42 protein-coding genes, 2 tRNA genes and 1 pseudogene (1 of these 45 cut by a window edge) are annotated in these 45,948 nt (G+C 68.1%); 22 read left to right on the top strand and 23 right to left on the bottom strand.

All coding sequences use genetic code 11. The features are described 5' to 3' along the window. From IG65_RS39075 to IG65_RS0113525, 3 genes are all read left to right on the top strand, one after another. A partial coding sequence (locus tag IG65_RS39075; protein ID WP_369801535.1) for a replication initiator occupies positions 1-301 on the top strand: 301 nt, incomplete at its 5' end. 14 nt (positions 302-315) lie between these two features. Then, the gene (locus tag IG65_RS0113530; RefSeq protein ID WP_030515256.1) at positions 316-531 is read left to right on the top strand and encodes an AlpA family transcriptional regulator; all 216 of its coding nucleotides are present in this window, start codon (positions 316-318) and stop codon (positions 529-531) included. Continuing rightward, entirely contained in the window at positions 531-1,796 is a 1,266-nt protein-coding gene (locus IG65_RS0113525) for a site-specific integrase (RefSeq protein WP_081879459.1), read from the top strand. The genes IG65_RS0113530 and IG65_RS0113525 overlap by 1 nt, the downstream gene beginning before the upstream one ends. Here the strand turns inward: IG65_RS0113525 and IG65_RS0113520 are convergent. The 7 genes from IG65_RS0113520 to IG65_RS0113490 all read right to left on the bottom strand — a co-directional run bounded on the left by IG65_RS0113520 (position 1,797) and on the right by IG65_RS0113490 (position 8,073). Next, positions 1,797-1,870: transfer RNA gene (locus IG65_RS0113520), tRNA-Leu, on the bottom strand. A gap of 56 nt (positions 1,871-1,926) precedes the next feature. Continuing rightward, positions 1,927-3,402, bottom strand: a complete 1,476-nt coding sequence (locus tag IG65_RS0113515; protein WP_030515254.1) for a peptide MFS transporter — start codon at positions 3,400-3,402, stop codon at positions 1,927-1,929. A 100-nt stretch (positions 3,403-3,502) separates the two neighbouring features. Continuing rightward, positions 3,503-4,450 (bottom strand): Ppx/GppA phosphatase family protein, encoded by a 948-nt coding sequence (locus IG65_RS0113510; protein WP_030515253.1) that lies wholly within the window; start codon positions 4,448-4,450, stop codon positions 3,503-3,505. Next, positions 4,443-5,015, bottom strand: coding sequence for a DUF501 domain-containing protein (locus IG65_RS0113505; RefSeq protein ID WP_051755911.1), 573 nt, complete (start codon positions 5,013-5,015; stop codon positions 4,443-4,445). The genes IG65_RS0113510 and IG65_RS0113505 overlap by 8 nt, the downstream gene beginning before the upstream one ends. A gap of 17 nt (positions 5,016-5,032) precedes the next feature. Beyond that, positions 5,033-5,686 (bottom strand): septum formation initiator family protein, encoded by a 654-nt coding sequence (locus IG65_RS0113500; RefSeq protein ID WP_030515251.1) that lies wholly within the window; start codon positions 5,684-5,686, stop codon positions 5,033-5,035. A gap of 126 nt (positions 5,687-5,812) precedes the next feature. Then, positions 5,813-7,102, bottom strand: coding sequence for a phosphopyruvate hydratase (eno, locus tag IG65_RS0113495; RefSeq protein ID WP_030515250.1), 1,290 nt, complete (start codon positions 7,100-7,102; stop codon positions 5,813-5,815). A 164-nt stretch (positions 7,103-7,266) separates the two neighbouring features. Then, positions 7,267-8,073 (bottom strand): lytic murein transglycosylase, encoded by an 807-nt coding sequence (locus IG65_RS0113490; protein WP_081879458.1) that lies wholly within the window; start codon positions 8,071-8,073, stop codon positions 7,267-7,269. A gap of 156 nt (positions 8,074-8,229) precedes the next feature. Between IG65_RS0113490 and IG65_RS34670 the strand changes: the two genes are divergently transcribed. The 7 genes from IG65_RS34670 to IG65_RS0113455 all read left to right on the top strand — a co-directional run bounded on the left by IG65_RS34670 (position 8,230) and on the right by IG65_RS0113455 (position 15,332). Next, on the top strand, positions 8,230-9,327 hold the full coding sequence (locus tag IG65_RS34670; RefSeq protein WP_051755908.1) for a TauD/TfdA family dioxygenase: 1,098 nt from the start codon (positions 8,230-8,232) through the stop codon (positions 9,325-9,327). Between the two features lie 25 nt (positions 9,328-9,352). Then, entirely contained in the window at positions 9,353-10,342 is a 990-nt protein-coding gene (locus IG65_RS0113480; protein ID WP_030515247.1) for an ornithine cyclodeaminase, read from the top strand. Positions 10,343-10,538: 196 nt separating this feature from the next. Then, on the top strand, positions 10,539-11,915 hold the full coding sequence (locus IG65_RS0113475; RefSeq protein ID WP_231509186.1) for a Y4yA family PLP-dependent enzyme: 1,377 nt from the start codon (positions 10,539-10,541) through the stop codon (positions 11,913-11,915). Between the two features lie 33 nt (positions 11,916-11,948). Further along, positions 11,949-12,995: a PLP-dependent cysteine synthase family protein gene (locus tag IG65_RS0113470; RefSeq protein ID WP_030515245.1), complete on the top strand. Its 1,047-nt coding sequence runs from the start codon at positions 11,949-11,951 to the stop codon at positions 12,993-12,995. Positions 12,996-13,023: 28 nt separating this feature from the next. Then, a complete protein-coding gene (locus IG65_RS0113465; protein ID WP_030515244.1) occupies positions 13,024-14,418 on the top strand; it encodes an MATE family efflux transporter in 1,395 nt (464 codons plus the stop codon). A 133-nt stretch (positions 14,419-14,551) separates the two neighbouring features. Continuing rightward, complete coding sequence (locus tag IG65_RS0113460; protein ID WP_030515243.1) at positions 14,552-15,028, top strand: pyridoxamine 5'-phosphate oxidase family protein; 477 nt, start codon at positions 14,552-14,554, stop codon at positions 15,026-15,028. A gap of 4 nt (positions 15,029-15,032) precedes the next feature. After that, positions 15,033-15,332 carry an MTH1187 family thiamine-binding protein gene (locus IG65_RS0113455; RefSeq protein ID WP_030515242.1) on the top strand — a complete coding sequence of 100 codons (300 nt, stop codon included), beginning with the start codon at positions 15,033-15,035 and terminating at the stop codon, positions 15,330-15,332. 34 nt (positions 15,333-15,366) lie between these two features. Here the strand turns inward: IG65_RS0113455 and IG65_RS0113450 are convergent, their stop codons facing one another. The 4 genes and pseudogenes from IG65_RS0113450 to IG65_RS36815 form a co-directional block, all read right to left on the bottom strand. Next, the gene (locus IG65_RS0113450; protein ID WP_081879464.1) at positions 15,367-16,035 is read right to left on the bottom strand and encodes a MazG family protein; all 669 of its coding nucleotides are present in this window, start codon (positions 16,033-16,035) and stop codon (positions 15,367-15,369) included. 95 nt (positions 16,036-16,130) lie between these two features. Beyond that, entirely contained in the window at positions 16,131-19,745 is a 3,615-nt protein-coding gene (gene mfd / locus IG65_RS0113445; RefSeq protein ID WP_030515240.1) for a transcription-repair coupling factor, read from the bottom strand. Positions 19,746-19,859: 114 nt separating this feature from the next. Further along, the gene (locus IG65_RS0113440; protein WP_231509189.1) at positions 19,860-20,270 is read right to left on the bottom strand and encodes a TetR/AcrR family transcriptional regulator; all 411 of its coding nucleotides are present in this window, start codon (positions 20,268-20,270) and stop codon (positions 19,860-19,862) included. Positions 20,271-20,364: 94 nt separating this feature from the next. Beyond that, positions 20,365-20,955 (bottom strand): annotated as a pseudogene (locus tag IG65_RS36815) (TetR/AcrR family transcriptional regulator); the annotation flags it as partial. Between the two features lie 351 nt (positions 20,956-21,306). Between IG65_RS36815 and IG65_RS0113435 the strand changes: the two are divergent. The 5 genes from IG65_RS0113435 (at position 21,307) to IG65_RS0113415 (ending at position 25,334) form a co-directional block, all read left to right on the top strand. Then, positions 21,307-21,377: transfer RNA gene (locus IG65_RS0113435), tRNA-Gln, on the top strand. A gap of 201 nt (positions 21,378-21,578) precedes the next feature. Then, a complete protein-coding gene (gene glmU, locus IG65_RS0113430) occupies positions 21,579-23,069 on the top strand; it encodes a bifunctional UDP-N-acetylglucosamine diphosphorylase/glucosamine-1-phosphate N-acetyltransferase GlmU (protein ID WP_030515238.1) in 1,491 nt (496 codons plus the stop codon). After that, complete coding sequence (locus IG65_RS0113425; protein WP_030515237.1) at positions 23,066-24,046, top strand: ribose-phosphate diphosphokinase; 981 nt, start codon at positions 23,066-23,068, stop codon at positions 24,044-24,046. The genes glmU and IG65_RS0113425 overlap by 4 nt, the downstream gene beginning before the upstream one ends. Positions 24,047-24,322: 276 nt before the next feature. Then, the gene (locus IG65_RS0113420; RefSeq protein ID WP_051755906.1) at positions 24,323-24,637 is read left to right on the top strand and encodes a hypothetical protein; all 315 of its coding nucleotides are present in this window, start codon (positions 24,323-24,325) and stop codon (positions 24,635-24,637) included. Between the two features lie 61 nt (positions 24,638-24,698). Then, positions 24,699-25,334 carry a DUF2461 domain-containing protein gene (locus tag IG65_RS0113415; protein ID WP_030515235.1) on the top strand — a complete coding sequence of 212 codons (636 nt, stop codon included), beginning with the start codon at positions 24,699-24,701 and terminating at the stop codon, positions 25,332-25,334. A gap of 27 nt (positions 25,335-25,361) precedes the next feature. Here the strand turns inward: IG65_RS0113415 and egtD are convergent, their stop codons facing one another. The 5 genes from egtD to IG65_RS0113390 form a co-directional block, all read right to left on the bottom strand. Beyond that, complete coding sequence (gene egtD / locus IG65_RS0113410; protein WP_030515234.1) at positions 25,362-26,333, bottom strand: L-histidine N(alpha)-methyltransferase; 972 nt, start codon at positions 26,331-26,333, stop codon at positions 25,362-25,364. Next, positions 26,330-27,175 carry an ergothioneine biosynthesis protein EgtC gene (gene egtC / locus IG65_RS0113405; RefSeq protein WP_051755905.1) on the bottom strand — a complete coding sequence of 282 codons (846 nt, stop codon included), beginning with the start codon at positions 27,173-27,175 and terminating at the stop codon, positions 26,330-26,332. Before egtC ends, egtD begins: the two co-directional genes overlap by 4 nt. Beyond that, entirely contained in the window at positions 27,175-28,512 is a 1,338-nt protein-coding gene (gene egtB, locus IG65_RS0113400; protein ID WP_030515232.1) for an ergothioneine biosynthesis protein EgtB, read from the bottom strand. The genes egtC and egtB overlap by 1 nt, the downstream gene beginning before the upstream one ends. 70 nt (positions 28,513-28,582) lie before the next feature. Further along, positions 28,583-29,869: an ergothioneine biosynthesis glutamate--cysteine ligase EgtA gene (egtA, locus tag IG65_RS0113395; protein ID WP_030515231.1), complete on the bottom strand. Its 1,287-nt coding sequence runs from the start codon at positions 29,867-29,869 to the stop codon at positions 28,583-28,585. A gap of 202 nt (positions 29,870-30,071) precedes the next feature. Further along, the gene (locus tag IG65_RS0113390; RefSeq protein WP_030515230.1) at positions 30,072-31,046 is read right to left on the bottom strand and encodes a zinc-binding dehydrogenase; all 975 of its coding nucleotides are present in this window, start codon (positions 31,044-31,046) and stop codon (positions 30,072-30,074) included. A 142-nt stretch (positions 31,047-31,188) separates the two neighbouring features. Here IG65_RS0113390 and IG65_RS0113385 point away from each other — a divergent pair, with 142 nt between their 5' ends. The 3 genes from IG65_RS0113385 (at position 31,189) to IG65_RS0113375 (ending at position 34,741) form a co-directional block, all read left to right on the top strand. Beyond that, a complete protein-coding gene (locus IG65_RS0113385; RefSeq protein WP_030515229.1) occupies positions 31,189-31,740 on the top strand; it encodes a TetR/AcrR family transcriptional regulator in 552 nt (183 codons plus the stop codon). Between the two features lie 18 nt (positions 31,741-31,758). Continuing rightward, complete coding sequence (locus IG65_RS0113380) at positions 31,759-32,946, top strand: aminotransferase class V-fold PLP-dependent enzyme (protein WP_030515228.1); 1,188 nt, start codon at positions 31,759-31,761, stop codon at positions 32,944-32,946. A gap of 148 nt (positions 32,947-33,094) precedes the next feature. Beyond that, positions 33,095-34,741: a fatty acyl-AMP ligase gene (locus tag IG65_RS0113375; protein WP_030515227.1), complete on the top strand. Its 1,647-nt coding sequence runs from the start codon at positions 33,095-33,097 to the stop codon at positions 34,739-34,741. Between the two features lie 3 nt (positions 34,742-34,744). Here IG65_RS0113375 and IG65_RS0113370 read toward each other — a convergent pair whose 3' ends face one another. From IG65_RS0113370 to IG65_RS0113355, 4 genes are all read right to left on the bottom strand, one after another. Further along, complete coding sequence (locus IG65_RS0113370; RefSeq protein WP_051755904.1) at positions 34,745-35,851, bottom strand: ADP-ribosylglycohydrolase family protein; 1,107 nt, start codon at positions 35,849-35,851, stop codon at positions 34,745-34,747. Positions 35,852-35,876: 25 nt separating this feature from the next. Beyond that, positions 35,877-36,455, bottom strand: coding sequence for an aminoacyl-tRNA hydrolase (gene pth / locus IG65_RS0113365; protein WP_030515225.1), 579 nt, complete (start codon positions 36,453-36,455; stop codon positions 35,877-35,879). Positions 36,456-36,490: 35 nt separating this feature from the next. Next, positions 36,491-37,099 (bottom strand): 50S ribosomal protein L25/general stress protein Ctc, encoded by a 609-nt coding sequence (locus IG65_RS0113360; RefSeq protein ID WP_030515224.1) that lies wholly within the window; start codon positions 37,097-37,099, stop codon positions 36,491-36,493. A gap of 278 nt (positions 37,100-37,377) precedes the next feature. Continuing rightward, positions 37,378-38,040 carry a 1-acyl-sn-glycerol-3-phosphate acyltransferase gene (locus IG65_RS0113355; RefSeq protein ID WP_030515223.1) on the bottom strand — a complete coding sequence of 221 codons (663 nt, stop codon included), beginning with the start codon at positions 38,038-38,040 and terminating at the stop codon, positions 37,378-37,380. Between the two features lie 150 nt (positions 38,041-38,190). Between IG65_RS0113355 and IG65_RS0113350 the strand changes: the two genes are divergently transcribed. Then, positions 38,191-38,745 (top strand): TetR/AcrR family transcriptional regulator, encoded by a 555-nt coding sequence (locus IG65_RS0113350; RefSeq protein WP_030515222.1) that lies wholly within the window; start codon positions 38,191-38,193, stop codon positions 38,743-38,745. A gap of 137 nt (positions 38,746-38,882) precedes the next feature. Then, positions 38,883-40,502: a peptide chain release factor 3 gene (locus tag IG65_RS0113345; RefSeq protein WP_030515221.1), complete on the top strand. Its 1,620-nt coding sequence runs from the start codon at positions 38,883-38,885 to the stop codon at positions 40,500-40,502. Between the two features lie 92 nt (positions 40,503-40,594). Here the strand turns inward: IG65_RS0113345 and IG65_RS0113340 are convergent, their stop codons facing one another. Continuing rightward, a complete protein-coding gene (locus IG65_RS0113340; protein WP_036524295.1) occupies positions 40,595-41,155 on the bottom strand; it encodes a nuclear transport factor 2 family protein in 561 nt (186 codons plus the stop codon). An 89-nt stretch (positions 41,156-41,244) separates the two neighbouring features. Next, positions 41,245-42,117: a DUF4393 domain-containing protein gene (locus IG65_RS39070; protein ID WP_030515219.1), complete on the bottom strand. Its 873-nt coding sequence runs from the start codon at positions 42,115-42,117 to the stop codon at positions 41,245-41,247. A 419-nt stretch (positions 42,118-42,536) separates the two neighbouring features. Between IG65_RS39070 and IG65_RS0113330 the strand changes: the two genes are divergently transcribed. Both IG65_RS0113330 and IG65_RS0113325 read left to right on the top strand, forming a co-directional pair. Continuing rightward, the gene (locus IG65_RS0113330; RefSeq protein WP_081879456.1) at positions 42,537-43,859 is read left to right on the top strand and encodes a DUF445 domain-containing protein; all 1,323 of its coding nucleotides are present in this window, start codon (positions 42,537-42,539) and stop codon (positions 43,857-43,859) included. Then, positions 43,856-44,794, top strand: coding sequence for an Abi-alpha family protein (locus IG65_RS0113325; RefSeq protein WP_231509184.1), 939 nt, complete (start codon positions 43,856-43,858; stop codon positions 44,792-44,794). The genes IG65_RS0113330 and IG65_RS0113325 overlap by 4 nt, the downstream gene beginning before the upstream one ends. A gap of 78 nt (positions 44,795-44,872) precedes the next feature. On the opposite strand, the gene IG65_RS0113320 is transcribed toward IG65_RS0113325, so the two are convergent. Beyond that, positions 44,873-45,948 carry the 3' portion of an ABC-F family ATP-binding cassette domain-containing protein gene (locus IG65_RS0113320; RefSeq protein ID WP_030515216.1) on the bottom strand. The gene runs 727 nt beyond the window's last position, so 1,076 of the gene's 1,803 nt are visible here — the last part of the coding sequence; its start codon lies off the right edge, out of view; it ends in the stop codon at positions 44,873-44,875.

Below are 45,948 nucleotides of genomic sequence, written 5' to 3'. Positions count from 1 at the left end.
GCCCGGCCGCCGAGTCCTGGTGTCCCGCAGGTGGACCGGCAAGACGCTTCCGGATCACAAGGCCGATCGCGCGGAATTTGTTCGGCAAATGCTCGCCGAAGTCGGAATCCAGCGCCCGGACACATCACACCTGCGGATCACGCCGGTAGAGCCGGGCGACAAGGAACGGCCCTTGCGTGAGCACCTGATCATGGGCGCGATCGCCAAGCGAACGAAATGGCGAGCGGAGTACTTGAGAGCCCAGCTCGCCCTCGGACCGAATGGGCCACAGAAAACTTCGGCAATCGACCACGCAGCATAGGAAGGGGATCGGTGATGGACACCCAGGAGCAAGAGACGTACCTACGGGCCAAGCAGTGTGAGGCGTTGACAGGAATTCCCGAAGCCACCTGGCGGTGGTGGGCGCACGTCGGTTACGGCCCGGAGAGCTTCAAGATGGGTCCGCGGCGGCGGGTGTGGAAGAAGTCGACGGTGCTGGCGTGGATCGCTGAGCAGGAGCGTCAGACCGCACGTGGTGGAGAGGCGGCCTGATGGCGGCGAAGCGCAACCAGCGATCGGGTATCGAGGATCGCTGGTATGTGACTGTGGTGGAGGTCGATCCCGTTACGGGAAAGTCTTCGAAGCGGCGCGAGAAATCCCCTGAGCGATACGGCAAAGGCAAGCGGTGGCGTGCTCGCTACGTCGATCCCAACGGTGTGGAGCGGGCTCGGTCCTTTGCGTCGAAGGTTGAAGCTCAGCGCTACCTCGACAGCGACGTGACTACGAAGGTCGTGACCGGCAGTTGGGTTGATCCTGACCGCAGTGGCGTCCTGTTCAAGGTGGTGGCCGAAAAATGGTTCACCACAAAGAAATTGCGCAAGCCCAAGACGGTCGCCGGCTATCGTTCGCTACTGGACACGTTGGTACTGCCGCGATGGGGTGAAGTGCCGCTGCGTGATGTCGAGTTCGAGGACATTCAGACTTGGGTGATCGAGCTGAGCGAGTCCGGTGGGCACCGGTTCAAGGGCAAAGGACTGTCCGCCTCGCGCGTGATCCAGGCGTATCAGGTGGTCGATCAGGTGCTTCGGTTCGCCATCAAGGCCAAGCGACTGGCTGTGAATCCGGCGGAAGAAATCGACCTCCCAAGCAAGTCGCCGGCCGAGCGACGGTATCTGTCTCACCGGCAAGTCCTGGAGTTGGCGGTGGCGATCGAACGGTTTCGACCGCTGGTTTTCGTCTTGGCCTACACCGGGATTCGGTTCGGTGAAGCGGTGGCACTGCGCGTCGCGAGCGTGGATCTGGACCGCCGGCGAATCACCGTTTCTCGTTCGGCAACTCATGTGGCAGGGCTCGGGATTGTCGAGACGACTACCAAGAACCACACCACGCGCACCGTTCCGCTCCCCTCGTTCCTCGTCACCGAGTTGACCGACCTCGTCGGTGAGCGCGATCCCGAAGCACTGGTGTTCGAGAGCCGAGACGGCGGCATTCTGCCTCTGGGCGAATTTCGGTGGGCCTTCGATCGGGCGACCGAGACGGTGGGTTTGGCCGGCCTCGTGCCTCACGGCCTGCGGCATACGGCTGCCTCGCTGGCGATCAGCGCAGGGGCCAATATCAAGGTCGTACAGCGGATGCTCGGACACAAAACGGCCACCCTGACCCTGGACCTCTACGGGCATCTGTTCGATGACGACCTCGACCCCGTTGCGGACGCGATGAACCGCGGAGCGACGGCAGCTGCGGACGAACTGCGGACGAAGGACAACGAAAACGACCAGGGCACAGACGAAAACCGTGGTCTACCTGCGGCTTCGTAGTGCCCCCGGTCGGATTCGAACCGACACTGTGCGGATTTTAAGTCCGCTGCCTCTGCCAATTGGGCTACGGGGGCGGCTGGGATAGCGTACCTAAGTCGTACGTCCGTCTCGGAATTGTCCGGGGATTTGCTCAGTGCACGCCTTCCATCAAGCGGCTGACCTGCGGGGCTAGGAAGTAAACGACGATTCCCACTGCGATCGCGACCAGGCCGGTGATGCCGAAGTAGGCGACTTCGTGGCTGGTGTCGTAGAACTCGGACAGGACGCCGGACATCGAGGTGCCGATGCCGACGGAGAAGAAGTAAAGGGCCATCATCTGGGCTCGGAAGGCCTCGGGGGCGAGCTGAGTGGTAACCGCGAGGCCGATCGGGGACAGCAGCAGTTCGGATATGGCGAAGCCGGCCAGGATCACGAAGACGAGCAGGGCGGGAACGGTTTTGTCCTCGAAGCCGGCCAGGGGGACGAACAGGAGGAACGATGCGCCCATCCCTATCACGCCGTAGGCGAACTTTCGGGGCGTGGTGGGGGCTCTGGTGCCCAGGCGGGTCCACATGAGCGCGAACAAGGGCGACAGCACGATGACCCAGATCGGTTCCTCCGAGCCGATCCAGCTCGCCGGCGCGGTCCAGCCGAACAGCGTCCAGTTCATCCGCTCGTCGGAGTAGACGGCCAGCACCGTGAAGATCTGCTGGAACAGCGACCAGAACACGGCGTTGGCGATGAACAGCGGTATGAAGGCCCGCACTCGGACTCGTTCCACCGCAACCACTTTCGGACTGGTCAACATCAATCCGAAATAGAGTATCGATACCGCCGCGATCACGCCGGTGGTTACCCACGACAGATTCGAAAACCGGACCAGCCCGGTCCACATCGCGACGGCGACCACCACCCCGAGGACCAGCACGAAGGCGATCACGTTCCCGATCTGGCTGCGCGGCAACGGGTTCGGCACTTCCCGCCCGTGGGTACCCAGATTGCGCCGGAAGATCACGTACTGGGTGAGTCCGAGCGCCATGCCGACCGCCGCCGCCCCGAATCCGTAGTGGAATCCGAGGTGGGTCTGCAGCAGCCCGGTGATCAGCGGGCCGACGAACGCGCCCAGATTCACGCCGAGATAGAACAGCGTGAAACCGCCGTCGGCACGCGGGTCACCCTTCTCGTAGAGCGTGCCCAGCAGTGAGGACGCATTGGCCTTCAACGCGCCGGAGCCGAGCGCGACGAGCGCCAACCCCACGCCGACACCGGTCAATCCCGGCAGCACCGCCAGCGCGATATGCCCGGCCATCACGACCACGCCGCCGTAGAAGACGGTCCGCTCCATTCCGAGCACCCGGTCGGCCAGCCAGCCGCCGAGCACGGTCGACAGATACACCAGCCCGCCGTAGGCGCCGACGATGCCCGTCGCGGTGGATTTCTCCAGCCCCAGCCCGCCGTCGGTCAGCGAGTAGTACAGGTAGTACCCGAGAATGGTGAGCATGCCGTAGAACGAAAACCGTTCCCACAGCTCGACTCCGAACAAATTGACCAGCCCGATGGGATGGCCGAATATCGTGCGTGCCTCCGGCGACGCCTGCTCTCCCGGGACGGGTTCCACCCTGCTCATGAGACGCAATTGTCCAGCAACGAGGGACGCCGATCGCGCAAAACGCCGATCACGCGGGGATGTCCGGACCGCCCTCAGGCGGTGCCGCCTCCGGCCCGTCTCAGGCGATCGACAGCGCGATCCCGTCGAGAATGTCGTGCTCGCTCACGATCAGCTCGGAGATCCCCGCCCGGCGCGCCAGCTCGTCGGCCAGCACCTCGGTGATCACCGCACCGCCGCCGATCACGTCGACCCGGCCCGGATGCATGGGACCGAGAGCAGCGCGTTCGTCGTGGTTCATCCCGATCAGACGGTGACAGACCTGGCGGAGCTGATCGAACGTGAGACGGGTCAGATGCACCCGATCGGAATCGTATTCGGGCAGGTCCAGTGCGACCGCGGCGATCGTGGTCATGGTGCCGGCCACACCGACCCAGGTGCGGGCGCGTTCGACCGGAACCACGCCGAAGGCCTGGGCCAGCTGCTGTGAGGCGATGAATCGCGCGGACGCGACCTCCTCGCCGGTCGGCGGGTTACCGTGCAGGCAGCGTTCGGTGATCCGCACACAGCCGATGTCGGCCGAGTAGGCCTCCTGCACGCCGGAACTGTCGCCGAGCACCACCTCGGTGGACCCGCCACCGAGATCGACGACCACGAACGGCCCTTCGGCACTGGACAATTCGCCGACCGCACCCGCGAACGAGAGCCGCGCCTCCTCGTCACCGGTGATCACCTCGGCCTGGGCGCCCGGCACGACGCGGCCCAGTTCCACCCCGGTCATGGTGAAGAAGTCGTCGCGGTTGCGCGCGTCGCGGGTGGCGCTGGTGGCGACCATCCGCACCCGGCTCACGCCGGTCTCGATCATGCGGTCGACGTAGTCGTGCAGGGCGACGCGGGTGCGTTCGATCGCCTCCGGATTCAGTTCGCCCGTGGCGTCGACGCCCTTGCCGAGTCGCACGATCCGCATTTCGCGGTGCACGTCGGTGAGGTGGCCGTCCGCGCCGACATCGGCGATCAGGAGCCGGATGGAATTGGTGCCGCAGTCGACGGCGGCAACCCGGTCACTCATCACTGTCTCCCGCATCGGTATTCGATTGGTACTGCTCGTATTTCGGCCAGTCCTGCGGAATCGCGGTGCCGCGCAGTCCGGTATCGGCGGCCAGCGCGACCGCCTCGTCACCGAGCGGATTCAGCCCCGGGCCCTTGGCCAGCGAATGCGCGATCAGCACGTGCAGGCATTTGACCCGCTCCGGCATTCCGCCACCGCTGAAATCCGTTCCCAGCGACTCGATTTCGTCGCGCTCGGACAGGTAGCTCTCGTGCGCGGCGCGGTAGGCGGCGGCCAGTTCCGGGTCGGCGGCCAGGCGTTCGGTCATCCCGCGCATCAGTCCGGCGGCCTCCTGCCGGCTCGCCTCGGCGGTCAGGCGCGGATCGGTGAGGTAGTAGAGCGTGGGGAACGGGGTGCCGTCGGGCAGCCGCGGCGCGGTCTTCACGACCGCCGGTTGGCCGTCGGGCGTGCGATACGCGATCGCGAGCACCCCGCGTGGCTCACGGCCGAGCTGACGGGCCACTATCTCGAGATCAGCCTCCGCGGGCGCACCCTGCTCATCACCCGCCTCGCCGGACGAAGGCACGGGCGTAGCGGGGTCGGTCACCGGGGTTCTCCTTCAGGATGGGGCGGGGGCGGTGGTGGAGGGGGCGGCGGGGGCGCCGGCGTGGTGGGGGTGGGCTGCGGCTCGGACATACTGCGCCACAGCTGGGTGTACCAAGGATCGGGGCGGCGGGCCTGACTCGTCGGCACCGGCACCGCGGGCTGCTCGATACCGGGCACCTGCACGATATAGGCGGTGTCGCCGGGCATCACCAGGCGCAGCCGGTCGCGGGCCTCGGAGCGGATGTAGGCGGGATCTTCCTGTTGCGCGCGGCGGTCGCGCAGCCGTGTCAGATCGTTTTCCAGATCGCGGCGCTGTTCGGCCAACTGCGCCGATTCGGAACGCTGACTGAAATACGTGCGCATCGGTACGGCGAGGGTCAGCGCGAGCGCGCACAGCACCGCGGCCAGGATGACCGCCCGCCCGGTCGACAGCCCGAAAATCCGGCGATCGTGGCGATCCTCGGACTTCTTCGACTTCGCGCGCGTGGTGCGCGGTTCGGATTTCGTGCCGGCCGGGCGTCGTTGCGCGGCCCGTTTGCCGGCGGACGTGCGCGCGGAGCCGTTCGCGGCCCGCTCGGGCCGGGGCGACCGCGTCGAGCGGCGGTCACCGCGTCCTGCCGGACTGGTACCGCGCGCCCGTCGCTCCGTCATCCCCACACCTCGAAATCGCCTGCCTCCATAGCGGCGCTGCGATTCGACCGCACAGCGCAACGGTTCCGCGCGGTGACCGGCCGCTGTATCGACCGGCCCCGCACGCCACAACCGTTGACGAGGCTACTACCCCTCGAAGACGAACCGGGGGAATGCGACGTCACCGGCGTAGCGAGCCGAATCACCGAGCGCGTCCTCGATGCGCAGCAGCTGGTTGTACTTGGCGACGCGTTCGCTGCGGGCGGGGGCGCCGGTCTTGATCTGACCGCTGCCGACCGCGACCGCCAGATCGGCGATGGTGGTGTCCTCGGTCTCGCCCGAGCGGTGGCTCATCATGGACTTGTAGCCGTTGCGGTGGGCCAGCTCGACCGCGTCCAGCGTCTCGGTGAGGGTGCCGATCTGGTTGACCTTCACCAGCAGGGCGTTGGCGGCGCCCTTGGCGATGCCGTCCTCGAGCCGCTCCGGGTTGGTGACGAACAGGTCGTCACCGACGAGCTGAATCTTGTCGCCGATCAGGTCGGTCAGCGCGACCCAGCCGTCCCAGTCGTCCTCCGACAGCGGGTCCTCGATCGAGACCAGCGGGTACGCGCCCAGCAGGTCGTTGTAGAACTCGGCCATCTGCTCGGCGGTGCGCTCGGTGCCCTCGAACTTGTAGCCCGTTCCGGCGGTGTAGAACTCGGTCGCGGCCACGTCGAGTGCCAGCGCGACATCGCTGCCGAGGTTGTAGCCCGCCTTACCGATCGCCGACGCGATCAGGTCCAGCGCCTCGCGGGTGCCGCCGGCCAGATCCGGCGCGAAACCGCCCTCGTCACCGAGGCCGGTGGCCAGGCCCTTGGACTTCAGTTCGGCCTTGAGGGCGTGGTAGACCTCCGCACCCCAGCGCAACGCCTCGCGGAAGGTGGGCGCGCCGATCGGGGCGATCATGAATTCCTGCACGTCGACACTGGTGTCGGCGTGGGCGCCACCGTTGAGGATGTTCATCATGGGCACCGGCAGCACATGCGCGTTCGGCCCGCCCAGGTAGCGGAACAGTTCCAGGCCCGAGGACTCGGCGGCCGCGCGGGCCACCGCCAGCGATACACCCAGCAGGGCGTTGGCGCCCAGGCGGGACTTGTCCGGGGTGCCGTCCAGATCCAGCAGCACCTGGTCGACGGTGCGCTGCTCGACCGCGTCCAGGCCGATCACGGCCGGTGCGATCTCGTCGAGGACGCCCTCGACGGCCTTGCGGACACCCTTGCCGCCGTAACGGTCGCCGCCGTCGCGCAGCTCCACGGCCTCGTGCTCGCCGGTGGAGGCGCCGGACGGCACCGCCGCGCGGGTCAGCGTGCCGTCGTCGAGAGCGATCTCGACCTCGACGGTGGGGTTACCGCGTGAATCCAGGATCTCGCGAGCTCCGACCTGTTCGATGATGGCCACGAAACGACTCTCCTTCGGCTGCTGGCAATCAATTCGGGGGCCCTGCCCACCGCCGTCCACGAGCAGGTCGCACGGCGGGCCCGTGCGCCTGCGAGCCTAATGGGTACGGTCCGGACCGCACGACACAGGTGGGCACGCGGTCCCGGTCGCCGGGCGCGCGGTCGTCAGGCGCGGCGGCCGACGCTGTATGCCGCCGCCTTCGTCCGCACGGTCGCCATATAGGTAGTGGACTGGTTGTAGGTCAGCACCGCCTTCTGCCAGCCCTCCGCGGTGCGCAGATCGCCGCCACTGGCACACAGGTAGCGCGCGGCGGTCAGCGAGGCGTCGTCGATGCTGTCCGGATCCGCGCGGCCGTCCCCGTTGGCGTCCACACCCCAGTGCTGCCAGGTTTCGGGCAGGAATTGGAACGGCCCCTCGGCGCGCACGTAGACCGGGGCGCCGGCACGTGCGGTGGCCTCGTCGTCGAGAATCCTTGCGACACCGGGTGATCCGTCCAAGGGGATGCCGCGGATCGGCGGGCGGACCTCGCCGTCGGCATCCAGCGCGGAACCGCCGTGGCGGCCGTGCTTGCTCTCCACCCGCGCGATGCCCGCGATCGTGGTCCAGCCGATGCCGCAGTCGGGACGCGACCGGGCCATGACCTCGGCCGCGTATCCATAGGCCTCGAGCGCGACCGTGGGGATGCCGAGCGCGTCCGACTGCGCTTGCGCCCAGTCACGCAACTGTTCGGCACTGCGACCGGGCGCATCGAGGTCGATCGGCGGAACCGGTGCGCCCGCACCGGGCGGAATTCCGTCCGGAATCGGGGGCAGGTTGTCGGTTCCCGCGCATCCGGACAGCAGCGCGACCGCCGCGACGGCGGCGAACGCGAGGGGCCGGAATCCGGGGATGGTCGGACGCACGTTTCCATCATCCAGATTCGCGCGCGGATGGCACGCACCGTGACGGCGCACTCCACCCGCCTCCGGCATACGAGCAGCTACCTTTCCCGCATCCGTTCCATATCGAAACGCTATGTCCAGCGGCGTACTTTAGGTAAGCCTTGCTTAAGATCAACGGAGCGACTAACTTCGCAGTCCGAGTCTTCACCACCTGCTTCATCCCCATTGCGAGGAAGGGAACTCCTGGTGAAAAACGTTCTCCGCGAACGTAAGACACCCCAACACGAAGAAACCGAACCGATCGACCGCCGTACGCTCGCCCCCGAAGCCGCGGCGGCCGTGTTCTGTTCGGCCGAAGAGATCGCGATCACACTCGACCGCACCCCCGGTGGTTCCGCGCCGATCCGCCGCACCCTCTCCGATCCGGCGCTGATCCGGCTCGTGGACGCCTACGCCGCCGAACTTCCGGCCGCGGTGCGCACCGCCCTGCGACCGCCCGACACCCCTGCCGGTGCGACTATCATCGGCCGCCTGCCGGTGCGCGACGACGAGCTCGGTCCCACGCCGCCCGACTGGACCCATGCCGCCGAACCGGCGTGCCCGGAGTCGTTTCGCCTGGATATCGCGCTGTTGCTGCTCGCCCGCTGCGCCGGCGAACCCTTCGGCTGGCAGGGCCAGCAGGGTGGGCGGCTGGTCAACAACATCCTGCCCACATCCGGCCACGAACACGAACAGTCCGGCGCCAGCAGCACCACGCTGCTGAGCCCGCACACCGAGGACGCCTTCCATCCCGAACGTGCACATCTGCTGTTGCTCGGCTGTCTGCGCAATCCCGATCGGGTGGGTACCACCATCTCCTCGGTTCGCCAGGTGAACCTGGATGCGGACGGGCGCCGGCTGCTCGCCGAACCGACACTGCCGATCCTGCCCGACGTCTCCTACGGCGAGGATTTCGGCGAGCACCGCCCCGCACCGGTGGCCACCGTCGGCGCCGGTGACGGCGGGCCGACCCTGCGCTACGACCCCGCCTACACTCCACTCGACGACGCGGGCGCCGAATACCGTTGCGCCTACGCCCATCTCGGCACCGAATTGGAACGAGTCTGTCACCGTGCGGTGTTGGAGCCGGGCGAGTTGCTGCTGATGGACAATGATGTCGTCGTGCACGGCCGGGTTCCGTTCACGCCCCGATACGACGGGACCGACCGCTGGCTCAAGCGGGTCAACATCCGGCTGGCACGCCGCCGAGCACCGGCCGAGTCCGGCGAAAGCGGATACGGACAGCGAACGGTGCGGCCGTTCGCGCCGAATCTCTGTGCGGCACCGAATATCTCGCCCCGATGAACCGACCAGTGAACCGAGGAACGCAGTGAGCAGCCGCCCCACCCCGTTGCGCGTACTCAGCCGCAGCGATCTCGCCGATGTCCCGATCGCGCCCAACGAGGTGGTGCGCGCGGTCGAGGACGCCTATCTGGCCCTGGCACAGGGTGATTCGGACAACCCTCGCAAGCTCAGCGTGGCGCATCCGGACGGCTGGTCGGTGGCGTACGCGATGCTCGGGCGCGACGGCCGCCGCCGGGTGGTCGCGATGAAGACCTCGTACAAATTCGATCCGAGCCACGACCGCAGCACCAAGCGCTACTACACCACCATCACCCTCTACGACGACGCGACCGGCACCCCGATCGCGATGATGGACTGCGCGCGGGTCGGCGCGCTGCGCACACCGGCGGTGTCGGCGCTGCTGGTTCGCGAGACGGTGCGGCCGGGTGCGCGCAGCGTGCTGCTGATCGGGACCGGCACCCAGGGCCGAAACGCCCTGCCGCACTTGCTCGCCGCGAATCCGCAGTTGAACCGGCTGATGGTGTACGGCACCCATCCCGAGGGGCTGGAAGCGGTGGGCAACCACCTGCGCGCGCACGCGCCGCACCTGGATCTCGACGTGGTCGACGATCCGCGCGCCGCGGCGGCGACGGCCGATGTGGTGCTCGCGACCGCCGGGCCCGGCACGCAGGTCGCCCTCGAATCCGATGATCTGGCGCCGGGTTCGGTGGCCGTGCTGGTCGGTTACGGACTGGCGCCGTCGACTTTGACCGATGCCGATCGGGTGGTCGCGACCAGTGCCGAACAGATGGCGCTGACCGGTACCGATATGGCGGGACCGGACGGTCGGCTGCGGTCGGTGGACGCGGAACTGCCCGCGATTCTCGGACGCCGGGCGACGGCGCGTACGAGGCCCGATGAGCGATTGTTCGTCTACAACAGCGGGCTGGTACTGACCGATATCGCCGTCGCGCACGCCTTGGCCGAGCGGGCCATCGCCGAGGGCCGGGGAACCGAGGTGCCGCTGTGGGATTGACCGCAGCGGGCTCCCCTGGTGCTGCCCAGCCGTCCCCGCGCACCGCGACCCGGACGACGATCGGGCCGCGCTCCACACTCGTAGCGGGCCGGCCGGCGACACGGCGGCGACAGCGCCCATTCGGCCCTCGGAGCGGAGCGCCCTCCGCCGAAACGACTTTCCGAGGCGCCCCGTCGTCACCACCGGAGACGACGCGGTGACCGCGAGCCGGAGTACGCAGGCGGCCAACGATACGTTGACCTCTCCTTCGATCACGGCGCCGCCCCTCCCCGCTCACCGGGACGAGTGGGAGCGCCTACTGCTGGCCGACGCCCATCTGCTCGACGACATCGCCTACGCGATCGGCGGCCCGTTCCACGTGCTGTACCCCGAGCGGGTGGGAGTCAACATCGACGGCTTCCGCGAGCAGTTCCGGCGCCACGGGGTGGACGGCGCGATCTACTACGGCAAGAAGGCCAACAAGTCCGCGGCCGTGGTGCGGGTGTGCGCCGAACACGGCGCCGGCGTCGATGTCGCCAGCGTCGGCGAGCTGAGTTCGGCTCTGGCCAACGGCATCCGGGGTCACGATCTGGTGGTGACCGGACCGGCCAAATCCGATGAGCTGCTGTGGCTGGCCACCCGGCACGGCGCCCTGATCGCCGTCGACGACCCCGGCGAACTCGCCCGGCTCACCGACCTCGGCGCCACCACCCGCGTGCTGCTGCGGGTCCTCGCGCCGGATTCGACCAGCCGATTCGGCATGACGGACATCGAGCTCGACACGGTGCTGCACCGCACCGATCCGGCCCCGATCCGGGTGGAGGGGTTCAGCTTTCACCTCTCCGGCTACGACCCGATCGCCCGTTCGGAATTGGCGGCCGCCCTGGTCGACCGCTGCCGGCACGCCCGCGCCCTCGGACATCCGGTCACCACCATCTCCATCGGCGGCGGATTCGGCGTCGAGTACCTGCCGGACACGGCCTGGCGCGCCTTCACCGAGGCACACGGTCCGCACTGGTTCCACGCGGACAAGACGTTCGATTCGTATTACCCCTACCACCAGCGTCCCGCCGGATCGGCCGCGCTGGCCGCCATCCTCGACCACGGCGACCTGGCGAAAGTTCTACGCGCCCATGCCATTCGGCTCGCCGTCGAGCCGGGGCGCGCACTGCTGGACCGCGCGGGAAGCACCGTGTTCCGCGTTCAGGGCGTGAAAACCCGCACCGCACAGTCGATTCCCTACCAGCTGCTCACCGTCGACGGCACCAGCCTGAGCCTGTCCGAGCAATGGTTCGACAGCGAATATCTGCCCGACCCGGTGCTGTGGCCGATGCGGCCGGGTGCGGTCACTCCGGCCTGCGTCGGCGCCGCGACCTGCCTGGAGTCGGACATGCTGAGCTGGCGGCGCATTCCGCTGCCACGTCCGGCCGTGGTCGGCGATCTGCTCGTCTACCCGAATACCGCCGGATATCAGATGGATTCGAACGAATCGTCGTTCCACGATCTCCCCATCCCGCCGAAGGTGCTGCTGTCGAACAGCCCGGACGCGGATCCCGCGCAGCCGCCGCGGCTGCGCTGGGCGCTCGAACGATAGCCCCTTCCCCACCACACTCCCGAGGAGACTCGCATGCCGATCGTCACGCGCGTGACGGACCTGATCGGAAACACTCCCTTGTTCGAGCTGGCCGTCACCGACGGCGGCACTCGGCTGCTACTGAAACTCGAACAGTTCAATCCGACCGGCGCGGCGAAGATCCGGATGGCCCGCGAAATGGTGCTCGATGCCGAACGCCGGGGTTTGCTGAGAGATGGCGGACATATTATCGAGTCCACATCCGGGAATACCGGACTGGGACTGGCGGTGGTCGCGGCCGAACGCGGCTATCGATTCACCGCGGTCGTGGACCACCACGCCTGTAAGGACAAACTGCGCGCGATGCGAGCCATGGGTGCCGATCTCGTCTACGTCGCCGCCGAGGGCGACGACAGCCTTGCCACCTCCGCCCGGGAGGATCTGGCCGAGGCGATGGCGGCCGCCCGGCCGGACGCCTACTTCACCGAACAGCACAACAACGAGGCCAATCCGGTCGGCTACTTCGCCGTCGCCGAGGAGTTGCTGGCCGACCTCGGACATGTCGACATCCTGCTGTCGGCGGTCGGCACCGGCGGATCGCTGTTCGGCACCGCGCGGCGGCTACGCGACCTGGGCCATCCCGCGCGGGTGATCGGGGTGGAACCGGTCGGATCGATCGCCTTCGGCGGGCCGGGCGGACCGTACTGGCAGTCCGGCACCGGCACCCCGGCCGGCGCGACCGTCGGTACGGCCGTGGACTATTCGCTGCTGGACGAGGGAGTCACCGTCTCGGACGTGGACGCCTTCGCCACCGCCCGCGCGGTCGCGCAGCGTTCCGGTCTGCTCATCGGCGGATCGGCGGGCGGCTCGGTGTACGTGGCGCTGCAGCGGCTCGAGGAATTCGAACCGGGCTCGACGATCGTCACCATCGTCTGCGACGGCGGCGAGAAGTATCTCGACACGGTCTTCGACGACGAATGGATGAGCGATCGCGATCTGCTCGATCGCACCGCCGAGCACGCGGTCACCGACCTGCTGGACCGCTACGCCCCCGGAGCCCCGGCCGCGTTCGAGGCACGAAATCTCGTGGGGGCTCGGTGAATCCGGACGATGCCCGGGAGGTCCGGGCATGACCACCGCCACACCCCGCGGCGACGGACGCCGGCTGACGGCACTCGCGACGCCCATCGCGCTGACCCAACTGGCCCAGGTCGCGATCTCGACCACCAATATCGCGTTGATGGGCAGCCTCGGCGTCGACCAGGTGGCGGCCGGCGGGCTGGCACTGGTGTTGTTCAACCAGATCCGCACCATGTGCGTCGGGTTGATCACCGCCAGTGGCAATCAGGTGGCAACCGTGGTGAGCCGGGCCGAGAAGCAGCACCGCGACCCCGAGCCCGAGATCCGCGATGTGGTCCGATCGAGCTTCCTCATCGCGACCGCGGCGGGGTTGCTCGGCGGTCTCATCCTGGTCGGCCTGGGCTGGTCGCTGCAGTGGCTGGGCCAGGACGCGGCGGTGCTGGCCGCGGCCCGGCCGATGATGGTGGCGCTCGCCCCCGGCCTGCTGCCGTGCCTGTGGTTCCAGGTGTTGCGCCAGTACACCGTCGGCATGCAAAAGCCACAGGCACTGCTGGTGGTGACGCTCGGCTCGGTGGCCTTGAACGCGGTGGCCGCGCTGGCGCTGATCCACGGCTGGGCCGGACTGCCCGCCCTGGGACTGACCGGCGTCGGCGTGGCGTCCTCGGTCGTCTTCCTCGTCACCTTCGCGGTCTTCTGGGTGATGGTGCGCCGCGACGCCGCGCTGGGGCCGACGCTGCCGATGCGGATGTGGCCGGTACGCCGGCGAACGGTCACCGCGGAACTGCGACTCGGCGCGCCGATCGCACTCACCTACGGCTCCGAGGCCGGCATGTTCTCGGTACTGGCCCTGGCGATGGGCACGCTCGGCCCGGCGGCGCTCGCCGCGCATAACGTGGTGTATCAGCTCGTCTACATCGTGTTCCAGGTCGCGGTGGGGCTCTCGCACGGGGTCTCGATTCTGGTCAGCCGGGCCGTGGCCCGCGACGAGTTCCGCCGCGCCCAGAACCTGGCCTGGCTGGTGTTGCGGCAGGCGGCCGTGGTGGCCGCCGTGGTCGGCGTCCTGTACGTCGCGGCGCCCGATCTGGTGCTGCGTCCGTTCCTCACCGGTCGCGACGGCGCCACCGTCGAACTCGCGCACAGCCTGCTGCTGATCGCCGTCGTCCTGCAGTTCTTCGACGCCGCACAGAACATCGGCAACGGCCTGCTGCGGGGAATCAAGGACACCCGCGCCGGATTCCGGTTGTCGCTGGTGGGTTATTGGATCGTCGGACTGCCGACCGCGTTGCTGCTCGCCTTCCCGCTAAGCCTGGGCGCGAGCGGCGTGTGGTGGGGTCTGACCGCGGGCCTGGCCGCGACGGCCGTGCTGATGCTGCGGCGATATTTCTCGCTGCTGCATCACCGCGAGGTCGCCGAACCCCGCCAATTGGCCGACAGCCTCAACTGATCCGTACGCACCCCTACCACCAGTGCGGTTCACCTCGGCGGCTCGCACCCCAGCAAGTAAGCGGCACAACGGTTTACACTGGGGTGCCAGTCGCGGCCGATGCCGCCGCGTGAGCCGACCGTGAGGTGACGAGATGGTAGCCAGTGCCGGAGAACGTCAGCAGCCCGCGACCGAGCATCCCGAACTGGACATCCTGCCCACCTGGCCGCTGGACACCATCGCCGTCCTGGTGACCACCGATCCGTCGCCGCACGCGATTCCCGTGAGCTGGCCGGTGCGCGCCGATGATCGGCGAATCCTGTTGAGCCTCAAGTTCGATCGCGGGTCGCTGGCCCGGCTGCGCAAACGTCCCGACGTCGCGCTGCTGATCCTCGGCGGCGGCAATGTGGCACTGTGCGCCCGCGGTCGCGCGCGGGTGATCGCCGATCCGATGCCCGGCGCCGAGGACTATGTGGCCGTCGCCATCGATGTCGAGGTGATCGACGACCACCGCCAGGGCGCGTTCGAGGTCGAGGCGGGCATCCAGCGCACGGTTCTCGACGAACCGGAACTCGAATACCTCCGCTCGCGTGTCGCCACCCTGCAGCAGATGGTCGACGCGAAGAATTGACGGCATGATCGCCGCCTTCTCGGTCACCCCGCTCGGCACCGGCGCCGATGTGGGCCGCGCCGTCGCCGAAGCCGTCCGCATCGTCCGCGCCAGCGGGCTGCCGAACGAAACCAACGCCATGTTCACCACGCTCGAGGGGGAATGGGACGAGGTGATGGCGGTCATCAAGCAGGCCTCCGACGCCGTCCTCGCGGTCGCGCCGCGCTGCAGCCTGGTGATCAAAGCCGATATTCGTCCGGGAGTCACCGGTGCCCTGACCTCGAAGGTCGAGACCGTCGAACGCTATCTCGCCGAAGGCTCCTGACCAACCGACACGGGCGAGCTGACCGGGCGCGACCTCACGGCCGGCGCTGCCGGTCCCCCAGCGAGTCGGCGAAGGTTTCCCAATGGGCGCGCCACTCGTCGGGACCCAGCGGTCCGCGTACGCCGCGGGTCCGCTCGGCCGCGTCCTCGGCGGCCCGGATTCGCGCCGCGAAGTCCAGCGTGGCCTTGCGGAGCCGCTCCTCGGCGCTTTCGGGTCCGCCCAGGTGAATCACCCGCAGCTCCTCCGGGACCAGATCCTCGGGTAATCCCGCCTTCGCGCTGCGGGAGCGAACCTTTTCCGCCAGCGCCAGCGCGGGTTGCGCCATCGCGATCCCGTCCAGGCAGGAGCGGCGCGCCTTCTCGGTGAGTTTGCGTTCCTCCCAGGCCCTTTCCTGGGCGGCGACCTTCGCGGCCACATCCGCACCGGCGTCCACGACCGGATCCGACAGATGCGGACTGCGGTGCACCAGTTTCGCGACCAACGCCGCGGCCACATCGTCGACCGTGAATTCGCCTGCGGCTTGCGCGATCCGGGAATGGAACAGCACCTGCAGCAGCAGATCGCCGAGTTCCTCCTTGATCGTCTCCGCGTCGCCGTGCTGGATGGCGTCGAGGAGTTCGTAGGTCTCCTCCAGCAGATACGGCCGCAGCGAGTCGTGGGTCTGGGTGACCTCCCAACCACCGAAATCCCACAGCCGGTCCATGACCTCGACCGCCTCGGTCAGGCCGTGCGCGACCCGTGCGGAATCAGCCGCGGCGTCGTCGGTTCCGCCCGACGGGCGCTCGCCCCGGTCCTCGCTCACCCGACCGCGACCTCCGCGCCCATCGCGAGGTCGACCATGCCCTTCGGCTTGCCGTCGAGCGCCAGCAGCAGATCGGCGACGAACTGCAACAACTGCACATCGCGCACCCGCGCCGCGCCGACGCTGTCCTCCACCCGCGGCAGCGGCAGCTGCACGATGCCCGTGGTGGGCCGGTAGTTCGCACTCGGATACAGCCGCTTGAGCCGCATCTGCTTCGAATCGGGCAGCTGCAGCGGCGACACCTTCAGCGTGGTGCCCGTGACACCGACCTCCTGGATGCCGTACTCGCGGCACAGCAGTCGCAACTTGGCGACCGACACCAACCGGCCGACCTCCACCGGCAGCGGGCCGTACCGGTCGACGAGCTCCTCCACCACGGCCGCGAGCGTCGAATCATCCTGTGCCGCAGCCAGTTTGCGGTAGGCCTCCAGCCGCAGCCGGTCGCTGGCGATGTAATCGGGCGGAATGTGCGCATCCACCGGCAGGTCGATCCGCACCTCCCTGACCTCTTCCTCGGTCGTGATCGGCCGGCCGTCGGCGGCAGCGCGATAGGCCTCCACCGCCTCACCGACCAGGCGCACGTAGAGATCGAAGCCGACGCCGGCGACATGTCCGGACTGTTCGGCGCCGAGAACGTTTCCGGCGCCGCGGATTTCGAGGTCCTTCATCGCCACGGCCATACCCGCGCCGAGATCGGAGTTCTGCGAGATGGTGGCGAGGCGGTCGTAGGCCGTTTCGGTGAGCGGCTTCTCGCCCGGGTAGAGGAAGTAGGCGTATCCGCGTTCCCGGCTGCGCCCGACCCGGCCGCGCAGCTGGTGCAGCTGCGAAAGTCCCAGAGCGTCGGCCCGTTCGACGATCAGTGTATTGGCGTTGGAGATGTCCAGACCGGTCTCGATGATCGTGGTGCACACCAGCACGTCGAACTCGCGCTCCCAGAAGCCCTGCACGGTCTTCTCCAGCGTGTCCTCGTTCATCTGGCCGTGCGCCACCGCCACCCGCGCCTCGGGCACCAGATCGCGAATTCGCTTGGCGGCCTTGTCGATCGAGGAGACGCGGTTGTGCACGTAGAAGACCTGGCCGTCGCGCAGCAGTTCCCGGCGCACGGCAGCGGCCACCTGCTTGTCGTTGTAGCCGCCGACGTAGGTGAGGACGGGGTGGCGCTCCTCGGGCGGGGTGAGAATGGTCGACATCTCGCGGATCCCGGCCAGACTCATCTCCAGGGTGCGCGGAATCGGCGTGGCCGACATGGTCAGCACGTCGACGTGGGTGCGCAGCGCCTTGATGTGTTCCTTGTGCTCGACGCCGAACCGCTGCTCCTCGTCGATGATCACGAGGCCGAGTTCCTTCCACCGCAGACCGGTCTGCAGCAGCCGGTGCGTGCCGACCACGATGTCGACCTCACCGGTGGCCATACCGTCGATCACCTCGCGCGATTCCGCCGGATCGGTGAAGCGGGACAGACCCTTCACCGTGACCGGGAATCCGGCGACGCGTTCGGCGAAGGTCTGCAGATGTTGCTGTGCCAGCAGCGTTGTCGGCACCAGTACGGCGACCTGCTTACCGTCCTGAACGGCCTTGAACGCCGCGCGCACCGCGATCTCGGTCTTGCCGTAGCCGACGTCGCCGCAGATCACCCGGTCCATCGGGACCGGGCGCTCCATATCGGCCTTCACCTCGGCGATAGCGGTGAGCTGGTCGTGGGTCTCGGTGAACGCGAACGCGTCCTCCATCTCCTGCTGCCACGGCGTATCGGGGGCGAACGCGTGGCCGGGCGCGGCCTGCCGCGCGGCGTACAACTGCACGAGTTCGGTGGCGATCTCGCGAACGGCCTTGCGCGCCTTGCGTTTCGTATTCGCCCAGTCGGATCCGCCGAGTTTGGACAGACTCGGCATCTCCCCGCCCACGTAGCGGGAGAGCTGATCCAGCGAGTCCATCGGCACGTACAACCGGTCGCCGGGCTGGCCGCGCTTGCTGGGCGCGTATTCGATCACCAGGTATTCGCGCCGAGCGCCGCCGACGGTGCGTTCGATCATCTCCACGAACCGGCCGATGCCGTGCTGATCGTGCACGACCATATCGCCCGAGCTCAAAGCCAGCGGATCAACCTGATTGCGCCGGCGGGCGGGGAGCTTCTTCCCCTCGCCGGGCGCGGTGACGCGGTTGCCGGTCAGATCGGATTCGGCGATGACGACCAGTTTCGCGTCGTCGAACACGATGCCGTCGTGCAGTGAACCGCACAGCACACCGACCAGCCCGCGCACCGGTTCGGCGCCCGGCTCGAGCGCCGCGGCCGGAACCTCGGCATCGGCGAGGCGTTCCTGAATGCGTTGCGCCGTACCGTGTCCCGCGACCACGATCACCGCGCGCCCACCGGTCGTCACGTGCGCGCGTAGCGAGGCGAAGACGGTCGCGACCAGTTCCTCCGAACCGCGGGCCGCCGGGGCCGACAGCACCGGCAGCACGATCTCCGCGGGATCGTCGGCTGCCAGCGGGCTCAGCGTCCACCACGGCAATCCGCGCGACTCGGCACCGGCCCGCACGACATCCAGGCCGCGATACGCCGAGGACCCCAGATCCAGACCGTGCGCGCCCAACGGGGCCGAACCGCCGAAGGAGGCGGCCGTCCACGACGCCTCGAGGAATTCCTGTCCGGTGCGGACCAGATCGGCGGCGCGGGTGCGGATCTTCTCCGGATCGCACAGCAGCACATGCGACTGCGTCGGCACCACATCGGTGAGCAACTGGAGCTCGCCCGGCCGCAGCACCGGCAGCAGCGCCTCCATGCCCTCCACGGGGATGCCCTGCGCCAGCTTCTCCAGCATTTCGACCAGCGCCGCGTCGGCCGGGTTGTCCGCTGCCACCTTCGCCGCGGATTCGCGCAGGTCCTCGGTCAGCAACAGTTCCCGGCAGGGCTGCGCCACAACGAGATCCACCTCGACCTCGGTGAGCGAACGCTGATCGGCGACCGAGAACGCGCGCAGTTCACTGATCTCGTCGCCCCAGAATTCCACGCGCACCGGGTGATCGGCGGTGGGCGGGAAGATGTCGAGAATGCCGCCGCGGACCGCGAATTCGCCACGCTTGCCGACCATATCGGCGCGCTCGTAGGCGAATTCGACCAGCCGCGTGGTCAATTCGTCGAAATCGAATTCGGCGCCCACGCGCAGCACGATGGGTTCGATCTCGCCCAGACCGGGGGCCATCGGCTGCATGAGCGACCGGACCGTGGTCACCACCACCTGCAGCGGTTCCGGATGGCCCGGATCCTCCGGATGCGCCAGCCGCCGCAGCACCTGCAACCGCCGGCCCACGGTGTCGGCGCTGGGCGACAATCGTTCGTGCGGCAGCGTCTCCCAGGACGGGAACAGCGCGACCCGATCGCCGATGATCTCGCTCAGCTCGACGGTCAGATCGTCGGCCTCCCGCCCGGTAGCGGTCACCACCACCAGCGGCCGCGCGGCCGCGACGGTCGCCGCCACGAACGGCCGGATCGCCGAGGGCGCGACCAGTTGCACCGAGGAGCGCCCGATCAATTCCCGAACCTGACTCAGCGCGGCATCGGCACCGGCCACCTCGGCCAGTCCCGCAAGAGGTGGGCGATGGCTCGGCATGAAAGAAACTCCCGGCTGCACAGATCGGCGAATCAGAGCGACCAATCGAGTCTAGTCACGCGAATGTGCCGCCAGCACGGTGGTCCCTGCCACTGTCCACGCGACCGGCAACACCTACGGCACGTAGCGACGCAGCCTCCGGGCCGCGAATTCCCGGAAGTACGCCACCTTCTCGTCCGGCACGATCGAGGGCAGCAGGAAGTACCACATGCGTTCCATGCGCACCGCCATCTGGTCGATGGATTCGGTGCCGACGGCGGTGATGTGGACTCCGGCGGTCATCTCCTGCAGGAGAAGGCCGATGGTTTCGGGGTCGAGGTCGGGTTTGAGGTCGCCCTGGGCGATGGCCCGCTCGGCGAGCAGTATCTGGGTTTCGCCCCAGGTCTTGGTGATGTTCTCGCCCGAGGCGCCGCGATAGTCGCCGATCTGGTGCGTGAGTTTGAGCATCGCGCCCACCATCGGATCGTTCATGGTGAGGTCGGCGACGACGTAGGTGATGCCGATGGCGGCTTCGAGCGCGGGCACGCGCGGGTCGAAGAAGCCCTGGCAGGCGCCGCGCAGTCGTTCGTTGCCCTGGTCGACTACGGCGCGCGCGAGTTCTTCCTTGGATCCGAAGCCATTCGGAGCCCAGCTGCGGATCGGCCTCGAGGTGGGTGAGTCCGTTCCAGCACAGGTTGACCAGATGCGCGGCGACCACCTCTTTGGACGGCTGCCGCTCGTCGAGCCACCAGGTGGCCGCGGTGGCGACCATGCCGACCAGGGCTTGCGCGTAGAGAGTCGCGAGACTGGTGTCGAAGCCGCGGCGTTCGAAATCGCCGGCGAGGATATGCGCGACCTGGTTGACCGCCTCGTTCAGCAGGCTGGAATAGGTGCCGGCGGCGGCCGAGGCGGGCTGATCGCGCATCAGGATCCGGAAACCGTCGGTGCGCTCCTCGATATAGGTCAGCAGCGCCAGGGCGACCTGTTCCAGCCGGACGCGGGAGCGGTTCCGGGTCAGCGACGAGGTGATCATGTCCAGCAGCGTCGACATCTCGCGGTCGACGACGACCGCGTAGAGCCCTTCCTTACCGCCGAAGTGTTCGTACACAACGGGTTTGGAGACCTGAGCGCGCTGGGCGATCTCCTCGATGGAAGTGGCGTCGTATCCGCGCTCGGCGAACAGCGCCCGTCCGATCTCGATCAACTGCTGGCGCCGCTGCGTTCCGGTCATCCGCGGGCGCGGCACCCGCGCCGCATCACCCGAAGTCATCGCTGCTCCCCCGCCTCTCTCCCCCGCCTCTCCGGGAATCTTGCCGGTCGTAGGTACCTGGAGATTTCTCGGCCGGGCCGGCGGTCGGCAGCGTACCCGCGGTCAGGGCGTGCCCGACGAGTTACCCATGTGCTTTCGAAATCAGATGTTGCGTTGTGCAAATTTACCCGACCGCGACCGGGCCATCTCGCAGACCCGCGACCACGCGTGGGAAAATCTGCCCGCAATTCGCGGAGATGCGGGGAAACGTGCGAGGATATTGCGCGCATGCCGTGCGTAGCGGTGGACCCGTAGGGTTCATCGGTGCGACGATCCGCCGTAGTGTAATGGCAGCACCACTGATTTTGGTTCAGTTAGTTCAGGTTCGAGTCCTGGCGGCGGAGCTGGCGATGGGGCTGTGACCTGCGTGAATATCGAGCGAAGCCCCGAGCCGGGGCCCGGGCCCGGGTGGACTAGGGTGTGGGCGGACGGCCAGCCGCCGGGCCCGCCGCAGGCCGGATCTGCGAAGGTCCGGCGCAGGCAGCGACAGCCGCGGGCCAAAGACAGCGCGTACCAGCACGATGACAGGCAGCCGAGGGAGATCCATGCCACAGCAGACCGCCGTCGTCGTTCTCGCCGCCGGTGCCGGAACTCGAATGCGGTCCAAGACACCGAAAGTGCTGCATTCGCTCGCCGGGCGCAGCATGCTCGAGCACGCCCTGCACGCGGCGAACGAGATCGACCCCACCGCCCTGATCACGGTGATCGGCCACGACCGCGAGCAGGTCGGCGCCGCGGTGAATTCCGTTGCGGCAGAACTGGGTCGCGAGATCACCTCCGCGGTGCAGGAACAGCAGCTGGGCACCGGGCACGCGGTGCAGTGCGCCCTGACGGCGCTGCCCGCGGACTTCGCCGGCGACCTGCTGGTGACCTCCGCCGATGTGCCGCTGCTGGACGGGCACACTCTCTCGGCCCTGCTGGACGAGCATCGCAGTTATCAACCGCGTTCCGCGGTCACGGTTTTGACCTTCGTTCCGGAGGATCCGAACGGGTACGGCCGGATCGTGCGCGACGCCGACGGCGGCGTGCTCGAGATCGTCGAACACGCCGATGCCACGCCGGGGGAGGCGGCGATCAACGAAGTCAATTCCGGCGTCTACGTTTTCGACGTCGCCGTGCTGCGGACGATGATCAGCCGCCTGACGACCGCCAACGCCCAGCACGAGCTGTATCTGACCGATGTCCTGAAGCTTGCGCGCGAGGCCGGTAATCCGGTGCACGGCGCGCGTCTGGTCGACGCCGCCAAGGTCACCGGCGTCAACGACCGGGTGCAGATGGCTCAGGCCGCCCGCACGCTGAACCGCTACATTCTCGAGCGCCATATGCGCGCCGGAGTCACCGTCATCGATCCGGCCACCACCTGGGTGGATGCGAGTGTGCGCATCGGCCGCGACGCGGTGCTGCGCCCCGGCGTGCAGCTGCTCGGCAATACCGTGATCGGCGAGGACGCCGAGGTCGGCCCCGATTCCACCCTGACCGATGTGCTCGTCGGTGAGGGCGCGAAGGTGGTCCGGACCCACGGCGAGGGTGCGACCATCGCCGCCGCCGCCACAATCGGGCCGTTTGCCTATTTGCGACCGGGGACCATCGTCGGCGAATCCGGCAAGATCGGCGCATTCGTGGAGACCAAGAACGCCTCGATCGGCGCGCATTCGAAGGTCCCGCATCTGACCTACGTCGGCGACGCCACGATCGGCGAATACAGCAACATCGGCGCATCGAGCGTGTTCGTCAACTACGACGGGGTGAAGAAACACCACACCGTCGTGGGTTCGCATGTGCGCACGGGCAGCGACACCATGTTCGTGGCGCCGGTGACCGTGGGCGATGGCGCATATTCGGCAGCGGGTACTGTGCTGCGTAGAAACGTTCCGCCGGGAGCGCTGGCGGTGTCCGGCGGAGCGCAGAAGAACATTGAGGGCTGGGTGCAGCGGTATCGTCCCGGGACGGCCGCGGCGCAGGCGGCGGCGGAGGCGATCGCGGCCGATGACAGAGCGAGTCAGGCAACCGAGCAAAAGGATGGCAACACAGAGTGACCGCGTTCTCCACCGATAACCAGAAGAACCTGATGCTGTTCTCGGGGCGCGCTCACCCCGAGCTGGCCGAGCAGGTCGCGAAGGAACTCGACGTCGCGATCACGCCGCAAACCGCCCGCGAGTTCGCCAACGGCGAGATCTTCGTCCGCTTCGAAGAATCGGTACGCGGCTCGGATGCCTTTGTGCTGCAGAGCTTTCCGGCTCCGCTGAACCAGTGGCTGATGGAACAGCTCATCATGATCGATGCGCTCAAGCGCGGTTCGGCCAAGCGGATCACCGCCGTCCTGCCGTTCTACCCCTACGCCCGCCAGGACAAGAAGCACCGCGGCCGCGAGCCCATCTCCGCCCGCCTGGTCGCCGATCTGCTCAAGACCGCCGGCGCGGACCGCATCATCACCGTCGACCTGCACACCGATCAGATCCAGGGCTTCTTCGACGGCCCGGTGGACCACATGCACGCGCTGGTCCAGCTGTCGGAGTACGTGCGCAACCACTACAGCACCGAGAACGTCACCATCGTCTCCCCCGACGCCGGTCGGGTGAAGGTGGCCGAGAAGTGGGCCGACGCGCTCGGTGGCGCGCCGGTGGCGTTCATCCACAAGACCCGCGACCCGCTGGTGCCGAACCAGGTCAAGTCGCACCGTCCCGTCGGTGACGTCGCGGGCCGCACCTGCATCCTGATCGACGACATGATCGACACCGGTGGCACCATCGCCGAGGCCGTGCGCGTGCTGCGCGAGGCCGGGGCCGGCGATGTGGTCATCGCCGCCACCCACGGCGTGCTGTCCTCCCCCGCGGCGGAGCGCCTGGCCTCCTGCGGCGCCAAGGAGGTCATCGTCACCAACACCCTGCCGATCACCGAGGACAAGAAGTTCCCCTCGCTGACCGTGCTGTCGATCGCCCCGCTGCTGGCGCGGACGATCCGGGAGGTCTTCGAGAACGGGTCGGTCACCGGCCTGTTCAACGGCTCCGCTTAAGCTCCCCCGCCTCTCCGCGTATTCAGCGTGTCGTTGGGTGGGCGGTGAGTTGGCAGTCGGTCTCGCCTTCGGGGCGTGTCGGCTTTCGGGCGTGCCCGGGGAGTTACCCATGTGCTTGCGAAATCAGTCGTTCCTTCGGGTGTCTATCCGAGGGGGCGGCTGATTTTGTATTGGTCTTTGTTCTCTCCTCTTCTTTCGTGATCAGCGGTAGCGTTGGTTGTAGGGTGCACCGCGAATGTTGAGGGTGTGCCGGGCCTGCGAGAGAGGTGGGCACGGATGGCCGACGACGACACTTACCCGTTGATGGACGAGGTGTTCGAAATGGGCGATGACGAGCGCGAAGACCTGGATTACGACCTCGGTGACGATGAACAGGCCGACGAGATCCGCGAATATCAGCGCTACATCGACAATCCGCCCGACGACCTGGAGATCAGGTATCACGAGAACGACGACGACGGCCGCCTGGGGATTCGCAGCGAACTCGACCAGGAATGGACCCGCCGCCGGCATCGTCAGGAATTGCGCGACGAGGACGAGCGGCCCGCCGAAGTCGCCGCCATCGAGGTGGTGGACGAGCCGGGCGACTGAGCGGCGGCCGGTCGGAGCGGGCGGCGCGGAACATGTCCGCGGCGGTCGCTAAGTTGGCGGTATGAGCGGATTCGCGGGGTTCCCGTTCGCCGGGCTCGACTTCTACGAGGATTTGGAAGCCGACAACTCGAAGGCTTTCTGGACCGCCAACAAACACGTCTACGAACAGTCCGTGCGGGCGCCGATGATCGCGCTCACCACGGAACTGGAGAACGACTTCGGACCGGCGAAGATCTTCCGGCCGTATCGCGACGTGCGGTTCTCCAAGAACAAGGCGCCCTACAAGGACCATCAGGGCGCGGTGGTCCGTACCGCCCCGGGAGCGGGGTGGTACGTCCAGATCGGCGCGCCCGGGCTGTATGTGGCCGGTGGGGTGTACGCGCCCACGCCCGAGCAGCTCGCGCGGCTGCGCACGACCATCGACGACGAGGTGCGCGGCTACGAATTGCAGGCGCTGCTGGACGGTTTGGCGGCAGTCGGCTATGTGATCGGCGGGGAGCAACTGAAGACCCGTCCCAAGGGTTTCCCCGCCGACCATCCGCGCATCGACCTGCTGCGCCACAAATCCCTCGTGATCCACAAGGACTTCGGCGCACCGCCCTGGCTGGAAACACCGCGCGCCGCGACCGAAGTCCGAGCCGCCTGGGAAGACCTGCGGCCGACCGTCGAGTGGCTGGCCGCGGTCATCGGCAACTGACCTCGGCGCAGAACCCGCGCCGGGCGATCAGCGTCGTTCGGCGAGAACCAGGGCGAAGCGGTCGTCCGGATCCGTCCACACCTGTTCGGTGGCGAATCCGGCGCTGTCCAGTTCCCGGCCGAGCCCGTCGACGCGGAACTTGGCCGAGATCTCGGTGCGCATCTGCTCACCCTGGGCGAAGTCCACGACCAGGTCGAGGTCGGCGACCGTGACCGTCATATCCCGGGTTGCCGCCAACCGCATCTCGATCCACTCGTTCTCCGCGTCCCAGTGGGCGATATGAGCGAAGGCGTCCGGGTCGAAGTCGGCATGCAATCGAGAGTTCAACACGTGCAGGACGTTTCGGTTGAATTCGGCCGTCACTCCCGCGGCGTCGTCGTAGGCGGGCACCAGCACGGCCGGATCGGTGACCAGGCCGGCCCCCAGCAGCAGTTGCTCACCCGGCTCGAGCACCTGCTGAATGCCGGCCAGGAATTCGGCCCGCTCCTGCGGGACCAGATTGCCGATGGTGCCGCCCAGGAAGGCGATCATGCGGCGACCGCCGCGCGGAAGATTGTGCAGGGTTCGGGTGAAATCGCTGACCACCCCGTGCACCGCGAGGTTCGGGAACTCGGTGCTGATCTGCTCGGCGGCACCGCGCAGCGCCGACACCGACACATCCTGCGGCACATAGGTCTTCAGCGGCCCCTCGGACAACAGCGCCGAGAGCAGCAGACGCGTCTTGGCGGCCGAGCCGGCGCCCAGCTCCACCAGTACCTCGGCCTGGGCGGTGCGCGCGATCTCGCCGACCACCCGCTCCAGTAACGCGCGCTCCGTGCGAGTCGGGTAGTACTCCGGCAGTTCGGTGATCGCTTCGAACAGTTCGCTGCCGCGCGCGTCGTAGAACCACTTCGGCGGCAGCGTTTTCGGATTCGCGGTGAGTCCGGTCCGAGCGTCCGATCGCAGGGCTGCGTCGAGATCGTCGTCGGTGAGGTGGATGTCCAGCGTCGGTTCGATCATGTACGGGCCCTTTCGGATTCATCAGGTCCTGCGGAGAGAACAGGTTGTGCCGCGTCCAGCGGCTCGACCACGAGAAGGCCGGGCCGCACCGTCAGCAGTTGCCGGTCGGTAATCGCCTGCCAGCGCGGGTCGTCGTCGTACGGTTCGGAGGACACCACCGCGAAATCGTCGGCGACGAGCACCGACAGGGAATGGTGAACGGTTGTGGCCCAGAGTGTTTCGCCGTCCCCGAGCAACAGGTTCAGCCGGGCACTCGGCGCCTGCGCCAGTACGGCGCGAACCGTTGCCGACACCGCGGCGGCGACCGCCCGGAGCCGGGCGTCGGACTCGCTGCGGCCGACGAAGGTCGAGGACATCGCGCCGATTCCGTTCAACGCGGCACGCAGCACCACCCAGAGCGCGGCCGAATCGGTCGCGGATTCGGCATCCAGCAGATCCGGCGACCCGAATCGCGTTGCCACCGCGGGCAATACCGTGCGCCAGTTCTGGATCACGCCGTTGTGGCTGAACGCCCATCCGCCGTCGGTGAACGGAGCACAGGCCGTTCGCTCCACCGGCATACCGACCGTGGCCGAACGCACCGCGGCCAGCACCGCGGGCGAGGACAGCTGCGGCAGCACCTCTTCGACCGCGGGGTCGGTCCAGATCGGCGCGGGGTTGCGATAGCGGCTCGCGGTTCCTGCCCCGCTCCACCACGCGACTCCGAAACCGTCGGCATTGACGGTTCCCCCGTGGCGCATATCGTCGGGCGCCCACGACTGGGTGCGCAGCGAATGCGTGCCACGAGTGAGCAGTTCACCGACCGGAGCCGGCGGTCCCAGATAGCCGAGATGTCGGCACATCAGCGCTCGTCCGGTCGCAGGTCGCGGGCGAGGCGGAAGCCGGAGAAGATCTGCCGGCGGATCGGGTGGTCCCAGTTGCGGAAGGTGCTGCGGCAGGCGACCGGGTCGGTGCCGAAGGATCCGCCGCGCAGGACGCGGTAGTCACCGCCGAAGAAGACCTCGGAATATTCGCGGTACGGGAACGCCGCGAATCCGGGATACGGCTCGAACCCTGAGGCGGTCCACTCCCAGACGTCGCCGATCAACTGATGCACCCCGGACGGTGACGCACCGGCCGGGTACGCGCCGACATCGGCCGGTTCGAGATGGCGCTGCCCCAGATTGGCGGTGGTCTCGTCGGGTTCGGCGTCGCCCCACGGATATCGCCGCGACCGCCCGGTGGCCGGATCGAATCGCGCGGCCTTCTCCCATTCGGCCTCGGTGGGCAAACGCTTCCCGGCCCAGTTGGCGTAGGCCTCGGCCTCGAACCAGCACACGTGCACCACCGGCTGCTGCGGGCGCACCGGCGCCAGCGTGCCGAAAACCCGTCGCCACCAGCGGTTGTCGCTGTCTCGCTCCCAGAACTGGGGTGCGGTCAGATCGGCCTCCACACGATGGGCCCAGCCGCGCTCCGACCACAGCTCGGGCCGGTGATAGCCGCCGTCGTCGATGAACGCCAGATATTGCGCATTCGTCACCGGCGCCGCGTCGATCGCGAAGCCGGGCAGTTGCACGCGATGTTCGGGACGCTCGTTGTCGAGTGCCCACGGGTCCGACGAGGTGCCCATGGTGAATTCGCCTGCGGGAATGACGACTTCGTCGCCGACCGCGACGCGCGCGGCCGGTGCGGGCGCGGCTGTCAGCACCGCTACGCCCGCGCGCAGCTGATGGGTGGCCAGCATGGTCTCGTCGTGCTGTTGCTCGTGCTGGGCGATCATGCCGAAGGCGAAACCACTGTCCACCAGCCGGTTTCCCCGCAGCGGACTGGAATTCAGGACATCGAGCACCTTGTCCCGCACGGTGCCCACGTACCCGCGTGCCTGCACCGGATCCAGCAGCGGCAGCGCCGGACGGTCGGCGCGGGCATGCCGGAAGGCGTCGTAGAGGTGGTCGATATCGGCCCGCACCGGCTCACGCCCGCCGACATCGCGGACCAGCCACAGTTCCTCCTGGTTGCCGATATGCGCCAGATCCCACACCAGCGGGCTCATCAGCGGCGAATGCTGGGCAACCAGCTCGGCCTCGTCGACCGCCTCGGTCAGCACCGTCGTGCGGGCGCGGGCGCGGGTCAGGACCTCCACGATCTGTGTGCGTAATCGCTCGGTCGCGGCGTGATCGGTTCCGGTGTGAACGGTCATCAGTGCTCTCCCAAGGGTCGTGCCCGGCGGCCTCGTCGCACCGAAGCGAGGTGCGCGCCGCCGGTCGTACTCATTCGGCCGTCTCGGCGGGTGCGCAGCGGGCAACCTCCCCGTCCGGAATGCGCCCGCTGCGACATCGCCGCACCGCGGCCCACACCTGCTCGGCCGCCTCGTCGCTGCGGGCGTATTCGGCGGCGAGAGTCAGCAATTCGACTGCTACGGAACGGATCTCGGGATCGGCCAGGCCGCAGCGGGCGGCCGAGGCCCATTCGTCGGCGACCGGCTCGGCCAGCGCGGTGGCCTCCGCGACGACCGCCGGCGCCGACATCAGCGCGTCGACTACGTGGATCGGCACCGACCACTGATCACCCGGCTGTGCGTCCAGATAGCGGACCTCGAGATGTCCGGCCGCCCGCACCGGGGGAAAGACCGTGGTCAGGTGGTAGTCGAGATCCTCGACCTCCGGCCGGCGGCCGATCTCGTCGTCGAGCGCACCGCACAGCCAATCCGCGAAGGTCGCGCCTGGTGGCGCCGTCCAATCCGCCTCGGCCGGGCCACGCCGCACGCAGAGCAACGGGGTGTCCAGCGCCCAGCGGCCGTACTCGGTGAGCGGATCGGCCCAGCTCCGCACCGGCGGCCGGGTGCGGGTGTGATCGAGCCGCAGCCAGGTGCGCATCCGCTGCGACGCCCAAGCGCCGGTGGGAGCCCCGTGCAGACTCGGCGAACAGGCGAACGCCGCCACCAGGGCCGGGCCGACCGCGTACAGCGCGTTCCAGCGGGCCGCGATCTCCGCGGGATCGGCACCCGCGTCCACGCTGACCTGCGTGGCGGCGGTATTGCACATCATCAGCTTGCCGTACGGGCCCACGCCCGCGAACGCGCGTTCCATCGCGCGATAACGCGGCAGGCGAAGCACCCGGCGGGCCTGCCGACCGGCATCGGCGGCGGCGGAATACGTTCGGATGGATCGGGATTCGAGTAGGCCGGAGAGAAAGCGAGAATCCTCGAGCAGCCGGGCGCAGAGTTGCGCGGCATCGGCGAAGGGGGCGCTGGACAGTTCGATCTGACCACCGGGTTCGATGGTGATGCGGCTGCCACCGGGAAGTACTTTGGCGGGCGAATCGGGCGAGATAGACTGCGGGGCATAAGGACCCAGCGCGTCCGCGAGCATCGACAAGCGCGGACGCGAATCCGGCGCCGACAGCTCCCCGCGAGCGGTGAGCCACTCCAGTTCGGCACCGATCAACGCGGGTGGGCCCTGTTTGAAACAGACACCTCCCACATATGCCTCCGCCGCGGCGCGCGAAGACAAACCGGCACCCAACCCGGCCGGCGCCTTGTCCACCGTTACCGCCATGCCAACCTCCGCTCGAGCCTGCGGGGGATCACCCACCGCGTTCCGCTCACCCTGAGCCCATGTCGGCGACAGTGCCGCATCGACCGAGTGCCGGTATTGCGTGTAGCAGTGCAACGAGAGACCGCGCCCGGTTCTTCCGTCGCTCGAACCAGGGTAGCCGCGCGCACCGACACAAAATCCGTCGAAATGGTGAACATGCCGGTCACGGCCGTACCACCAGCACCACCGCCCCCACCGAACGCCGCTGTTCCACTTCCCGATGGGCGGCCGCGGCCGCCGCGAGCGGCAGCCGGGCGTGGATCCGGGGCACGAGTTCACCGCGCACCGCCGCGGCGAGGGCCTGCGCGGCGTCCGCCCGCTGTTCGGCATCGGACTTGCGGATGACGACGCCGAGCGCACCGGTCACCGTCAGTCCCCGCCGGGCCACGCCGAGGGCGTCGAGGGCCGCCCAGTCGCCGGAGGCGAAGCCGTACAGGCCGATCCGGCCCGCACCGTCGGCGGCCGCCGCGAGGGCCTGTGCGGCGACCGCGCCGCCGACCGCGTCGAGCACGACGTCCACGCCCCGGCCGCCGGTGAGCGCGCGCACCCGCTCGGCCCAGTCCCCGGGCCCGTAATCCAGGGCGTGATCGGCACCGAATTCCGCGACGGCGGCCGTCTTCGCGGCACTCGACACGCCGATCACCCGCGCGCCCGCGGCCTTCGCGGTCTGTACCAGCATCGAACCGATCCGGCCCGCGGCCGCGGTGACCAGCACCGTCTCCGCGGGCCGCACCGCCATCGCCGCGAGCAGGCCGCGCGCCACCGCGCCGGATTGGAACACGGTGAGCGCGACCTCCGGATGCAGACCGTCCGGTACCGGAAAGGTATATGCCGCCGGGGCCAGGGCCAGTTCGGCGTATCCACCGGCCTGGCCGACCGTCGTCGCCACCACCGTCCGGCCGAGCAGCGCCGGATCGACGCCGGCGCCGAGGCCGACGACCCGCCCGCCGACCTCGAGCCCGGGGATCCACGGCAGCGGTAGCGGATACCGGCCGGATCGCACGATCACGTCGCCGAAGGCCACACCGGCCCGTTCGACCTCCACCAGAACCTGCCCGGCAGCGGGTTCCGGTTCCGCGACTTCCGCCGGAACCAGCACCTCGGGATCGCCGAACTCCGTCACCCGTACAGCACGCATGGCATCTTCTCTCGTTTCGCAGGTAGGGTTTCCGCGAGACAACCTGTCTCGTTCCGAACGCACTGTCCAGCCTCCGAAACTTCCTGTGCCACGACAAGATTCATCTCGGCGGATCTGTCCCGAAACAGACAAGGAGCCGAAAATGTCTCAGCAGAACGTGCGCGTCGTCCGCACTCGCACCCTTCTGCGGCAGGCGTTGATCGAGGCGATCGAAGAGCGAGGCTTCGACCGGATCACGGTCGGAGAACTCACCACGCGGGCGATGGTCAGCAGGGCCGCGTTCTACCGCAACTATCGCGACAAATACGAACTCGTCGAGCAGATCTTCGACGAGGCGATGACGGAGATGACCGCCGGCGATCCGGACGCCGAGCGCTCGCCCGAACAGCGCTGGGCCGGCTTCTTCGCCCATATCGACCGCTATCACCGCCTGTACGCGGCATTGCTGGGCCGCAAGGGAAGTCCGTGGTTCACCGACCGCATGCGCACCACCCTCGCGGCCATGTCCAGTGCACATCTCCCGGGACAGTCCGCGACGGATTTCGTGCCCGGCATCGTCGGGGCGATGTTCGTCCAGTCGATCGTGTGGTGGCTCGACAACGGCCGGCCGTGTCCGCCGGAACAGATGGCCGCGGAGTCCGCGCGGCTGATCCGGGCCGTTCTCGGGACGGCGTCCGGCGGCGGTGGTTGGTGATGGCCTACCGTCGACAGGGTGCTCGATAGCGACCGCCTGCGCGCCGATATCCCCGCCTACGACACCGCCGGACCGCCGCCGGTCTTCCTCGACAGCGCGGGGTCCTCACTACCCCCGCGCGTCGTCGTCGATACCGTCGTCGCGCATCTGCGGCGGGAGGCCGAGATCGGCGGATATCGCGCCGCCTCGGAACGGCTCGACGATCTGGCGGCGGTCAAGACCGCGATCGCGTCGTTGATCAACACCGACGCCGCGGCGATCGCCCTGAGCGACAGCGCCTCGCGTTCCTGGTCGGATTTCTTCTACGCCGTACCGCTGCGACCGGACGATCGCATTCTGGTCTCGGGTTCGGACTACGCCAGCAATGTGATCGCGGCCCTGCAGCGGGCGCGGGCGGCGGGGGCGACGGTCGAGACGATTCCCAGCGACGAGACCGGGCAGATCGACCTGGTGGCCCTCGACGCCATGCTCGACGACCGCGTGAAGATCGTCTCGCTGCTGCACGCTCCCACCAACGGCGGCCTGGTCAACCCGGTTGCCGAGGCCACCCGCATCGCCCATCGCGTCGGCGCGCTGGTACTGCTGGATGCCTGCCAATCCGCCGGTCAGATCGATATCGATGTCGCGGAGCTGGGCGTCGACGCGATGTCGGCCACCGGCCGCAAGTGGTTGCGCGGCCCGCGCGGCACCGGCTTCCTCTACGTCCACCCCGACGTCTGCCGCGAACTCGAACCCAGCCGCCTCGATCTGCACAGCGCCGCGTGGACCGGACCCCAGGATTACCGCGTGGCTCCCGACGCGAGCCGCTTCGAATTCTGGGAATGCGACGTGGCGGCGCGACTGGGCCTCGGCGCGGCGGTGCGGTATCTGCTGGATCTGGGGCCGGAGAACGTCTTCGCCGACGTGGCCGCCAAGGCGCGGCATCTGCGCGAGAATCTGCCGTCGATCCGGGGAGTCACGGTGCGGGACCTGGGAACCGAACATTCCGGCATCGTCTCGTTCACCGTCGACGGTGTCGATCCGAACGAGGTGCGCGAGAGCCTGCGTGCCGCAGACATCACGGTGACGGTCAGCTACCGTAGCTCGACGCTGCTCGACATGTCCGCGCGGCGGCTCGAGTCCGTCGTGCGTGCCTCGCCGCATTGCTTCGTCACCGTCGAGGAGCTCGATCGCTTCCTCGAGGCCGTCGACCGCCTCGCGGGCTGAGGCGGCCGAACCGAGTTCCGATTTTCATCGTGTTATTCGTAGTGCGACGCTGAAACGATCACGCTCCGGCGCCGGCTAACGCCGCGCCCGCGCACCGAGATAGTGCAGATGTGCCGACCGCCGGTCGGGTGGAGACGGGAGTTCGAGGGTGAGCCGGTTCACCGAGGAAATGTTCGCGACCGCACAACGTTCCCGCCGGGGGCTGATCACCGGGGAGCCGGAGGCGCCGCTACGCCGGGGGTGGGACGAGATCCACCGCCTCGCGCGACGGATGGCGGGCGGGCTCGCGGCGGCCGGGATCGAGCACGGCGACGCCGTCGGCGTGCTGGCGGGTATGCCCGCCGATATCGCGCCGGCCTGCCAGGCGATCTGGATGCGCGGGGCGTCGATCACCATGCTGCATCAGCCGACGCCGCGCACGGATCTGCAGTTGTGGGCCCGCGACACCGAGACGGTGTTGCGGATGATCGAGGCCCGCGCGGTGGTGCTGGGCGCGCCGTTCGAGGTGGCGGCGCCGCTGCTGGCCGAACGCGGTATCACCGTGGTCCTGACCGACGACCTGGCCACCGGATCCGATACCGATCCGGTGCCGACCGAGGACTCCGATATCGCCCTGCAGCAGTTGACATCCGGTTCCACCGGATCGCCGAAGGCGGTGCGGATCACGCACGAGAACTTCTATGTCAACGCCTACGCCATGTTCGACCGGGTCAAGTTCCAGCTCGATCAGGACGTGATGGTCAGCTGGCTGCCGCTGTTCCACGATATGGGCATGGTCGGATTCCTCAGCGTCCCGATGCAATTGGGCGCCGAGGTGGTCTGTGTGACGCCGATGGACTTCCTGCGGCGGCCGATCCTGTGGGCCGAACTGATCTCGAAGTACCGCGGAACGGTCACCGCCGCACCCAATTTCGCCTATTCGCTGCTGACCCGCCGCTTGGCGCGCGCCGAGGACGGGAGCGTGGATCTGAGCAGTGTGCGATACATGTGGAACGGCGCCGAACCGGTCGATCCCGACACCATGGAGGCCCTGGCCGCGGCCGGGAAACGCTTCGGGCTCAGCGCGTCCGCGCTCACGCCGGTGTACGGCATGGCCGAAACGACACTGGCGGTGTCGATTCCGGATCCGGGCGTCGGGCAGGTCGTCGACCTCGTCGACGCGGATCTGCTCGAAGCGCTCGGCAAGGCGATTCCGGTGACGGATGCGCCGGCCCACCACGGCAATCTGCGCCGCCTGCCTCTGCTCGGCCGACCGGTGGACAATCTGGAGATCCGGGTGGTCGACGACGAGCACCGGCCGTTGCCGACCCGAACCGTGGGTGTGCTCGAGGTGCGCGGACCCGCGGTCACCGCGGGCTATGTGACCGTCGAGGGTTTCCGGCCCGCGCGCGACGCCGAGGGCTGGCTCGACACCGGCGATATCGGCTATGTGACCGAGGACGGTTCGGTGGTGGTCTGCGGCCGGATCAAGGACGTGATCATCATGGGCGGGCGCAACATCTTCCCGACCGATATCGAACGCGCCGCACTGCGCGTCGCCGGCGTGCGGCCGGGCAACGCGGTCGCGGTGCGCCTGGACGCCGGGCAGAAGCGCGAGAGTTTCGCGGTCGTGGTGGAGAGCAACGACTTCCAGGATCCCGAGGTGGTGCGCCGGATCGAGCACGAGGTCGTGCACGAGGTCTTCAGCGCGGTCGGCGCCCGCCCGCGCAGCGTCACCGTCCTGGGCCCGGGAGCGCTGCCGAAGACGTCCTCGGGGAAGCTGCGCCGCTCGGCCACCGCGGCGCACCTGAACTGATCGTCACGAGAGTTGCTGCGGTACCGGATCTTCCGAGGCGTCCAGCGGATAGCGGTCGCCGAGCGGGGTCCGGTCGCGGTACACGAAAGCGACGACCAGATCGTCGGCGACGCGGGCCAGATCGTCGCGGCCCTCGACCGCACCGCACCAATCCAGCGGTAGCGCGTCGAGGCCGTGACGGGCGCCGAGGATGTTGCCGGCCACGGAACCGGTGGAATCGGAATCGCCGGAGTGGTTGACCGACAACAGGAATGCGCGGCGCAGGTCCCCGGTCCGCTCGGCGTCCAGCGCGCAGTAGACGCCGATGGCCAGGCATTCCTCGGCCACCCAGCCCGCACCGACCTGTTCGACCCCTTCGGAGGTGGCGAGCCCCGCGTCCGCGGTGGCCACGGCCTTGCGCAGGGCGGCGGCGGTTTCCGCACCACCGGCGACCGCCTCCACCTGACTCGTGGTGTCCTGCACCGCGGTTCGCAGATCGGCGCCGTTGACGAGCCGGTCGATCAGCGCGGCGAAGGCGCCGGCGGCCAGATATCCGGTGGGATGGCCGTGGGTGAGCTGGGCACACCGCGCCGATGCCTGGAAGGCGGCTTCGGGTCCGAGGGCGGCCAATCCGAACGGGGCGGACCGCATCACCGTCCCGCAACCCTTGGAGTCCTCGTTCACCGGACCCGGGACGCCGAAGGGATGGGGTTCGCGATAGCTCCGCGCCTGCCGATTCAGCCCGCCCATACACGCGTTGCCCGGTGCGCGCACCGCGTACAGATACGGCAGACTCGCCAGCCAGCCGTCGGGGCGGGCGTCGGGCGCGTGTTCGCGTTGGGTCCGCAGCCAGCGCAGATAGGCGCCACGCAGAGCGGGTGCCGGATCCGCACCCGGCACGCACCGCAACAGCCCCTCGGCGGTGAACAGCGTCATCTGGGTGTCGTCGGTGATCTGCCGGGGCGCGGATTCGTCTGCCGCCGGGGCGAATCCGGTGAGCCCCTCGGGACCGAACCGATCCCGGATCTGTTCCAGCTTCAGGAATTCGATCGGCCAGCCCAGCGCATCACCGACCGCCCCGCCCAGTAGCGTGCCCCGATACCGATCGAAAATCGTCGTGTAGTCCTGCACGGCCACCGATCTTCGCAGAGATCGCTCAATGCAGTTGGTTCTGGGCGGTTTCCAGCCCCACCCGCAACAGCAACTCCACCGCGTCGGCGGTCTGTTCGACCAGTACCGGAACCTCTTTGCGCTCGGGCGCGGAGAACGGTTTGAGTACGAAATCGGCCGGATCCTGCCGGCCGGGCGGGCGGCCCACACCGAACCGGACCCGCAGATAGTCCTTGGTGGACAGGGCATTCGAGATCGAACGCAGCCCGTTGTGACCGCCTTCGCCGCCCCCGCGTTTGAGCCGGATGCTGCCGAAGGGCAGATCCAGTTCGTCGTGCACGACGATGACGTCGGTGGGCGGAACCGAGAAGAACCGGGCCAGCGCCGCGACGGGGCGGCCGGACAGATTCATGTAGGTACGCGGCTTGGCCAGCAGTATCTTGCGCCCGTCGAGCCGGGCCTCGAACAGATCGGCGCCCGACTTCTTGTGCACGGTGAACCGGCCGCCGATGCGCTCGGCGAGCACATCGGCGACCAGGAAACCGGCATTGTGCCTGGTGCGCTCGTATTCGGGCCCGGGATTACCCAAGCCCACCACGAGCGCGGGGGCAGTAGATTCCGTCATCAGATTCCGTCATCGAAATCCGTTGAGCGACCGAATTATTCGGCGCTCTCGACCTCACCCTCGGCCTCGCCCGCACCCTCGCCCTCGACGGCCTCGGCGGCCGGAGCGACGATGATGTTGACGATCAGGGCCTCCGGGTCACCGGCCAGGGTGGTGCCCTTCGGCAGTTCGATCTCGCCGGCGGTGATCTGGGTGCCGGCCTCGACGCCCTCGATCGAGATTTCGATGGACTCGGGCAGCTTCATGGCCTCGGCCTCGACCGACAGTACGGTGGCCTCCTGGGTGACCAGGGTTCCCGCGGCGGCATCGCCGGTGAGGACGACCGGCACGTCGACGACGACCTTCTCGCCGCGCTTGACGATCAGCAGGTCGGCGTGCTCGATGTAGCGGCGGATGGGGTGCACGACCACCGACTTGGTCATCGCCACCTCCTTCTTGCCGTCGATCTCCAGCTCCAGCACGGCGTTGGTGCCGTGCTCGCGCAGGATCGCGGCGAAGGCCTGGGCGTTGACCGCCAGGTGCTTCGGCGCCTCACCGTGGCCGTACAGGACGGCGGGAACGTTGCCGTCGCGACGGGTGCGGCGCGCGGCGCCCTTGCCGAATTCGGTGCGGGTCTGAGCTGCGAGGACGCTGACGTCGGACATGACTGAAATACTCTCCTACGGCTTTCCGGGGCGGACGGTGTGCTGGCCAGGTACTGTCCTGATTCGGACGGCCCTGGCGAAAGGGTCTGCTCGTCGGGCGATGACCGCACGACAACGGCCGGAAGCCGAGCCGCGTCGATCACGGTGTGCACTGGGTGCGACACCCTCGCCGAGACAACCTGAGAACAATAGCATGTAGCGGAAACCGCTTCCGCGCCGCACCCCGATGCGGTATTGCACGCCGAACGGACACCGGTCCATCGTCGGCCCCGGCCGGTTCAGGCGGATTCGGCGCGGAAGTGCGCGGCGTAGCAATCCACGTAGCGGCGGCCGGAACGCATCGCCAATTCCACCATGAGGTCGTCGGTGGCGGTACGCACCGCTGCGCGATCGACAGGCGGAAAAGTGCGAGGCGCACCGAAGACGATGCGAACCTTGCCGAAGCGCAGCAGCCGCCGCCCACGCCGATTCACCCGATCGGTGCCGCTCAATGCCACCGGCACGACCGGGGCGCCGGTCTGCATCGCCACCCGGACCACCCCGGTGCGGCCGCGATAGACCCGGCCGTCCGGCGAGCGGGTCCCTTCGGGATGAATGCCCCACACCCCGCCGGATTCCAGAATCTCGACCGCCGCGGCCAGCGCATCCGCCGAGGCAGAGCCGCCGGAGCGATCGACGCGCACCTGCCCGGTCGCCGTCATCACCCACCGATGCAGCCGCCCGCGCGGGCCGGGCTCATCGAAGTACTGACTCTTCGCGAGGAAGGTGATCCGCCTGGGCAGCACGAGCGCCAGATAGAGGGAGTCGATCGCCGCCAGGTGATTCGCCGCGACGATCACCGGACCTCGCGCCGGAACATGATGCAGCCCTTCGACTTTCGGCCGACCGAGGATCCACAGAAGCGGACCTATCAGCACATACTTCAACAATCGGTACCACATGCGCACACCCTTCGACGATGGAGTAGACATTGTCTACGCGATGGTAGTAGACAGTGTCTACCGCCGCCCACCCTCGCGACGGGTCGACCGGCATCGCACACCGGTCTCCCCGACGCACCGGAACTCGCCTCACACGCGACAATGACCCGCATGGATGTCGACGAACCGCTGCGGGAGCGGCTGGTGAGTGCGGGGGTGGGGCTGCTGGAGGAGGTCGGGGCCGCTCAGCTCGGACTGCGGGCGATCGCACGCGAGGCCGGGGTCTCGCACGGCGCGCCGCGACGGTACTTCCCGACGCACAACGCCCTGCTGGCCGCGGTCGCGGTGCGCGGGTTCGCGGATCTCGGCGCACGTTTCGCGGTGCACGACAACGAGATTCCGCGGGTGCGGATCGACCGCATGGCGGGTGAATACATCGACTTCGCGGCGCAGCGGCCCGAGATGTTCACCCTCATGTTCCGCCACGATCTGCTGCAGGGATCCGGAGAGAACCTGCGCGGCAAGACGATTCCGATCTATCGGTCGTGGGCGGATCTGGTCGCCGGTTGCGTGCCGGACCGTGCGGAAGAACGTGCCTTCGGACTGTGGACGAATCTGCACGGCATCGCGACGCTGGTCGCGAATCGGAGCGTGGAACTGATCGCGCCGGGCATCGATCCGAACCGGCTGGTGCTGCGAACGGTCGCCCGACACCTGGCCGACTGACCTGGCACCTGCCGGATGCCCAGCGCACCGGCCCTGACCGGCGGCTTTCCCCACGGCACTCGCCGCCCGGCGCGGGCCGGACGGGCCCGTTCCCGTATTCTGATGCTTTGCCCTGTCCCGCGAAGAGGAGCCGATCGGTGAATTCCCCCTCAGCCAGCACGACCACATCCGGGCGGGTGGCGCAGGAGGCGGAACGGCGGCGCACCTTCGCGGTGATCTCCCATCCGGACGCGGGTAAATCGACGCTCACCGAGGCCCTGGCCCTGCACGCGAAGATGATTTCCGAGGCCGGCGCCATCCACGGGAAATCCGGCCGGAAATCCACCGTTTCCGACTGGATGGAAATGGAGAAGGCGCGCGGTATTTCCGTCAGCTCGACGGCGCTGCAGTTCGAGTACGGCGAGTGCGTGATCAATCTGGTCGATACGCCCGGCCACTCCGATTTCTCCGAGGACACCTACCGGGTGCTGACGGCCGTCGACGCCGCGGTCATGCTCATCGATGCCGCCAAGGGCCTGGAGCCGCAGACACTCAAACTGTTCCAGGTCTGCCGCCACCGCGGCATCCCGGTGATCACCGTGATCAACAAGTGGGACCGCCCGGGACGGGCGCCGCTGGAACTGCTCGACGAGATCAGCGAGCGGATCGGCCTCACCCCCACGCCGCTGTTCCTGCCGGTCGGCATCGCGGGTGATTTCCGCGGCCTGCTGCGCCGCGGTCCCGAGGGCGCCGCCACCGAATACGTCCACTTCACCCGCACCGCGGGTGGTGCGACCATCGCGCCGGAGGAGTCGTATTCGCCCGAGCAGGCCGCCGCTCGCGAGGGCGAACCGTGGGAGACCGCGGCCGAGGAGAGCGAACTGCTCTCGGCCACCGGCCAGGACCACGATCAGGAACTGTTCCTCGCCGGGCAGACCTCACCGGTCATCTACGCCTCGGCGATGCTGAACTTCGGCGTGCGCCAACTGCTCGACACCCTGGTGGCGCTGGCCCCGCCGCCCGGCCCGCGCGCCGACGTCAACGGCGCACCGCGGCAGCCGGCCGACCCGTTCAGCGCGGTCGTCTTCAAGGTGCAGGCCGGTATGGACGCCGCGCATCGCGACCGGCTGGCGTTCATGCGCATAGTCTCCGGAGAATTCGAGCGCGGCATGGTCGTCACGCACGCCCAGACCGGACGCCCGTTCGCGACCAAATACGCGCTCACCGTCTTCGGCCGCGAACGCGCCACCGTCGACACCGCCTACCCCGGCGATGTGGTCGGTCTGGTCAACGCGACCGCCCTCGCCCCCGGGCACACGCTGTTCGTGGACAAGAAGGTGGAGTTCCCGCCGATTCCGTCCTTCGCGCCGGAACATTTCGCCACCCTGCGCGCGCGCAGCGCGGGCAAGTACAAGCAGTTCCGCAAGGCCATCGATCAGCTCGACTCCGAGGGCGTGGTGCAGGTGCTGCGCAACGATCTGCGCGGCGACGCCTCTCCGGTGCTGGCGGCGGTCGGCCCGATGCAGTTCGAGGTGGTCACCGCCCGCATGCAGGCCGAATTCAACGTCGAAACGCAGCTCGACTTCCTGCCCTATCAGCTGGCCCGGCGCACCGACGCCGCCTCCTCGCCGGAGCTGGACCGCCAGCGCGGCGTCGAGGTCTTCACCCGCACCGACGGCGTGATCCTCGCCCTGTTCAGCGACAAGTGGCGGCTGCAGTACATCGAGAAGGAAATGCCTGAGCTGACGCTGGAACCTCTCGTCGCGACCGCGGACTGACGGGCTGCCGGGAGGCGGCAGCGCAGCGTCACCACGGAGGGCGGCCCGGCAGTCCGCCGATCGACACCGACCGACTGGCTGCCGGGAGGCGGTCAGCCGATCGCCTCGTCCGGTTCTTCCTCGACCGACCCGCCCGGCGTGTCCTCGATATTCGACACCACGGCCGGGATATCGGGCACCGAACCCGGTTCACCGGTGATCACGCCCCAGCGGCTGGCGGTCAGGCGCAGACTCGGCAGGTCCGACAGCGACAGCACCACCTCGTAGGTCCGCTCGTATCCGGTGTGGGCGATACGCCACTGGCCGTCGTCGCAGCGCACATACCGGTCGTTGTAGAACGCCGCCCCGCGCAGCAGCATGTTGTGACCGGGAATGAGCACGGTGTCGGCCAGGTACCAGGTGCCGGTCGCCGAATCGCCGTCGATATCGATCTCCGGATGGTCGCACCGATGTTCGGTGATGACGTGGGGCCCGAGGGTATTGCGCATGAACGCCAGGAACGCATCACGCGACTCGAACTGCAGGTACTCGCTGTAGGTCGCCGTCGCCTCCGGGATCATCGTGTCGGCGAAGTCTTCCCACGATTTGGTGTCGAGTGCTCTCAGGTACCGGAACTTCAGCCGGCTGATCGCGGAGACGGCATCGGAATCCATACCTCAACAATCCCACCGGATCCGGCGAATCTGCGCAGATCGGAAAATCTGTATCGTATCGCTACACAGCGTTGACCGGCGGCCGCGGGTCAGGACCCGTTGATGGTGAAGCAGGTCTTGCAGAAGTCCTCGCCGAATTCGGTGAGGCGCAAGCTCTTTCGCACGATCTTGGGCACCCGGCCGGCCTGCTTGAGCGCCGATTCCACGATCGGCTGGACCTCGAGCACCATATAACGGCTCAACACCACCGGATCGTCGGAAGTGGTCAGCAGACCGAGCCGGTTCAGGTTGATCAGATACAGCCGCGACCGGTCCGGATACCGCACGCCGGCCTGCTCCGGCACCGAGGTCAGATCCCCCGCGACCAGCTCGGAACCGATCCCCAGCGGCCGGTTGGTGCGCACATCGACCGAGGGCTGCGGGCCGTTGATGGCCATGAACCGCAGAATCCGCGCCTCGTCCGAGGACAGCTGATCGAGAATGCGGTCGTAGGCCGGATGGACTTCCTCGGTGAAGTACACATCGGCCGAGCGCGCGAGCAGATTGTCGCCGCGGCGGCGCAGATCGACCAGGGTCGAGGAGCGGACCAGCCCGCCGGTCGACGGGCCGGGCGCCTGGCCGTTGGTGGGGACGTAACTGACGATCTCGCGCACCGAACCCTCGGTGACGCCGAGGACGCTGCGGGCGACGGACTGCAGTGCGGCTCCGGTGCGTTCGGCGATCTCGGTGGAGGATTCGCCGTCCAGCGCGGCCTGGGCGATTTGCTTGGTGACCTCGAGACCGGTGCCGACGGCCCACTGGCCGCCGCGGACCGCGGTCCCGGCTGCCAGGCCGGCAGCCCGGAAGACGCCGCGGATCATGCGGGCTTCGTTGCTGATCTGCCGCTTCTCCACGTCCGAGCTGCGTTCCACAGCGCGGGAACCGGGTCGGACCACATCCTGTCCGGTCCTGTCGTCTGTCACGTCATTCTCCGAATATCGCCAGGTGAACGAATCCGCTCACATATTCTTACCGCACCCCGAAGGCCACCGGCCATGTTCGGCGGCTCTCGGCCATGAGCGCCGACACCCGCACAGCGGTAGCGGCATGAATGTGGTTCCGGTCATTCTTGCGGCTGCCGCTGTCCGGTGCGACATTCCGATCGCACGATGTGATCGAAGTCTCCGCCGATACGCTACCGTGTAGCGGCTTCCAACCCGAATTGGATGGCGACTTCTGCGGCGGCCTCCGTGGTTACGCAGGCTGCCGCCTCCGGCCGCGTCGCTACAGCCGCCAATTGGACCCGTTTCCGGAATTCACAGTAAGGTTCGCCTGGCCGACGGGGTACGTTGTAGTGCCGGTGTGACGGCGGTCACCGGTAAGGGGTCGGCAGGAGGGTGTCGTGCTGGATAGTTTGCTGGGTTTTCACCCGACGATTTTGCTGGAACTGATCACGATCCCCCTCTTCACGGGTGTCATCGGCTATATCACCAACTGGACCGGCATCCTGATGCTGTTCAAGCCGCTACGCTTTCACGGGTTTCGGGTACCAGGTCTGAAATGGTTGTTCCCCTATCTTCCCAAGCGCATTCAGGTGCTGCCGCTGCTGCAGTACGACGGCCGCATGGGCTGGCAGGGAATCGTGCCCTCGCGCGCGGACAAGATGGCCTCGATCGCGGTCGACAAAGGGCTCTCGAAACTCGGCAGCGTCGGCGACTTCTATCGCGAACTAGAGCCCGATGAACTGGCCGCGCACCTGACCGATATGGCGCAGTCGCAGATCCGCGACATCGTCGAGGAGATTGCCCGCCGGGAACATCCACAGCTCTGGTACAACCTGCCCGCGCAGGTCCGGGAGTTGGTACACGAGCGGGTCCGGGAACAACTTCCGGATATCCTCAAGGAACTGACCGACGAACTCGGGTCGAACATCGAACAACTGCTCGATGTCAAACAGATGGTGATCCGATATTTCCAATCGCGGCCGCAGTTGCTCAACACCGTATTTCAGGTGCTGGGCGCCAAGGAGTTGCGGTTCATGCAGAACTTCGGCTTCTATTTCGGCGCGCCGATGGGTCTGGTGCTCGTCGCGGTGCTGCATCTGACGCATTGGTCGCCGCTGGTGGTGCTGCCGGTCGGCGGTGTGATCATCGGCTGGGTGGTCAACTGGATCGGGCTCAACATGATCTTCGAACCCGCCTACCCGAAGTGGTGGTGCCCGTGGCGGCAGGGTCTGCTGATCAAGCGGCAGCCCGAAATCACCGAGGGCTATGCCGAATTGGTGGCCACCCAGATCATCACGATCGCCAATGTCGGTGACGAACTGCTGAACGGCCCGCGCTCGGACCGCACCATGCAGGTTCTCGAGGACACCCTGCGCCCGGCCACCGACCGCGCGCTCGGGCCGATGCGCGGGGCGCTGAAGTTCGTGATCGGCAGTCGCGACTACGCGACCCTGCAGAACCGCTTCACCGACGAGGCCAAATCGCTGGCACCGGCCGCCTTCGCCGATCCCGGATTCAACGCCCAGCAGAGCCGGCAGGTCAGCCAGTACATCGCCAAGCAGATGGCGGCGCTGAAGCCGCCGGACTTCGTCGACATGCTGCGCGCGGCGATCAAACAGGACGAGTGGCTTTTGTTCGTCCATGGCGGTGTGCTGGGGCTCATCGCCGGTTACGCTCATCTTCTGATCTTCGGAACGGAAGTAGCGAACGTATGGCTGTGAGCGGATCCGCGCCGGAAACCGGTGACGGCGCCGAGTTTTCTATCGAATACGCCGAGGTGGTGGCCGAATCCGGCGCCGACGCGGCGGCCGGTACCGGTGCGACCGAAATCGAGACGGTCTTCCCCGACCCGGACGCACGCTCCACCGACCTCGTCGCGCGCCGGTCGGCCGAATTGATGCTGCCCGAGGATGCCCGCCCGGGCTGGGCGGGTCCCGTACGCACCACGACCGGTGTGGTGCGGGTGGCGCTCTCCGCGGTGACCGAGGCCGCGGCCTGGGGCCTGGGCACCGCGGTGGGTGTGACGGCCACGGTGGTGCGCGGCAGCATGTCCGGACAGCCGCCGCGGCATGTGCTCTCCGAGGCCGGCGAGCAGGTTCGCGACTCGGTGCGACGGGCGCTCGGCATCGATGCCGAGCCCGCGGGCGCCCCCGCGGGCTCGGCGCCGAGCCTGCGTGACCGCGGTGCCGAACTGCTGCGCCGCTCGGCCGATGTGCACTGCGAGGACAGCGACCATCCGGCCTTCGCGCGCATCCTCGCCGAACTGGCTCCCGACGAGGCCCGGGTCCTGCGCTTCCTCTACCTCGACGGGCCGCAGCCGGCGCTCGACATCCGCACCGGGCGGCCGTTGAGTTCGGGCACCCAGCGCATCGAGGTCGGCATGTCGCTGATCGGCGAGGCCGCGGCGCTGCGCTTCCCCGACCGGGCGATCACCTATCTGACCAATCTGCGCCGCCTCGGCCTCATCACCGTCGACGGCGATCAACTGGACAACCCGGCCCGCTATCAGCTGCTCGAATCACAGCCCGAGGTGCGGCGGTTGCTCAAGCGCGGATTCGGCACCAAGGTCGCCTACCGCAGCATCGCGCTCACCTCGTTCGGCACGGATTTCACCTGTGCGTGCCTGCCGGTGCCGCCACTGGGCCACGCGCTCTGAGGCTGCACGCCGTAACCGCTCGACCCGGCCGCCTTACGACGAACCGGTTCCGGCTGCGCGGGCGCAGGCACCTCCGGCTCAGCCCACCTCTTCGGCGAGTTCCAACCAGCGCATCTCGGTCGATTCCTTCTCGGCCTGCACCTGCTTCAGTTCCGCGCCGAGGCTCACCAGCTTCTCCGGATCGGTGGCGGCTTCGGCCAGTGCGGTGTGCAGGCGTTCCTCCCGCTCGCCGAGTTTCTCCAGGGTCCGCTCCAGCCGGCCGAACTCCTTGCGCGCGGCGCGGTAGGCGGCGGAATCGGTTGCGGGAGCGGATGTTTCGTTCGGCGCGGAGGTTCCGGAGGGGCCGCGTGCGGTGTCGGCGAGGGCCGCGCGGCGACGCAGGTACTCCTCGATGCCGCCGGGCAGGTTGGTGAGCTTGCCGTCGCCGAACAGCGCCCAGGTGGAGTCGCTGATGCGCTCGATCAGATACCGGTCGTGGCTGATCACGACCAAGGTGCCGGGCCAGCCGTCGAGCAGGTCCTCGAGTTGCTGCAGGGTGTCGATATCGAGGTCGTTGGTGGGCTCGTCGAGCAGCAGGACGTTCGGTTCACTCATCAGGATGCGGGTCAGCTGCAGGCGGCGACGCTCACCGCCGGACAGGTCACCGACCGGAGTGCGCTGTTTGGCCGGTGTGAATCCGAGCCGTTCGGCGAGCTGCCCGGCGCTGATCTCCTTGTCTCCCAGCCAGGTTCGCTCGGCGACATCGGACACCGCTTCCAGCACCCGCATATCGGTGGGCAGATCGTCGAGTTCCTGCCGCAGCCAGCCGATCCGGACGGTCTGGCCCTGAATCCGCTTACCGGCCGCCGGTTCCGCGTCACCGGCGAGAGCGCGCAACAGGGTGGTCTTGCCCGATCCGTTCACCCCGACCAGGCCGACCCGCTCTCCCGGCGCCAACCGCCAGGTCAGATCGCGCACCAATTCGCGGCCGTCGGGGGTGGTGAGGGTGGCGTCCTCGAGTTCGATCACCACGCGGCCCAGGCGTTTCCGTGCGAAGGAGGCCAGCTGCACGGTGTCGCGCGGCGGCGGCACATCGGCGATCAGGGCCTCGGCGGCCTCGACCCGGTAGCGCGGCTTCGAGGTGCGGGCCTGCGGTCCGCGACGCAGCCAGGCCA

This window comes from Nocardia sp. NRRL WC-3656 (genome assembly GCF_000720265.1).
Taxonomy (GTDB): domain Bacteria; phylum Actinomycetota; class Actinomycetes; order Mycobacteriales; family Mycobacteriaceae; genus Nocardia; species Nocardia nova.
The sequence above is the reverse complement of the archived record's forward strand: the minus strand, read 5'-3'. Positions and strand labels throughout refer to the sequence as shown.

What these genes read in the sequence shown, in the direction of transcription:
- IG65_RS0113530 (WP_030515256.1), top strand. Translation starts at nt 316, where the DNA reads ATGGACACCCAGGAGCAAGAGACGTACCTACGGGCCAAGCAGTGTGAG.
- IG65_RS0113525 (WP_081879459.1), top strand. Translation starts at nt 531, where the DNA reads ATGGCGGCGAAGCGCAACCAGCGATCGGGTATCGAGGATCGCTGGTAT.
- IG65_RS0113515 (WP_030515254.1), bottom strand. Translation starts at nt 3,402, where the DNA reads ATGAGCAGGGTGGAACCCGTCCCGGGAGAGCAGGCGTCGCCGGAGGCA.
- IG65_RS0113510 (WP_030515253.1), bottom strand. Translation starts at nt 4,450, where the DNA reads ATGAGTGACCGGGTTGCCGCCGTCGACTGCGGCACCAATTCCATCCGG.
- IG65_RS0113500 (WP_030515251.1), bottom strand. Translation starts at nt 5,686, where the DNA reads ATGACGGAGCGACGGGCGCGCGGTACCAGTCCGGCAGGACGCGGTGAC.
- IG65_RS0113490 (WP_081879458.1), bottom strand. Translation starts at nt 8,073, where the DNA reads ATGCCGGAGGCGGGTGGAGTGCGCCGTCACGGTGCGTGCCATCCGCGC.
- IG65_RS0113470 (WP_030515245.1), top strand. Translation starts at nt 11,949, where the DNA reads ATGCCGATCGTCACGCGCGTGACGGACCTGATCGGAAACACTCCCTTG.
- IG65_RS0113465 (WP_030515244.1), top strand. Translation starts at nt 13,024, where the DNA reads ATGACCACCGCCACACCCCGCGGCGACGGACGCCGGCTGACGGCACTC.
- IG65_RS0113460 (WP_030515243.1), top strand. Translation starts at nt 14,552, where the DNA reads ATGGTAGCCAGTGCCGGAGAACGTCAGCAGCCCGCGACCGAGCATCCC.
- IG65_RS0113455 (WP_030515242.1), top strand. Translation starts at nt 15,033, where the DNA reads ATGATCGCCGCCTTCTCGGTCACCCCGCTCGGCACCGGCGCCGATGTG.
- IG65_RS0113450 (WP_081879464.1), bottom strand. Translation starts at nt 16,035, where the DNA reads ATGGACCGGCTGTGGGATTTCGGTGGTTGGGAGGTCACCCAGACCCAC.
- mfd (WP_030515240.1), bottom strand. Translation starts at nt 19,745, where the DNA reads ATGCCGAGCCATCGCCCACCTCTTGCGGGACTGGCCGAGGTGGCCGGT.
- glmU (WP_030515238.1), top strand. Translation starts at nt 21,579, where the DNA reads ATGCCACAGCAGACCGCCGTCGTCGTTCTCGCCGCCGGTGCCGGAACT.
- IG65_RS0113420 (WP_051755906.1), top strand. Translation starts at nt 24,323, where the DNA reads ATGGCCGACGACGACACTTACCCGTTGATGGACGAGGTGTTCGAAATG.
- IG65_RS0113415 (WP_030515235.1), top strand. Translation starts at nt 24,699, where the DNA reads ATGAGCGGATTCGCGGGGTTCCCGTTCGCCGGGCTCGACTTCTACGAG.
- egtD (WP_030515234.1), bottom strand. Translation starts at nt 26,333, where the DNA reads ATGATCGAACCGACGCTGGACATCCACCTCACCGACGACGATCTCGAC.
- egtC (WP_051755905.1), bottom strand. Translation starts at nt 27,175, where the DNA reads ATGTGCCGACATCTCGGCTATCTGGGACCGCCGGCTCCGGTCGGTGAA.
- egtB (WP_030515232.1), bottom strand. Translation starts at nt 28,512, where the DNA reads ATGACCGTTCACACCGGAACCGATCACGCCGCGACCGAGCGATTACGC.
- egtA (WP_030515231.1), bottom strand. Translation starts at nt 29,869, where the DNA reads ATGGCGGTAACGGTGGACAAGGCGCCGGCCGGGTTGGGTGCCGGTTTG.
- IG65_RS0113390 (WP_030515230.1), bottom strand. Translation starts at nt 31,046, where the DNA reads ATGCGTGCTGTACGGGTGACGGAGTTCGGCGATCCCGAGGTGCTGGTT.
- IG65_RS0113385 (WP_030515229.1), top strand. Translation starts at nt 31,189, where the DNA reads ATGTCTCAGCAGAACGTGCGCGTCGTCCGCACTCGCACCCTTCTGCGG.
- pth (WP_030515225.1), bottom strand. Translation starts at nt 36,455, where the DNA reads ATGACGGAATCTACTGCCCCCGCGCTCGTGGTGGGCTTGGGTAATCCC.
- IG65_RS0113360 (WP_030515224.1), bottom strand. Translation starts at nt 37,099, where the DNA reads ATGTCCGACGTCAGCGTCCTCGCAGCTCAGACCCGCACCGAATTCGGC.
- IG65_RS0113355 (WP_030515223.1), bottom strand. Translation starts at nt 38,040, where the DNA reads ATGTGGTACCGATTGTTGAAGTATGTGCTGATAGGTCCGCTTCTGTGG.
- IG65_RS0113350 (WP_030515222.1), top strand. Translation starts at nt 38,191, where the DNA reads ATGGATGTCGACGAACCGCTGCGGGAGCGGCTGGTGAGTGCGGGGGTG.
- IG65_RS0113340 (WP_036524295.1), bottom strand. Translation starts at nt 41,155, where the DNA reads ATGGATTCCGATGCCGTCTCCGCGATCAGCCGGCTGAAGTTCCGGTAC.